The organism is Xanthomonas vasicola (assembly GCF_000772705.2).
GTDB lineage: Bacteria > Pseudomonadota > Gammaproteobacteria > Xanthomonadales > Xanthomonadaceae > Xanthomonas > Xanthomonas vasicola.
On sequence record NZ_JSBW02000040.1, the window covers coordinates 1 to 57,671 of the forward strand.

Sequence of the window (57,671 nt, forward strand, 5' to 3'; positions counted from 1 at the left end):
GGCATTGCCGCACTGACGCGACCAGCTGACCAGGTCAAACAGGGTGTGCAACTTCATGCCGGGGATTTCGAACAGGTCAGTCATGACCAACCCCGCTGAAATAGGCGATCAGACCGGCAGGCGTCAGGAACAAGAACACGCCACAAACCCATGTCCACGGCTCAGGCAGGTAGTAGGCACCGATGATGAAAAGAGAGATGAAGGCAGCGAGCGCCCACACGTAGCCGATGCACTTTGCGAACTCCTTCATGCGACGACCTCCATTTCACTTTGGGCGCTACAAATCGTGACGCGTCGCGAAATAGTCGGCGCGACCAAGTCAACGTAGCTTTCGATGATGAAGACCTGTTCGCGGTGTGCGCGCAGCGCAGCTTCGGCGCGACGGTCAAGAATCCAAGCGACCAATCGGGCGAGGCCGACGATCACGGTCAGCGCGGAGGCGCCGATCAGTGCAAGTGCGTTTGTGTCCATGAAGCCCCTATCCCCTGCCCCTTGACGCGGACCCCGGAGGGGAGCCGGGGGTGCGCGGTGCTCACCCATCGGTGAACACGGACGCATGTATATTCCTCGGTTGACAGAGTGTCAACCATGAGATGAACATGCCCGCGATAAACGCCCTACTTGACAAAGTGAAAGAGAGTTGCTCTCTCCCGTCAGACAACGTTTTGAGCCAGCGGATCGGTGTCACGAGAGCCGCAGTGAGCATGTGGCGGAACGGCGGAAAGCCGGTGCCAGATGAACGGATTGCGCAGCTATGCGCGATGGCAAAGCTCGATGGCGGCGAATGGATGGCGCGGATTCATGCAGAGCGCGCGGCATCGCCGGCAGAAAAGGCCCTATGGCGATCAGTGTTGGACAGGCTAAGCGCGGCCGCCGCGGTGGTCGCGCTGCTGGTACTGGCGGTACACACAGGCGCGCATGAGGCGCTGCTAGCGGCCCTTTCGCCGGTAGCCGTTACCCACCCTCTATACATTATGCGAAATGGGAGGCCAGGCCAGCCGGCATGCCAACCGGCAGCTTTTGCGTCGGCTGGACCGCGCCAAGCGTTTCCAGGATGACCGCTATCGGCTCCGGCTGACCCACCTCACCGCGGCCAAGCTGCTCGATGTCAGCGTGCGCACCCTACAGAATTGGGAGTCCGGCAAGACCCGCATTCCCCATTCAGCGTTCAAATTGGTGCGGCTGCTGGCGAGTGGCAAGCACCTCGAAGGTCCGGCCTGGAAGGACTTCCACGTCCGTGGCGATACGCTCATCACCCCCGAGGGCCATACGTTTCCGGCGGCTGACCTCGCTTGGTGGTCCCTGTTGTTCCGGCAAGCCGAGGCGTTCCGCACGCTCTCTCGTGAGAAGCGCCAGGCCGAGCGCGCCCAATCCACCGGCGGTTCTTCCTCGATGTCCGAGCCGTACGAGCTCGTGGCCGTTGCCAAGTCGCTCCTGAATCAGGTACGCTCGGCGCCATCTAGCCTCCCCGGTCGCAAGACCAGCAGTGAGGCACCCCAGGCGCACGGACTGACGGTACCCGACGCGTGTGAACCTAGGGCTCGGGTGTCTGTAGCAAGCTGCGGCCCGCAGGATCCAACTAAGGCAGCTCATCACCCCGGCACCAGGGGGGGTTGGGGGGCCTTAGCTTGACCCCCGAAGACCGCCCGAAATCAGCCGCTCCCCGCCTCAAGGGAGTGTGCAAATGAACGACCGACCCCTCTATTCCGCAGGCGGTATCGTCCCCCGTAACCACCGTGAATTCGTTCTTCGTCAGGGCACTCAAGGTTGGTACTGGCATACCGCCGGCTACACCACCCCCGAGCAGTGCGCGTTTGTTGGGAAGGACACTCTCGGGCGCCTCGTTAAGCAGGCGCATTCGGCTGCGACAGCCGCAGTCACTCCGCCGCAAGGTCAGCCTTTTACAGATCCGGATGCTGATTCTGGCTTGCCCTACGCGACGGCTGAGGCGTTCTACGACGCCTTGATGCACAGCTTCTCTGCCGCACTTGAGGAGCACGCACGGGTCCATGGACACCAGTTTCGTAATACTTGGCGCGGCGCTGGGTCGTACGAGCGCGCCCGGGGGTGGTTATGAGCCGCGTCCTCACCCTCTCTCGCCGTGCCCGCCCCGCTTCCTGGCAGTGGCGTCGTACTGGTTACACCTGCGCCGAAGAGTGCTCAGTCATCGGCCGCGCTGCGCTTGTCCGCTATGCCAAAGAGGCCTGGGAAGCTGCGATCGACGCTGTCCAGCCCGATGATGGCTCTCCGTTTATCGATGAAATTGGGGCTCCCTGGGCGGACGCCGAAGTCTTCTACAACGCATTGTTGGACCATCTGGCCACACGTTTGCTTGAGCGTGCACGCCGCAATGGTCACCAGTACATCGGCGTGCAGGAGTGCGTCCGATGAGCGACTACGAGCACAACATCCCGGCCTACCAGGGCACCCTGGCCGCCTTCAACAAGATGCTCGATCAGCTCGATGAGTGGTGGGCGCATGAGCAGCAGCAAGGACCTGTCAGCCTGCGCCGGCGTATTGCGGTGCGTGGCGTGCGTGGCGACCTGGTCAGCAACATCGATGGTATCGAGAAGCTCATCAAGACTGCGCAGCTGATTGACGGCGCTGCGCCCGCCAATAAGACCGCCCCATTGGGGCGGTCGCTGGCGGGCACTGCGTCGTCTATGACTCCGGCACGACGCAGGCTCTGCTCTTGATCATCTTGACCGAACAGGCAGGCTCGCCCTGCCCCCTGGCAGCGACCCTGGGCGCTGCCGGCGAGTACCGGGCGCCCGGGGTGCAGGGGTGGAACCCCTGCGGCTATGGCGCATGGATGCGCCGCCTTTTTCCGGTCCGGACCCGGCTTCTTGCTCTCTCAGGTCCTGACATAACATCAAATGGCGACCGCTTTTTCTGTCAATTAAAATGGAAGGAATTGCCGGTCGAGATAATCCATGATAATAATTGCCGCACAGGGGTGATTAACTATGTCGATTAACTCGGCACGATATACATTATGCGAAATTGGCTATCTGTGCCGCGCTTGCCCGGCTTCGCTGGATCTGGCTTTGGATCAAGACTTGCCTGCCGAACCGTTCCCCTAGCGAAACGGAACCCACCGTGCCTGTTGGCGAACAATGCCCGAACAGCTGCGCGGCAGATCTACAGATGCGTAGTGACGAACCATGTGGAACTGACAGGCCCTTGGCCAGGCTGGCGAGCAGTCGATGGTCAAGGTCGTTGTGGTGGATCTTGGCGAATGGAGAGACGGCCACTTCGGCAGAACAGCCCGTCGCCGCGCCCGCGTTGCGGGATAAGGCGTTATCCGTAGGGGCTATGCCCCTACACGCAAATCACCTGCATGCATTGTGGACGACGTTGTCCCAATAGCTGGATAGCGCAAAGTCACGATGTAGGCCGGCAGCCTCATAGGCAGCTGCCCGGCTTGCCTTGGCGCTTTGGCACGTAGATCCGTTTGCACTGTCAGTAACAGTGGCGCCACCGGCATCACCACCAGAAGATGTGTTGCGTGCTTTGAGTTGACGGTCGATGCGATAGAGACGCCATTTCTCTGCGTTGCTTTGCTCAGGAACAGGGGTAGCGTCCCAAGCCTTCTCGGAGTGGCCGGAGGTGCACGGCGCTGACTGATAAACGACCTGGCCGCGTTCGCGGCACTTATGCACCTGCTGAGCTTGAACAGGCACCGCGGTAGCTAGCGCCAGCACTATTGCAAATCTCGCTTCCATGCATTTCCCCTTGTTCTAGGGAAATGATAGCTCGTTAGGAAACAGATTTTCGTGACGCGTACCAATGCGGCGGCGATGGCGATGTTGTCGATAAGCCCTAAAACAACAGCACCCACCATGCAGAGGGTGAAACGAAATGCAACAACGTCTGCGGCGTCTTTGCTGACAAGGGGGCCTTTTCGTGATGCATCACGATTTCATCTCACGGGCGCGCATGCGCCGATCCGCAAGCAATGCCAGCGCAGTGTCGGCCTCGCTATTGGCGAAGGCATAGTGCAACGAGTCGATAGTCGCAGCGATGGAAACCTCTTTCTCGGACTGGCCGAGATAGGCCATAGATTCTTGCTTGCGCTTGCGCCGATAGTCCCTTGCACGCTCGGGGGCGCTCATGGCCTCGCCGTAGTTGGGTGGCCTGCCCTGCTTGCGCGGAAGCTGCATTTCTAAGGTGCCGGGGTCTTTTTCGTCACGCATATCACATTACGCCTTGTTCTTGGCTTCGCAGCGCGAGGCAGCGAACCAGCGGAACCGGTGAAACTGCCGCCCTTGGCCTGTGGCGACTCTGGGAATGTGCCATGTGTTCGTATCGCCTTGCCGACCACGCTGCCAGGGTTGGCGTGTTGCCCGGCCATTGGCTGCTGTGGCTGCGATTGTTGCTGCTGTTGCTGGCCACCCTGCCCGTGCGGCCATAGGGGTGGTATGGAGCGCCGTGACGGGCCACCGTGCGGCACTGCGGCTGGTCTAGCTCGTATCGGGTGCCCTGCTCGGTGAAACAGCTGCACGAGGCTTCCTGCATGCGGCCGGCAGCATCGCGCCCAGTGAGCGAGGACATGCAGTGCCGCTCGGGGTCGGCGGTGACTTCGCGCTGATCGTAGGCGGGCGCGATCCAGGGCATCGAGCCGAATCGGGGTTCGTGGAGCCTCGCATATTCAGTGCGCGTTCCGAAGTTGCGTCGTGATCCGACCAATCCACCGCCCCTGCCGGCCGATACTGCGCGCAATGTCGTGCTGGTGCACGGCGCCTTCGCCGTTGGTTCCGGATGGCGCAATGTTTATGACCGCTTGGTCAAGCGGGGCTACCACGTCTCTGCACTCGCGCCCGATGCCGGCGAGACCACCGCGCAGTTGTACCAGGGCTTCGCTCCCACGCCTGAGTTCGTCATCGACACCCGACCCGACGGCTTCGGCTTCGTGCGTCCTGCCAACTTCAAGGCCGGCTTCGCCAGTGATGTCAGCGATGCCGATGCAGCGTTCATGGCCGCGCCCCAGGTGCCGATCAAGATGGCCGCATTCGGCGAGCGTCTGCAACACGCAGCCTGGAAGACCAAGCCGAGCTGGGCGGTGATCGCCACCGAAGACAAGGCCTTCGATCAGGCCATGTTGCTGCACATGGCCAACGTATCGGCGCGGACATCATTACCGTGCCGGGAAGCCACGCTGTTCATCGCGCAGTCCCAAACCGTGTCCGATGTGATCGACCGCGCTGCGCGCGCCGCTGCGACAGAAGCCAAGTCCAGGTTCACACCAGCACGGAGGCCGGCTGACGCTGCTTGAAGTAGCCAACGGTACCGTCGCCGTTCACCGGCGACGGTTACCCGCAGCAAAAGCAGGCTCGACAATAAAATCTGTCCGAAGACATCGTTGTCGGATCTGACGTGCGTGCTCGGCACCGGCGCCACGCTGGCGTCTTGCAGAGCGAGCGGCTGGTCACAAGATCGAGAAAAAGTCGTCGTCCACTACCCTGCAGATCGCGCAGACACCATTGTCGACATGGCTAGGCGAGACAAAAACCTCCTAGCATCTCGCATGACGATGCTGTCTCCTCGACGGCGCACCGTTGCACCCCGCGCATGGACGCAATTCCCCCAGACGATCGATGCGGTCATCCCCAACCGGTCGACACTCGGGATCTGTCCGCGAAGGCGGTCATGCCGGAATTGAGAGTAGATGATCAAGCCGCATTCCCGTTCCCCCTCCCCGCCTTCCTCCTCCGACGCATCCACGCCCCGCTCCGCCCCAGTCGCCAAGGTGCTGGTGGTGGATGACGACCAGGCCATGGCTCAAGTGGTCATGGGACATATCCGTTCGCATGGCATGGAAGCCTTTGTCGCCACCAACAGCAGCGAACTGGCCGAGGCGCTGCGTCGGCGCGAGCCGGATATTCTGCTGCTGGACCTGATGCTCAAACATGAAGATGGTCTGGACTTGTTGCGCGCCTTGCGTAAGGAATCCGATATCCCGGTGATCATCATGACCGGCCATCGCCGCGACGAAATCGATCGCGTGGTGGGGCTGGAACTGGGCGCCGACGACTACCTGCCCAAGCCATTCGGGTTGCATGAACTGACTGCACGGATCCGCGCCGTATTGCGCCGCCATATTGCCTCCAAGGTGGCAGCGGCACGCGGTGCGGGCGAAGGTCGCGTGCGCTTCGATGCCTGGGAATTCGATTTGCAGGCCCGCACGGTGGGGCGCACAGGCGCGCCTGCCATTCCGCTGACCAAGGGCGAATACGCGTTGCTGCGCGCCTTTGTCGATGCACCGGGACGACCACTGAGCCGCGAGCACTTGATGCGTGCCACGCGTCTGCATGAGGACGTGTTCGACCGCAGTATCGACGTGCAGATCCTGCGCCTGCGCCGCAAGCTGGAGCAGGACCCGCGCGAGCCGACGCTGATCGTGACCCAGCGCGGCGCCGGTTATGTCTTCACGCCGTCGGTCGAGCACGCTCGATGAGGCAACCGCCAGCGCCGGCTCGGCCAGACCATCGCAAGCAGCGCTGGTCGCCGGTGGCGATCATGAAGGTCGCGTTCGCTTCCGCAGCGTTTCTCTCGATGCCGTCCATGCCGGCGATTGGCATCGCGGCCCCGTCGGAGCGCCCTAACGAGCCCATCCGTGCCATCCAGCCAGCAACCGGCCTGGAGAGCCGTAAGGTCGCGCTAGGCGCGCTGCTGTTCGACGATCGCCGGCTATCGGGCGACAACAGCGTCGCCTGCACGTCTTGTCATCGCCTGGCCAGCAACGGTGCCGCTGCCGATGCGATTACCCGGATGCCCGGGCGCGCGCCGCCGGCGTTCAATACACCGACCGTCTTCAATGCCACAGCGAACTTTCGCCTGGGCTGGCGCGGCAACTTCCGCAGTCTGGAAGCGCAAACGGCTTCACTGCTCGAAAACCCAAGCGTCATGCAGGCCGATATCGCCACATTGGTCCGACGGCTGCAACAAGACACGGTGCTCAGTCAGCGCTTTCGCGCGGCCTATGGCAGGCCACCGGATCGCGCCGCGCTGTTCGATGCCATCGCCAGTTACGAACGCTCGCTGGTCACGCCGGGCAGTCGCTTTGACCTCTGGCTGCAAGGCAGCGACACCGCATTGAGCGCGCAAGAGTTACGCGGCTACCGCACCTTCAAGTCGATCGGCTGCATTTCCTGCCACCAAGGCGTCAACGTGGGCGGCAATCTGTTCCAGCGCAGCGGCATCTTCGCTCCCGTCGCACGGGATGGCACCCCGATCCTGCGGGTTCCTAGCCTGCGTAACGTTGCCACGACCGCCCCATACTTCCACGACGGCAGTGCCAGTGCGCTGCCCCAGGCGATCAAGGCGATGGGCACCGCTCAACTTGGTGTCGCACTGAGCCCTGCGGATGTTGCCGATATCGCTGCGTTTCTGAATACATTGACCGGCAAGCACCAGGGTCGGCAACTGACGGCGCCCCAACCATGAGGTGGGCGACGATTCTCAGCGCCGTGCTGCTGGCGGGGCTGATCTTCTTCAGTCTGTGCATGGCGGCACTGGATCGCGACACGCAGCGTTATGGTCACGCGCTGGACGCGCTCGACGCACTTGACATGGCCGATACCAATCTCGACAACGACGTGCTGAAGGCACGCATTGGCCTGTTGCGCGACTACGACTCGCTGGTGACCGGCGATGCCCACGCACGCGACACCTTGCAGCACCTGCGCCAGCTGGCCGATCACGACCCTGCGTTGTTTCAGGCCATCGCCGCGCTGGACGCCGACTACACCGAGAAATCGCTGCAGCGGGAATTATTCAAATCGCAGAATGCGCTGCTGTCCAACTCGCTGGCCTACTTCTGGAGCGAGAGCAGCGCGCAGATCCGGCAAGGCGACGATCCCGCTGCGGCACGCGCAGCGGGCATGCTGGCAAGCGCCGTGCAACGCCTGAGTCTGGATACGACCGGCGATGCGGTCGCACTGGCACGCCGGCGCCTGGACGAAGCGGCACAACGCACGACCAGCGCGCCGCTGCTGCCGCATGGACGCATGTTGCTGAAGCTGCTGCCGGAGACCGATACCACCATCCGCCGCATGCGCCCGATCGCTTCGTTGGCCTCGTATACACAGCTCAACACGTATCTGCAGAAACAGCATGCCAGCCAGCAGGCCACCGCGCGCCAGGTCCGCTTCCTGTTGCTGGGATTGGCCGTCGTCATGTTGGGCGCCTTGCTGTACCTAGCCAAGTTGCTGCGGCAACGCGCGCGGGTATTGCGTCGACGCGCGGAGTTCGACCGTTTGATGGTTGCGGTGTCACGCCGTCTGGTGGCCAACGATCGCCAGCACCTGGACGCTGGCATCGAGGCCGGCCTGATGCGGTTGGCGAAGTGGGCGAAGCTGCCGAGTGCCCGCCTCGGTGTGGTCTCCGTCGGCACTGACGCGCGGATCTGGCCCGATCCGCAGGACGAGGCCTTCCGCGCCACGCTTGCCGCAGTGGCCGCCGCCCGACCAGTCGCCGCCAGCGATGTACTGGTCGTCCACGTCGATGGCACCGTTGAGGTGTTAGGCAAACCCGAACGCGTGCGCGGCGCGCAGTGGCTATGCCTGCGGCAACACTCCGAAGCCGCGACGGTTGCACTGCTGTGCTTGCGGCTGCCGCCACTTTCCGCGCGTCGTGATCGTGGCCTGGCGGCACCGGCCGAACTTTTGCCGCAGTTGCACATCGCGCTTGACACCTTGTTCGATGCACTGGAGCGGCGGCGACTCGAAGACGAAGCCCTGGCGCTGGAACATCGCCTGGAACTGGCCCGACGGATGGAAACGTTGGGGACAATGGCCAGCGGCATTTCGCACAACTTCAACAACATCGTCGGCGCGATTCGTGGCAATGCCGAGATCGCCCTGTCCAAACTGGATCCGCACTCGCCGGCATCGGAGCACCTGCTCGAGATTAGCCACACCACTGCGCACGCTTACGATCTGATCGAATCCATCCTCAGTTTCGGGCGGGTGCAGAATTACAACGTACAGCCGGTTGAGTTGAACGTCTTGCTACAAGGCGCAGTTTCGCTGCTATCGGTGTCGCTGCCATCGACCGTCACGATCGACCTGCAGCAGCAGCAGGAGCCACTGCAAGCGATGGGCAATCCAGCGCAACTGCAGCAGGTCATCCTCAATCTGGCCAGCAACGCCGCGCAGGCGATGGACATGCGCGGGACGGTCACGATTCAACTGTCGGCCGCCAAGGGCAGCACAGCCCGCGGCACGCCCGGTCGCATCGCGCAGCTGCGTGTTAGCGACCACGGCATCGGCATTCCTCCAGACCGACTGGATCGCATCTTCGATCTATTTTTTACCACCCGCAATGGCGGCACCGGGCTGGGATTGGCGACGGTTCGCAAGATCATCGACAACCACGAAGGGCGGATCGAGGTGGACAGCGCGCTGGGTGTCGGCACGACCTTCGTGGTCGAGCTACCACTGCGCACAGGCATTGCAGCAGCCCACCAGGCCGTGCCCTTGCCGAAGACGCGATCGCGGCATGCGAGCTTGCTGCTGCTGTGCGACGACGCGGCCGAGCTCGACCGCCTGGAAGAAATGCTGGCCGCATTGGGACACGAACCGGTCGGCTTATTGGAGCTGCCGGCAGCCGTCGCGATGGCAACTTCCGACCCGATGCGCTTCGATGGTGTGCTGCTCAAGCGCGACCGTGCCGGCGATGCCGAACGCGCGATCGACGCGCTGCATGCCGCTGCGCCGAAGCTGCCGTTGATCCTCGCCACGCGTGCGGTGAGCCTGGCGACACGGAAGGGTCTGGGCGGCGCCATCACCGAAATCATTGTGCAGCCGTTCGATCTTGGCGCGCTGGCGATTGCGCTGGAACATGCGCTGGGTCGCACGCTGGAAATGACAACGCAGGATGAAGACACGCCTGCTCTGTGACAAATGAAACACAGTCGCCGCAGATCGACACCGGAACGTAGCGCGGGCTGCCTAGCGTAGCGGATGCCCAGGCGCAGCAGGCCGCCTGCATTCCACTAAGAGCGATCCACGACATGAATATCCGACCAAGCGACTTACCTCTATTGGTGTCCCTCGACGCATTGCTTGAGCTGAAGAACGTCACCCATGCTGCGCAGCGATTGCATATGAGCCAGCCGGCACTGTCCTCGCAACTCGCACGACTCCGCGTGCTGTTCAAGGATCCGCTGTTGATGCCCTCGGACACCGGCCGCGGCATGGTGGCCACGCCACGCGCGGATCAACTGGCTTCGCCGCTGCGCGAAGCGATCGGCAAACTGAGCCTGCTCGGCAAGGACAGCGCGTTCGATCCAGCGACGTCGTCGGCGAGCTTCCGGATCGCAGCCGCTGCCGATGCGATTGGCACCTTGGGTGCGGGATTGGCAGGATTGATCCAGGCCCAGGGCAATCCGAAGATGCGTTTGGAGTTCGTGCATGTGAGTTCCGACACGAGCCTGGACGCGTTCGAAAACGGCGAGCTGGATCTGCTGATCGATCACGCGCAAGCGGTTCCCGACGCGCTGCGTTTGCGCCGTTTACGCCACGAACGCTACGTGCTGGTGCAGCGCCATGGCCATCCGCGCGGCACCGCGGCGCTGAGCGCATCGAGCTACAGCCGTCTGGCGCATGTGCAGGTAGCGCACGCACAGGCCTGTAACCTCGCCATCGATGCGCAACTGCGGCACCTGGGGCACACCCGGCAGATCGCGGTGACCGTCTCGCAGTGCGCCACCGCGCGCGACATCGTACTCGGCACCGATATGGTCGCCACTATGCCGGCAACGCTTGCAGCAGAGTGCGGGCATGCACCGCTGGACTGCTTCGAACTGCCTTTCCCGCTGCCGGACATGGCGCTGGCGATGGCCTGGCATCGACGCAACGATGCCCATGCTGCACATCGCTGGTTGCGCGAGCGTGTGCTGGAACTTCTCGTTCCAGAAGCGCCGACCGCAGCGGCACGGCCCGCAGCGCGAAGCACTGCCGGCCGTGCCGATCTCGTGCTATCGGTTTCGTGAGCCGCGCCATGCAGATCGACAACGAACCGTTGCTGCAACCGGTCGACGAACAGGTGCCGTCCGGTCCGAACCTTGAATACACCCCGGAGTTCCAGAGCCTGGAAGAACTTGCACGACCGCGTCAGGAGCGCGCCTTGGGCGCTGGCGTGCTTCTGCCCGACGCGCCGCAATGGCGCCAGGTCGCCGAGAGCGCCGAATACTTGCTAGTACGCTCCAAGGACTTGCGGCTGGGCATCTTGCTGAGCATCGCCCGCTTGCACCAGGATGGTCTGGTGGGCTGGTCCAGCGGCGTCGGCCTGCTCCGACAACTGCTGGAGCAGTTCTGGGGCGACGTCCATCCTCATCTGGATGCCGATGAGGACAACGACCCGACCGAACGCGTCAACGCCATTGCTGCGTTGGCCGACAGCGAGCGCACGCTGACGCAGCTACGCAACGTGCGCCTATTCAAGGGACTGCATCCAGGACATTTCTCGCTGCGCGATCTGCGCATCGTGCAAGGCACGCTCAAGCTCGCTGCGGAGGACGCGAGCGAGATGCCAGAGCCTGCCGCCATAGATGCCTGCCTGCGCGACTGCCCGCTGGAGGCGTTGCTTGATCTGGACGCGGCCCTGGCCGCAGCGCAAGAAGACCTTGCCGCAATTGCCGGGGTGTTCGCCGAGCGCACTCCGGGACACGGTCCGGAGCTTGCGCCGCTCACGCAGGATCTTGGCGAGCTGCGTGCGTTCCTGCGGCCCTATGTGTCCGAACGTTCCGGATCCCCGGCCGAGCCGACCGAACATGCGGCATCGGGCGCCGACAATGTCACTCCATCGGCGCCACGCGCGCACGCCGTGGAGCATCCGGACGACGTTCGCCGCATGCTCGACCAGCTCTGCGATTACTACGCACGGCGAGAGCCTTCCAGCCCGGTGCCGTTACTGTTGCGGCGCGCACAACGCCTGGTCGGCCTGGATTTTGCCGCACTGATGCGCGACCTGGCGCCGCGCGGGATCGAGGAGCTGCAGGTCGTGTCAGGCCAGGACCATACCGACTAGAGCAGCCAACACAACGACTGCCTAGTCGCCGATCGGGTGCGGCCGGTGCCCGGAGTCGGCATGTAGCACGCGTGCACTCCGGTTCTTGTGCGCCGTCCACGCCCACTTGGCGGTGACTGGCTACGTTGTGTTTGCCGCGCGTGGTCTCCGTTGCCGGCCTGCTCGGCCGGCATCACAGCGCTGCGATGCCGTTCCAGTACACCCAGGCCGCGCCGGCCAGCATCACCGCTGCCCATAAGCGTAGTGTCCACGAGCGCAGGGCCGCCTGCAGGGCAGTCGGCGGCTCGCGGTCGCGTCGCACCGTCACGATCGGGGTGGGCAAGGCGTGCGGCGCTGCGACGCGTCGGCGGCGCGCAGTTGGCGCACCGGCCGAGCGCGCGATCGATTGCAGCAATTGCAGACGACGGCGCCGATATTCGGCCGGGTCCAGGCGTCGCTCCGCCTGTGCTGCGTTCAAATTCTGCAGGACCAGGTTGGCCTGCGTCTCCCAGTCGTTCATTCCACGTCTCTCACCAGGCGTGCACCGATGCGGCGCGCTGCGTCGCCGTTGGAACTCACCGCGCCGGGACCGGCACAGGCAGCAACGCCGCGCTGGCTGCCGCGCACGGCCACGCCCTCGCCTTCCTGGACCCACTCGGCGATGCCGCCGACCATGTCGAGCAGTCCCCAACTATTGGATACCGTCGCTGTGCAGCCGTCCTCGCCGGCACGCGCCGCGCGCAGCCACTCGGCATCGCGCGGCAGCCGATAGGCACGGCCGCTGGCGCTGCTCAGCCAAGCGGCGTAATCGCGGATCAAGGCAGCGCTGACCTTGTCCACGGGCGCCGACTTGCGCGTCCAGCGCGACACACGGCAGCGCTGGGTGTCGGCGCAGAACAGCGCGAAGTCGGCCACGCTGATCTCCCGACGCATCATCGCCAGTGCGCGTCCAGGCTTGGATAGCACTACCAGCTCCGGGCCGCGGCCGTGTTTGCCCAGATCATCGCTGCAGGTAGCAGCGCCACCGGACGGAGCGGAGATACGGCAGGGATCGCTCGGCTTGGCCGGTGGTGCGGGCAGAACCGCCACCGGTTCCAGTTTCGGCAGCAGTGCGGCGGCATAGGAGACGCGTTGTCTGGCGGACTTGGCGACATCGCTCTGGAAGTCTCGGAAGCCGTCATCGTCCTGCGCTTGCAGGGCCATCTTGCGCTCGCGCAGACGCTGCAGCACCGACGGCGCAGGGAGCGCAGTGCCGAGCTGTTCCAGTTCTATCGCCAACCGGTAACGGCCCAGCGCCTTACGCAGGCGTGGCGTGTCCTGGGCATCAAGTCCCTGCCCGATGACGACGCTGGCCTCTTTCCACCGCCCATCGCGGCACAGGGAACGCGCAAGCCCCAGGTAAGCATCGGTCAGCCGCTGTGCGCCTTCGCTGCGTAGGAACGGATGCTGCGGGGTGCTGGCCGCAATTTGCGCCAACTGCCGCTTCACCTTGGCGACGTCATTGGCGGCGGCCGCGGCGCGCACCGACTCGATGCGCGTGGCGATCTGCGCGGCAAGCTGCGCCTGCGCGTCCTCTACCAACAGCGCTGGCGGAGCGGACGGCGTGGATGCGGTGACAGTTGCCGCGTCGAGCTCGTGTGCGCACTCTCGCAGCAGAGGGGATTGCGGGAAGACGCGGCGCCCGGTGTCCAGCCAGCGGCGCGCTTCGTTGATACGATCTGCGGTGAGCGCATCGGCGCAGCCGCGGCGGTAGCGCAACTCGAGTTCGGCATGCCGCAGCAATCCGCTGTCCGGCGCCAGGCGACGCACGCGATCGAGTAGCGCCACCACATTGCCGGGTTGATCTTCGAACAGTGCCCCGGCGGCGATCGCGCCCGTCAATGCGGTGTCCAGACCGTTGAGCAGACGATCGCGCTCCTGCTCCATGGCGCTGCGGCGTGCATCCAGGCGTGGCGAGAACAGCTTCCACTGGTCGCGTAAGCTGAGGATGCGCTGTGCGCCCACATAGTCTTCGCGGCCAAGCGCCGGCTGCCAATAGTGGTCCAGGCGCCTCAGCAGGAACGCTTCGATGGTGCTGCTGCGGTCGAGGATTAAGCGCCGGCGGTCGTCTTCCCCGAGCGCCCACAACGCTGCCCGCGCATGGGCTTCATGCGCGAACCGGTTCGGCGCTTGTGGCGAGAAGCGCTTGAGCACTCCAGCGACCTTCTCGCGTTGCGCATGCGCCTGCATCCACACGGTCGCCCCGACGCCGCACGCCAACAGCAGAACGCCTGCCAGCAGGTAAGGCACTACGCGCTCGCTGCGGCTACGCGGACGCAGTTGCTCTAGCAAAACCGTCATCGTCGGTCGTGCCGCGGCCTCGAACGCCAAGCTGCTACGCAGCCCGCGATTCTGCCGGCGGCTCAGCCTTGGCAGCGGTGCCACACGCAGCTGCTGCGCCTGCGCCTGCGTCGCCGATTGCTTGGCAAAGGGATGGCGCCCGGACAGCAGTTCGTACACCACGCAGCCGAACGCATAGACATCGTCGGCGAACGCCGGCTCGTCGCCGCGCAGCATTTCCATGCTGGCGTAGGCGGGGGTCAGCGCGCCCAGCGTGGCGGCGTCGAACACCGTGCGGTCATCGCTGGATTCGGCGCCTGCCAGTTTCGCCGCGCGGGCAATGCCGAAGTCGAACACCTTGGCGAGGTTTCCTGCGCCGACCATGACGTTGCCCGGCTTGAAGTCCGAATGCACGATACCGGCGGCGTGCGCACGTTGCAGGGCGCGCCCCATACCCTCGATCACTGGCCAGGCTTCGGCAAGCGGCATGCACTCGCCCAACCGGCTGCGGATCAGCCCACGCAGGTCGTCGCCCTCGATGTACTCCATCGTCATGAACACGATGGCACCGTCTTTGTCGAAGTCGTAGACCCGCACGATATGGTCGTGCGCCAGGCTCTGCGCGCGGCGCGATTCGCGCTGCAATGCGATCAGCGAATCCGGATGACGGCGAAAGTCGTCGTTGAGTACCTTGATTGCGATGTAAGGATGACGGTCGCGCGCCTCGACCTTGCGCTCGTCGCGCGCCAGATAGACCACACCCATGCCGCCGCGGCCGATTTCGCGCACCAGCAAGAAGCGCGCTTTGAGCAGCATGCCTACGCCGACCTGCGCGTCCCCCTGCAGCTGCGCCACGCGCCGCCAGCTTGAGGCGCCAGCGCTGTCGTCGGCGTGTAGCGACGGGTTGACCCGGGTCGCCGCCTCTGCAGGCACATGCGCAGCGTGCTGCTGGGTGAGCGGCGCGAGGCGGGTAACGTCATCGTCGCTGGCGGCGGGCCGTGGCGGGGCCTCGGTGAGCTCGCGCGCGGGCTGCACGCGGGTACGGTCGTCGTCTGGCGGCGCGCGGCCAGCCGTGTCGTCGTCGCGAGTGTTCATAGCGCTGTTTTCCGTGCGGCCAGGCGCAAGGCCACGGCCGAAATGTTGTCGCGCCCAGCACGGCCAAGCGCGGTGTCGAACAGGCGCGCCAGCAACGCCGACGGCTGGCGCTCGCGCCGGCAGTGGGTGGCGATCTCGTCGTCGCTGAGTTCCTTGTTGATCCCATCCGAACACAGCAGAAAGTGCTGGCCGGGCCGGCGCGCGCACACCGTCCAATCCACATACAGCGCGTCGTCGGCGCCGATCGCGCGGGTGAGCGCGCCGCCGGCGTGTTGCGCTCGCCCCACCTGTGTCAGATCGTCCTTGTCGCCGGCCACATGGTCGCGGGTCAGCAACTGCAGCCGACCCTCTTCGAAGGCATAGGCGCGGCTATCGCCCACCCAACCGCACATCAGCATGTCGTGGTCGTGCACCAGCACCACTACGGTGCTGGCGATCACATCCACTCGCCGCGCGCGCGCCAATGTACGCAGTTGCTGGTTGACCTGGCTCAGCTGCGCGTCGATGGCATCGACGAAGCTGGCCAGGTCGCCGTCGCGCCGCAACCCGCCCAGTGCATCGACGACCATGCGACTGGCGAGATCGCCGGCGCTGTGGCCGCCCAGTCCATCGGCCACTGCCCACAGGCCGAGATCGTCGCGCAGCAGAATCGCATCCTCGTTCTGGCGACGGACATTGCCCTGCTCGGTACGACCGGCGGACACGTAAGACGCGCTCATTGCAGTGCCTCTGCAAGACAGGCGCTAGGCGCATGCAAGGGGCCAAGCAGGATCGGCGCATGGCAGGCTGCAGGCCAGCCGGCAAGACGCATCCAGGCACCCGGCGCAGATCCTGTCATCGCCGTCCACCACAGGCTGCTGCCAGCGGTGATTGCACTAGCAGGCAACGGCGGCGACGCCGACATGGATGCGTCGTCGTACGCGTGTTGGGCGAGCGCCACGCAGGCGCGGTCCAACCAGGCACCGTCCTGCTGTGGCTCTGCACCGATGTTGCACAACACCGTGTCGGCAGCATCCAGCCATGCGGGCAGACGCAAATGGGTCGGCATGGCGGCAGCTGTCGCGCCATCGGCATCGCTTGCAGGCAGCGCTGCGGCGATGACCAAGGGGAACGCGCGACCGACCCGATCGACGCTCGCCCGCATCGCCCCGACCCATGCGGCCGTACCCGCGAGGCGGGGCATCAGCACGAAGCGCCACACCGGTACGTGCTGCGCAGGCGTCGCGATCGTTGCCGCGTTGGCAGACAACACGCCTTGCATTGCCACATGCCACGGGTCGACAAACGTTTCCGGCAAGCGGCGATGCACAAAATCGCCGACCGCGGGCAGCTTGCCGTAGAAACCCGGCGGGCGTTGCATGGCGCTCATGGGCAACTGAACCGCTGCACGGCCGACGCCGCAAAGGGATGCCGCAGGCTGGCCGGTTGTATGTCCACGCGCACGCTGTTGCCGCCCAGCGCGAGGCTGGCGGTGTAATCCAAATCGCCGTTGCGGTGCAGCCGCCCGGCCTGCAGTGTGCGAAACCATGCCCAAGCACCGCGGTACTCGATCACTGGCAGCGCTTGCCCACTGGCATCCCACGCAGCAATACGGACCTGGCCCGGACGCGGGCCGGGCCAGGTCATCGACTGGGTGGCACGCGTGCCGTCGCGCACTTCCAGGGTTTGCCCATCTACCTCTAGCTGCAGCCGGCTGATCGCCGCTTGCGGCGGTACGGAGACGGTGAACGCGACCTGCGACTGCGCACCGCCGCCCGCGAAGAATGCTTGCTTGATCTCGTCGGCAAGTTGCGCGCGTGCCAGCACATCGTCTGCGCCAACCGCAGCCATACCAGCGTTCCATTGCCAGCGCGGCCCGCTGGTATCGACCTTGCCGAGCACCGCCTGTTGCGCGAACCGGTCCATACGCCCGCCCGGTGCGAACAGTTCGGCGAAATCGCGCAACGGGATCTCGTTGTTGCTGCCCGGCACGAATGGGAAGCGCCCGCTGACCAGCAGCGCGCACTCACGCCCGGCGGCTTGCCGTTGCGCGTGACGCAATGCCTCGCCGGCGCTGCTGGCGGTTAATTCGCGACCACGACCGGACAAGGTCGCCATCCAGTTGCCCAGCGGCGGCGGCAGCTGTTCGGCCTGCTGCGCGGCGATCAGCAACGCCGGGTCGTTCTGGTCGGCCGCGACGCCAGCGGCGGCTCCCAACAGCGTGCGGCTCATCTGGGTCAGCGCGGCCAGGGTTTCGTCCAGCGCACTGGCGCCCGGCCCACCATCGAGCAAGCGATTGAGCGGTTCGAAATGGCGTTCGATCGGTTCGGCTGCCACATCCGGCTCGGCCGCAGCAGCCGTGTCCGCGGCAGTTGCAGCGCCCGCGCCAGCCTTCGCTGCAGGCGTGCGCCCCAGTGCGTGGGTGTGCTCGCGCAGCAATACCAGCAACGCCTTCAGTGGCGACGCCGGTCCGCCCAGCTTGGCGGCCACCGCACTCGCCTGCCCGGTCTGCGCGACGGGCCGCAGCACCAGGTCGGCCAGCAGGGTGTCCCAGGCGGCGATGTAGTCGCGCTGATACAACGCCAACACCTCGCGCTCCAGTTGCGAGCGCGCCAGCGGGTCCAGCGGTGCCGTGCCCAGCACCCAATCGTCGGCGAGAAACTGCTGCACGCCACGCGCGATGCCACCGCCGGTCTGCGCCTGGAACGCCTGACGGGTGAATAGCGGCGGCAACGGCGCAGACAACGGCAGGCCACTGCGGCGTTCGAAGACATCGCCCAGCAGGCCCAGGCGGCGATCCAGGCGTGGGGCCTGGCCAGCATCGACGCCGGGTTGCGTCAGCTTGAGGCCACCGTAGACCAGTGCCGGCAGTTCGGCGGTTCGCAGGCTGGCTCGCGTCTGTTCGATCTGCTGCCGATCCAGCGCAAGCGCACGCGCGCCGTCCACCGGACCCAGCAAGGCGCGCAGATGCCGGTTCAACCCCGCACGCACCGATGCATCATCGGGAAATATCTGCCGCCAAACCGTGCCTGCCAGCGTGGCGAGATGCATTGCGTCACGGCGCGCGGGTTCGCCCAGCATCAGGTAACCCTTCAACAATGGATACAACTGTTGCGGATCGCTGCTGGACTGCTCCAGCTTGCGTCGCAGCGACTGCGCCAATGCCGGCAGCAACGCGCCATTGAGGTCGCGCAGATACGCTTCCTGCACATCGCGCGCCAACGCCGTGCCCTGGTGCAGCCCGAAACGTCGCGACCACGGAATCGACGCGCCCGGCGGCAGCGCCGCATCGCGCGCCTGCGCCAGCGCGTCGAAACGCTGCAAGGCCTTTGCATAGAAGGCAGCCTCGCCTGCATCGGCGGGCAGTGGGCCGGCGGGATAGACATTGAGCGCGTCGCGCACCTCGCCGATCAGCCGCACGTTGCGGGCATAGCTGCCGGCCATGCCCGACAGCACGCCCAGGGTGGTGGCGGTCAACACCGCCCAGCAGGCCAGCTGCAGCAACCGACGGCGCTGCGCGCTGCCGGGTTGGCTGCCGGCCAGTCCCGCCTCGGCGAAGACCACGTCGTTGAGCAGGCGTGGCAGGAAGTAACTGCGTGGCGCGCTGCTGACGGGCGGCAGACCGGCGGCGGCGACACCGAAGTGTCGCGCCACTGCCGAGATCACGCGGTCGATCGGATGGCCTTGCTGCGTCCCCGAACTCAGATAGACGCCACGCAGCCACGGCTGGCCGGCATAGCCATGGCGACCGAAGGCGGTCTGCACGAAGTCCATCAGCGCTGGCTGCAGCAACCGCAATTGCTGCGGAAAGGACAGCACCGCCGCACGCTCGCGCGCATCACGTGCCCGCTGCAGGCGCTCCAGCACGCGCTGATCGATGCGCTCCATCAGGCGTTCGAGCTCGGCGGGAAATAGCGTCAACGGATCGGTGTCACCGGCGGCCTGCGCCTGTGGGAACGACATGCCCCACACCTGCGTGCGGCCGATGGCATCCAGATCGGCGAAGAACTCGGCAAAGCCGGACACCAGGTCGCATTTGGTCACGACCAGGTAGACCGGCACGCGGGCGCGCAGTTTGTCGACCAGTTCGTCCAGCCGATGACGCACCGCGCGTGCATGTGACAGACCGGCATCGCCATCGAGCTCCAGCAGCTCGGCCACGCTCACGGTCACGATGACGCCGTTCAATGGCTGCCGGCGGTGCCGCCGCAGCAGGTCCAGAAAGCCGTGCCAGGCACCGGCATCGGCGATGGCGTCCGAATCCTGGGTGGTATAGCGCCCGGCACTGTCGAGGAACACTGCTTGGTCGGCGAACCACCAATCGCAGTTGCGCGTACCGCCGACACCTTCCAGTGCAGCGTGGTTGCCATGTTCCTTGAGTGGAAACTCCAGGCCCGAAGACTGCAGCAAGGTGCTCTTGCCGGAACCTGGCGCGCCGATCAGCAAATACCAGGGCAGCACGTGCAGGCCGGGACCGTTGCGACGGCGACGGCGCAGCACCGCCATGGCTTCGGTAAAACGCGCACGCAGACGGACCTGCTCCTGTGCTGCACGCGCGCGACTGTCGTTGCCGTTAGCGTCTTCGGCACATGCGCCTTGCCCGACCAGTTCGCCGGCCAGACGTTGCTGCTTGGCGCTGTCGCGGCGCCAGCGCAGATAGCGCCACCCTGCCCACGCGAGGACCAGCACGGCCATGGCAAGCAGGCGCCCGCTCACGCTGGCAAACGGCTGCCAGCGGCCCAGGCTGAGGTAGGGTCCGCCGACCCACACGAGGACGGCCAACAAACTGAGGATGGCAGCGCTGGCGACGTATCGGACGCGCAGGAATTCGAGCACAAAGCGCATGGGTCAGGTCTCGGGAATCAACAGGATCTCGACGCGCCGATTGCGCGCACGGTTGCCGGGCAATTGCGGCGGTAGCGCGATGGGCTGGGAATCGCCCGCGCCACTGGTCTGTACCCGGCGTCGATCGCGCAGGCCTGCCGCCAACACGGCGCCCACGCTCTCGGCGCGACGTGCCGATAGGGCGAAGTTGTCCTTGAAGCTTAGCGAGCGCACCGGTTGGTCATCGGTATGCCCGACCACCACCACCCGCCCCGGCACCTGCTCCAGCGCTGCAGCAACGCGTTCGAGCAGGCTGGTCTGATCGGCATCCAACTCCGCGCTGCCGCTGGGGAACATGGACGCGCTGGCCAGGCGCACGGTGCTGCGACCATCTCCATCGGTCTGTACGGTCAGCAACCCTGCGCGCTGCTCGGCCGCCAACAGCGGTGCAAGCGCCGGTGTGGTCGACGGTCTGACTGCCGCCGGGATCGGCAACGCCACCCGCTCCAGGCCGATGCGCGCCAGCTGCGCGCTGATCGGCGCGGTCAGCGTATTGAGGCGCGCATGCAACCACACGAACGCCAGCAACACGATGCACAGCGAGGCCAGCGCCGCGATCCACAGCGGCGTGGCCGCTGCATTGCGCAGTAACGGCGCCTGCGCGCCCTGCCATTTCGGCGACAGCTCGGCAGGCGCAGGCAAGCGCTGACGCTGGATGAGTTGGTAGAGCTCGGCCTGGCGATCGGCCAGCCGTGCCCCGCCACCCTGCTCCACCCGATAGCGGCCACCAAAGCCCAGCGCCAATGCCAGGTACAGCAGCTCCAGCAGGTCCAGGTGCCGCGCCGGATCGCGCGCCAGCCGATCGAGCAGGTCGAAGACCTTGGCGCCGCCATAGGTTTCGCCGTGGAAAGTCACCAGCAAGGTGCGCTGCGACCAGCCGCTGCCCTCGCCCCAGGGCGCGGCCAGGGCCGCTTCGTCAAGCAACGTGCACAGCACGTAGCGCGCGGCGATGCCGGTCTTGTCGTCGGTACCCTGTTGCCGCAGCTCCTGCTCGAAGCGCTGCAGGCGCGTGCTGCAGTTTTCGCGCAAGGTGGCGATGTCCGGCGTCTGCGTGGAGTGTCGCAACTGCACCGCCAGCAGCAGCAGCGGCGTGGCTGCGCGTACCACCGCATTGCCTTGCATAGCGCCTGGCGTCGCGCGCATGGCGGCATCCAGATCGGGCGGTCGCGTTGTCCGCGTCGGGGCTTGGCGGGGCGGCATGGATGCAGCGGGCCGCGGCGCCGGTGTCGCGCTGCGGAGCACGGTGGCATCGTCGTCGTGGTGGTCGACCGTCTTGCTCATCTCAATTCCTCACCGCCCACAACTCAAGTTCCAGGCCAGGAAAACCACTGCCGAAATGCAGCGCCACGCCACCAGAAGTGCGCAGCGTCTTCCACAGCGACGATTGCCGATCGAGCTCGAAGTAGGCGCAGCCGGCGTGGTACGGCACCTGCCGCGGTGCCATCGCCAGCGCGCTCACGGCCACGCCGGGCAGTTGCAGGTTCACCAGGTCGCGAATCTTCTCCACCGGGCCGATCTTCGATTCGGTGGGTAGCCGCTTGCGCAGATCCTCTGCGCGCAGATCCGCTTTGACCGCCAGCACGAAGGCCGCCGAGTCCAGCAAGGCCGGATCGGGCACCATGCCGACCCACACGCCGTATTTGCGTTGCTGCAAGGGCACGGCAATCGCCGACTGTTCGAGCACCGCGCTCAAGCTTTCGCGCAAGGACACCACCACCGGCTCGAAGCTCGCCTGCAGCGCATCGTGTGCATACGGCGGAAATGGCCCGCTGCGTTTGCTGGCACGGGTGAAGGTCGCGAGTTCGCCAGCCATCCCCAGCAGCACGCAATACAGCGCTTCGGGATGCTCCAGCGGCGCGCTCGCCCAATGCGCCACCAACGGCTGGTAGCGATTGATCACCTGCAACATCAGCACGTCTGCGATTTCCGCCACGCCGCTACGGTCGCTGCCGGCCACGCGGTCGGCCAGCGCCTGGCCGCGTTGATGCAACAGCCCGAGCAATTCGGCCAGCAGCATCGACAACCGCGCGGCGCCTTCGATGCGGAGGGCGGTCGGGATGAAGGCATCATCGAGAATCACCCGTCGATCGGCGCGGCACTCGACGATGCGCGCCATCGGCACCTCCACCAACCCCTCACCCGGTTCGGACTGCAGGCGTAAGCGACTGGCCAGCACGCCGACTTCCAGCAGGACCGTGCCGGCGATGCTGCCGGAGGAATCGCCGACCTCCGCTTCGCCTACGCGAAAGCGGGCCAGCCGGCTGCCGTCGCCATCCGGCCAGGCGCTATCCGGCTGCGTGGTCGCGCGCAGCGGCAGTGCCAGGCTCACCACCTGGTCGCGGCAGTTGGCCGGCACGTCCAACGGCGGCGGTGCCGGATCGCGATCGGGAATGGAAAACGGCGTGCCATCGGGAAAGCAGCCGCGGGCGCGCCGGATGCCGAGCTTGCCGATCGCCAGCAGTTCCGGTTCCAGCTCCAGTTGGCTAAATCCCCACGCATGCGGCCGCAGCGCACCGGCATGCAGTTCCATGTAGCGCTCGAGATAGCGCTCCTGTTGTTGCAGGTGCTGTGGGCGCAGGAACAGGCCCTCGCTCCAGATCACCTTGTTGTAAGGGGTCATGCTCGGTCGCCGTCTGCGGGTTGAGCCTGCGCCTTGGCACGGGCCATCTGTTGTTCGTAGGCGCGGGCGAATTCTTCGCCGAACAGGCGGCGGAAGCGCTCGTCGGGATCGCCGAGCAACTCGCGGTAACGCTGCGCATAACGTCGCCAGGGCCGATTGCCCCAGGAACCGAGCGCGGAGCCGGCGGTGTCTGCCTCGAAGCGCGCTGGATCGAACTGGGCAAACACATGCTCGAAGGCGGCGCGCATGCCGGCCAACAAGGCCAGCTGGTGACGCCCGATGTCCTCCATCGCTTCTTCGATCGCGGCCGTACCGGTCAGATACCCAGGGCTCGGCGGCGCCAACAGGCGGGCGACCGCCTCGTCCACCGTCGCGGCGAACTTGAGCGGATTGTTCTCAGTGCGTTGGATCAGCGTAACCGGCACGCGCAGGCTGTTCTTGAACGCCGCACGCGCGCGCAAGACATCCATCAAGCCAGCGGTCATGGCGGCGAACAGCGCAGGTAGTTCGGGGGTATCCGGCGTGTGTGCGCCTACCGGCTGCGCTGCGGACGGGGCGGCAGCGTTTACCGCTACTGCCGCGCCACGCGGTTGCAAGACCGACGTTGGCAGTGGCGATGGTGTCAGTGTTGGTGTTGGTGTTGGTGTTGGCGTCGGTGCAGGTGCTGGCGCTGCTGCGGCAATAGGCACTGCTGCGGGCGGCAGTGGCGCTTGCATGTCTGCAACTGGATCGGCAGCCGGCGGCAGCGCAAATTCGCTGCGTGTCAGGTCCCAGTGCTCGGGCAACACAACGCCGCCGGCAGCCGGCACGGCCACGGGCGCACGGTAGGCTTCGGCCGTTGCCGGCGCATGCCCCAGCCCGAACGCCGCCGCATCGCCATCGCGGCCGGCCAGCGTGAACGAGGTGGCGAACAATGCCAGTGGGTCGGTGTCGGTTGCGCGCGTCGACGACGCCCCAAGATCGGCGAAAACATCATGCTCCAGAGGCGCTTGCTGCGAATGCTGCGGCAGTGGCATTGCCGACAGCGTGCACGGTTCGGCGTGATTCCAGCTCTGCGTTGCGCCTGGAACAGCGGTGCCGCTGGCGCCCGACACCGCCACGTCGATCTCGAAGGCATCGATGCGCAACGCGTCGCCGGCATGCAGCGGCACTGGAAAGCCGGCACGTAGCGGCACGCCGTTATGCAACACGCCGTTAGTGCTGTGATCCTCGATGAAATACACCCCATCGAGATGGCGCACACTTGCGTGCAGGCGCGAAACCCCCTCGCCTTCAAGCACCCAATCGCACGCGGCATCACGGCCGATGCGCCCGCCTTCTGTCGCGAAGCTGGCCTGCGCCTGCGTACTGCCCGACACCGCCTGCGCATCGCGAACCGTCAGCGTCAGCCGGGGTGAAACCGCGCTCATGGTGCACGCTCGCGCACGCGCAGCCCGGAGAGCAGCCGTGCGGCATCTTCGCTCCAGTCCACCAATTGCGCGTCGAAGGTCGCAGGCTCGCGTCCAGCCAGATGCAGTAACGCTGCCACTGCCGCCGCCGCGGTCAGATGGTCGGCCACCGGCGGGCCGTCTTCGTCGCTCAGGCTGCCGTCGCTCCAGGCCGCCGCCGCCGCAAGCCAGGCACCGACCGACTGGTAGTCGTCATCGGCCGCGAACGCACGCGCACTTTCGCGCTGAGCCGCACCCGGCTGCTGCACCCACGCCTGTGCCAGCCGCAAACCTTCGCTGTCATGCCCGCTGAGCGCTTGCGCGCGCATGCACTGGCACAACCACGCCACAGCATATGGCCTGGGCAACAAACGCAAGGCCAGTGGCAGCGCATCCTGGGCAAGCCCGCGCGCCAATAATTCACGCACGGCTGTCTCTGGCGCCATGTCCGGCGCCAAGGCGGCATGTGCAGAGGGAGAGAGCCGCATCTGCCGCGCGGCGGGAAGAATCTGCAACATGGCGGTCCTCAAGCGATGATGGGCGGAGTGCCCTTGAGCACGGCCGGACCGGACGACTGCAACAGCAGTGCCGCGTTGGCGCGCGCGGTGGTCACGGCGTTGGATTGCAGCAGCACCGAAGCGTTCGAGCGCAGGGTCAAGTTGGCCATCGCGCTGACATCGACACTGACGCCACCCTGGATGCCGACGCTGACGCGTCCATCGAGCGTGAGCCGAGTGCCGCTAAGCACGATCTCGCCGCTGGCCTTCAACTGCAGGCGGGCCATCCCGGTCACCAACTCGATCTCACTCCCTGCCTGGATGCGGAGTGCCTTGCCCACGTCCAGACGGTCGTTGCCGCCAACGGTGTGGCTGCGTTCGCGTTTGATCTCGGCGGTTTCGTTGCGGTCGACAGTGACAAAATGGTCGTTCTCCACCTCGTGGCGCAGATCGCGCTGCGCATGCAGCAGCAGCTCTTCGTTGCCCTTCTTGTCGTCGAAACGGATCTCGTTGTAGTCCTCGGCCCCGCCCAGCAGGCTTCGGCTCTTCACCCCACTGCGGGTGCGATGCTCGGGCAGTGCATACGGTGGCATCTGGTCGGCGTTGTAGACGCTGCCGATGATCAGCGGACGATCCGGATTGCCTTCCAGAAAGCTCACCACCACCTCCTGGCCCACACGCGGAATGTGCTGCGCGCCCCAGCGTTTGCCCGCCCACGACTGCGCCACGCGTACCGGGCACGAGCAGACGGCGTTTGGCGTTCCCGGCGGACCCCAGAAGAAATTCACCTGCACACGGCCGTACTGATCGACCGCAATATCCTCGGCCTTGTTGCCGTCGACGACCGCGGTCTGCAACCCGGCAATACTCGGACGCGGCGTGGTCTGCGGGGTGCGAAACGGCTGCCGACTGCGTAGCGCACGGAAAGTGGACGCAAACGGCTCGGCAACCGTCTCGCCACCGGACACATAATCTACTTCAACCAGTTCGGTGTCGGCGCTGGTCATCAGATATTCCCGGTTGTGCTCGGCCAGCGGAAAGTCGCGCAGCTTGAACAATGCGCCCACCTGCAAACCGCAGGCATCGGTCCAACCCTGGTACTGCGCTTGCGCCACGTTGAGCGCCTCGGCACGCACCTGCGCGTGACGACGACCGGCCGCGACATCGAGATGCTCGCCGGGGTAGTCGAACACATCCAGTTCACCCAGCGCCGGTCCGGAAGACTCGGCCGGTGTCTCTTCCACCCGCAGCGAAGCCTTGGGTTTGAGATAGTCGTAGTCGTCCAGGCGCACGCGCGTACTGTGCGCGCTGCGCGCCAGCGACCAATCGGTGATCGCGTCCTTCATCCGGCTGCCCTTCTGTCCAGGCGGGCAATAAGGAATGTGTGCAAACGGCGCAGAGGATTCGTGCGCGCCGAGACTGTCGGCCAGCACCAGCGTATGCGTGCTGGCGCTGTGTTCGAAGTAGTAGTAGATGCCCTCCTGCTCCATCAAGCGGCTGATGAAGTCCAGCGCGCTCTCGCGGTACTGCACGCAGTATTCGCGCGGCTTGTAGCTGGCGCTCAGGCGCAGCTTGACGTCGGTGCAGCCGACCTCTGCGAGCAACGCGCGCACCAGCTCCGGTACGCTCTTGTTCTTGTAGATGCGGCAGTCGCGGCGCTGCCTGAGCAACCAAAGTTTGGGCACCAGCGAGAACGCATACGTCGCATAGCGCAGCCCCTCGATCTGCTCGAAACCGGTCTGCTCGGCCTCGGCGACAATGCCGTGGTAATGCCGCACATAGCCCTGCGGTGAAGTGACCTTGACCGCCATCGGCTTGCCCAACAGAGCGCGCAAGTCGATTGCCACATCGCGGCTGATGCCGTGCAATGCGAACGCATACGGGCGCCCCAGCTCCTCGTGTGCACTCATCCGCACAAAGCGCAGCATCTTGCCCAGCGGCGACTGCAGGGTAATGGCGTGGGCCATGGCTTAGGCTCCCGGAGTGGTCTTGCGGTACATAGGCGCAGAGGTCGATAGCATGCGATGACTTTGCCGGCTGCCCTGCCGCGCAGGAAATCGAAAATCGCGATGCCACACATACCGGCGACGAGTAGGTCTTCCCGCCTACACCATGGCATCGCCTCGACGCCAGGCACGCAGCCGCAACGGATCAGATCCGGTTCCCAGTCGCAGGCATCATGCGCACAGATGCTTAGCTGCATCCTTCCAGGCCTCGACCTCCCCCGGGTGGTCGAAGGAATAGAAAATTTCCTGTCCGGGCTTTAGAAGGTTGTTCAAAGCAGCCTGACATTTTTCGCAAGGCGACATCTCTATGTACATTTCCACAATCGTCGGAATGCCAGGTTCGTCGGCGATGGCGTTCCACAGCGCGGTCAGCTCCCCGTGTGCGCAGGCATTCGCGACATCTACCCCATTGACCTTGAACGGGATGCGGATGCGGCTGTTGCCGAACACGTTGTCAGTGGTGTCGCTTCCGTTCCTGATATAAGTCACAAATGAACAGCAGGAGTAAGGACCGATACCGTTGATACCTCCGTCGTCCCGCGACCTGACAACTTCGCGCTTTTTCCTAAGGCACGCACTGACCGCGCCATTGGGGCTGTTGATGTCGTAACGGACCTTTGTCAGGTTTGGCATTCTAATAACTCCTTGATTTCTGCGAATCGTCGTTTGCGGAAACGGGGAAAAGCACGATCGTCCCCCTCAATCACGCATTGGAAGAGGAATTTTTCAAGTTCAACTGAGCTGTTGCGCTTGCAGGTTAAGACCGCCCTTGAATTCGTAGATCGCCACGCCGGTCCCGGATGCGTTACCGGACGCGTAGCCGCGTTTGCCAACGCTCAGGCGGGTGCCCTTGAAGGTCTGGAACAGAAGATTCCGACGCGCCTTTGCGACGACCGCCAGCGCATCGAATTCTTCCCGACTCAGAGCTGATGTAGTCATGCAAAGCCTCGTGCCGTTAGGGCGTGCCTACTGTGGGGCGTGCATCGCCAGCGGCGGCCGCACTGCGGATCCCGTTAGGCACCGAACGCCGATGGATGATTTGACAAGGAGCACGTCGATCGGGGAAATCAAACATGGCGATGCCACGCATCTGCCCAACCAATATGCTGGCCCGAGTCGCATGCGTTGGATGGATGCGCGATACCACTCGATACAGCGCATTACAGTCCTAGCCTATCGCCCTGATGGATATCGCGTGCATCGGCGAACGCATGTAAGCGCAGGCATTGGAGACCGGCGTTCGGGCATGCGCTGCATCCTCGTGAGGCGAGTGGCGCACCGCACCACCATCCCGGCGTGTTCCGATGCGTTGATGTGCGTGCAGCGTTCGTTGCTTTTCGACCTCATGGTGCTCATCTTTTCACCAAGCACTGCCGCAAGCCATGCCAGTGCCGGACCTTGAGATCTGCACTCTGGTTGGCGGCATCAACCATCAGGCGCTGTAGCGGCATGAGCGGATGGCTTCTTGGGGGCTTACAGGGACTCACTCATCCGTGTGACTCCGCAACTGCCTCACCCACAGGCTCCAGAGGATCTGGCGCGATGCAGGCCAGTGCGTTCATCCTGCAGTGTTTAAGATGGTGAAGTCCTCCGGGACGGTCACCACCTTTGCGATGACGGTGTCGTTGGGCCCATTGGTCAGCGGCATCTCCGTGGAAGGCAACGTCCTGGGAACCTCACTCAGGCGCTTCTGCACGCCCTCCAGGTAGCGGATGCCTTTGGCATCCCAACACTCGCGAAGGCGGTTTCGCTCGTCGACCGTCTCCTCGTGGGGCCAGATCCGCAGAGGCATCACGCCAGCCATGCAGTGCACGGCATAACCGCGGTTGTTCGTGGCGATCCAAGTTTCGCCGCGGAGGAATATCTGTACTGGAATCCGATCGGCGCCGACACCTGTGCCGCCGAGGTCGGTCGCGCGGATATCGTCCGCATAGACCTTGAGTGGTCGACCGGTAATTTCCTGTGGAAATCCAAGGATGGCCTTCTGGTTGACGTTGCCGGAACCAGCAAAGTTGCCGGCGACCCGGATCTGCCCGAAGTGGATCTTTCCGATATTGATCAGCCCGTCTTTGGCAAATTCTGCCCAGGCAAGCTTCATCTTCTGTACGGTGACGGCTAAGCCCGCTTGGACTTTCATATTGGCCATTCGATGCAGCACGACTGTATTCCAGGCGCGCCGGTATGTAGCCGGCAAGTCGTCATATTTCAGGTAGTATTGGTTGAAGATGTCATCGCACAGCATCCTCACCGATAGCGAAACAGCGTTCTCCTTTCCCGGAGGTGGCGTAATATTGTTGATGAATTTTTCTAGTTTTTTCTTTTCCACGAATACAGCTCCGATAAGCAAATTTGGGGCTCGTCTTGTAATTCTTGAGCAGCCTTGACATAACGAGTGGCGCGGCATGCGTCGGCGACATCCATCAGTGACGGCCACAGGTTTGGCTGTCTTGTTCGACTAGCCGAAGTCATGGATGAGCCCACTCTCCGCAACGCGCACGTTTACCCGAAAGCACTCTTCGCCAGCGATCGTTCTCACCAGTAATTCCCGACTGATCTCCGGCAACATCGAGTTAGTCAAAATCGCATCGATCATCCGTCCACCCGACTCGCTCTCGGTGCACCGCGAGACCACCAACTCCACCACCGAATCGTCGTACTCGAACGAAATCCTGTAGCGCTCCTCGATCCGCTTCCTGATGCGGTTCAACTGCAGCCGCACGATCTGGCCGAGCATGGCGTTGCTCAGTGGGTAATACGGAATCGCCACCAGCCGCCCGAGCAACGCTGGCGCAAACACCTTCAACAACGGCGCGCGGAGCGCCTTAGCCATGCCCTCCGGATCCGGTAGGAGTTCCGGGTCCTTGCACAGGTTGGCGATGAGATCGGTGCCGGCGTTGCTGGTCAGGATGATCAAGGTGTTGCGGAAGTCGATACGGCGGCCTTCGCCGTCTTCCATCCAGCCCTTGTCGAAGACCTGGAAGAACAATTCGTGTACGTCGGGGTGGGCTTTTTCCACTTCATCCAGTAATACCACCGAGTACGGCTTGCGGCGCACCGCTTCGGTGAGCACACCGCCCTCGCCGTAGCCGACGTAGCCGGGTGGTGCGCCCTTGAGCGAGGAGACGGTGTGCGCCTCTTGGTACTCGCTCATGTTGATGGTGATCAGGTTTTGTTCGCCGCCATACAAGGTTTCGGCCAGGGCGAGTGCGGTTTCGGTCTTGCCGACGCCGGAGGTGCCGGCGAGCAGGAACACGCCGATCGGTTTGTCCGGGTTGTCCAGGCCGGCGCGGCTGGTCTGGATACGCTTGGCGATCATTTCCATGGCATGGTCCTGGCCGATCACGCGCTTGGCCAGTAGTTCGGGCAGGCGCAGCACGGTGTCGATTTCATTGCGCGCCATCCGCCCGACCGGGATGCCGGTCCAGTCGGCGACCACCCCGGCCACGGCTTGGTAATCCACCGTGGGCAGGATCAGGGGCGATTGGCCCTGTAGTGCCGCCAGTTGGGCCTGTACCAATTGCAGACGCGCTAATAGCGTGTCGCGATCCACGTGTACGGGTGCTTCGATCACGGCAGTGTTGCCGATCGCTATGTGTCCCGCATCGACTTCCAACGCACTGACGGTCCCTTCCACCGGCGCGTTGCCACCACGCAGTCGGGCGCGTAGCGACAACAGTTCATCGACCAATACCTTCTCGGCGGCCCAGCGCTGTTCCAGCTCGCGCAGGCGGCCGTGCTCGCTTTCCAGCAGGCTGGCGCAAACGGCAGCACGCTCCTCCACCACGACGCCAATCGCACGCTCGCGCTCGATGATGGCATGTTCGGTCTCCAGCGATTCGATGCGGCGGCGGCTATCTTCCACTTCCGCAGGCGTGGCATGCAGGCTCACCGCGACACGCGCGCAGGCGGTGTCGAGCAGGCTCACCGACTTGTCAGGTAGTTGCCGCGCCGGGATGTAGCGGTGACTGAGCTTGACCGCCCCTTCCAGCGCCTCGTCGAGGATCTGCACGCGGTGGTGCTGTTCCATCGTCGAGGCGACACCACGCATCATGCGCACGGCCTTGGCTTCGTCCGGTTCGTCCACCTGCACGGCCTGGAAGCGCCGCGTCAGCGCGGGGTCTTTTTCGATGTACTTCTTGTACTCGGCAAAGGTGGTGGCGCCCACCGTGCGTAGCGTGCCACGTGCCAGTGCCGGCTTGAGCAGATTGGCCGCATCGCCGGTACCGGCCGCGCCACCGGCGCCGACCAGGGTGTGGGCTTCATCCACAAATAGGATGATCGGCTTGGGGCTGGCCTGCACTTCGTCGATGACTGCGCGCAGGCGCTGCTCGAATTCGCCCTTCATGCTGGCGCCGGCCTGCAACAGGCCCACGTCCAGCGTGCGCAGTTGCACCTTCTTCAACGCGGGCGGCACATCGCCGCGCGCGATGCGCTGTGCGAAGCCTTCCACCACCGCGGTTTTGCCGACGCCGGCTTCGCCAACCAGGATCGGGTTGTTCTGGCGGCGACGCATCAGGATGTCGACGACTTGGCGGATCTCATCGTCGCGGCCGATGATCGGGTCGAGCTTGCCCTCGCGCGCTTGTGCGGTGAGGTCGACCGTATACAGCGCAAGCGCCGCAGCACCACCTGTTGCACCAGTTCCAACGGGGGCGACAGCCGCCGCAAGGTCGCTGGCATCCTCCTCCGGAGAACCGGCGACGATGTCATCCAGATCGTCCGCCAGTGTTTCCGCGCGCAGCTTGCCGAACTCGCTCGACATCGCGAGCAACCCATTACGCAGGCTGCGCGTGTGCAGGATCGCCACGAGCAGATCGCCGCCACGGATGCGTTGCCGTCCGTAACGCAACGTGCAGTGCACCCAGGCGCGCTCCACTGCATCCTCCACGCTGCCCGACAGATCGAAGTGTCCGCCGCCGCGCGGCAGGCGATCGAGCGCCGCGGTCAGGTCCTGTGCAAGCCGCGACGCATCCAGCGAAAAACGGCGCACGATGCGGTGCAAGTCGCCGTCTTGCGCCTGCAGCAACTGATGCAGCCAGTGCAGCAGTTCCACTTCGCGGTCGCCACGTAGCCTGCAGAACGCAGTGGCCGATTCGATACCGCGATAAGTGGTTTTGTTGAGCTTGCCGAACAAAGCGGCGCGACTGATGTCTGCCATGAAAACTCCAGAAATTGGAACTGAGAAATGCGTCAGGGCGCCGCTAGCACGAGTTGGTCGGCATCGAGCGGGTGGCGATAGTGGCCGAGCCACAGCGACAGGCCGATGCGTTGGCCCTGCCCCAGGACTGGCAGCGGGACGTCTTCGCGCGCCAGCACGAGTTGTAAGTCCCAGGCCTGCTCGTCACCGACGTAGCCGCGCACGGCCGCAGTGAGCATGGCCAGCGCATCGCTACCGGGCAGGAACTCGCGATAACGGGCGATATCCAGCGGGCCAAGACGCAAGCGGAAGCGATGTTGCGCATTGCGCGCCGATGCGCCAAGCGTGGCATGACGCCCGATGCGCGCGGCGGCACGGCCCATCCGCAGCCGTCCGTCCTCGGGTAACGGCAGCCAGTTGGCAATGAACTGCTGCACCTGCACCGGGATGTCGAACAGGCCGATCAACACGGCGCGCAAACCTTCCGCATTGCGCGCCTGGGCAACGAAGCGGCCGGCAAAGTGGCGGCGTGCAGCGACCGGCATCGCATCGCGGCCACGCAACGCAGGTTGGTGCACACCGGTTAACGCATCCAGCCGCGTGCCGAAGCGGTCATCGCCCGGGCGGTCCATCTGCACGGTGGGTCGCGCATCGGTCCAGGCGCGATACCACAGCGCAATCATGCGATGGTGAAAAATGTCGGCAAAGGCCGTAAAGGTAGGATCGCCAGCGCCCTCGCGTTCGATGGCGTGCTCTGTCAGGTGCAACGGCAGCGCGCCATGCGGGCCGAACAAGCCCAGCGACAGCGTGCGCAGAGTTGGCGGTCGACCGTCAACGCCAGCGTGCACGCTGTCGATGTCGCGAGGAGGAAATACCAACGAGGCGCGCTGGCCCAAACGCACCGGCTCCTCCAGCGGCCGTGCTGCCTGGCCCAGACGCGGTTGCGTCGGATGCGCGCACTCCAGCCGCCGCAGTGCTTCGAATAGCTCGAAGTCCTGCGGTTGCGCATCCAGCCGCGCGAACAGCGCTACAGGATCGGCCGATTGCCGAGATGGGCTGGCCATCGAGCGACCTCGTTGCGTTCGAGCGTGCACAGCACGGTTTCGGTAAAGGAATTGAGCGATGCCTGGCGCGCAAATACATGCCGCAGCACCGAGGCAAGCAGGTAGACGCCCTGCCCTTCGAAGGCCGCGTCGTCGCAGGTCAAGGTGATCTCAAGCCCGCGGCCATAGGTGGCCGGGCCCGGCACCGGAATGCGCCGTACGATCGGGCGCGAGGCGATGCGGCGTACGCCATCCACCTGTCGCCGCGCTGCGGCATCGTGCGGGTCGTGGTACAGCGTGAGCATCTCGCGCAATGCGGTAGCGCCGTCGTCGCCGGCATCCAGCAGCGAGAGATAATTCAACTGCAGATGGCTGATCAGGCGCCAACGCGTATCGCCGGCAGTCACGCCCGAACGCGGTCGCGTTGGGCCAGCCACGCAACGGATCGACGCTACCGGGCCGCCCTCGTCGAGCACAAAATCGGTGCTGGATTTGCCCACCGGCATATGCAGGGGCAGATCGCGATTGCTGCACCACAGCTGCATGCCCAGTTGCCGCAGTTGGTGCGAATACGGCGCCTGTTCGCCATCGACCAGCGACAGGAACACCTCGCTGCCGACATAGCTCGAGCGCGGCCCGGTACGACGCTGTCCCGTTGACAGCCGCCGCGGCTGCCGTCGCAGCGCATAGAACGCCGAGCGTCGCTCGTGCCAGCTGCGCGGCTGCGCGCCATAGAACGGCTCGAAACGCTGCATCGGCGCATTGCCATCGCCGAAGCCTTCGACCTGCTCCACGCCATGGATTTCGAAATCCATCGGCCGCGTGCGGTCGGCCAGCACATGGTGCTCGGCGATGCCGGGATGCAGATGGATGCGGTCCCCGCGCCGTGGGAACAGGTTGATCGCCGGAGTGCAATGCAGGCGGAAGTTACTCGCATCCACCGCGTTATCGAGCCGCTCGACGCTGCGATCGAACCACACCAGAATCTCGAATTCGGCGCACGCCGCTCGCGTCAGCACCTGCGACAGCCCATCGAATGCCGCAAACAGAAAACGCTCGGGGCAAGCGAAGTATTCCTGCAGCAAGCGATAGCCGCTGAAAGAGCGTTCGCTGCGCGGCAGCAGCGCTTGCTCGTCATCGAAGCCCTGCGGCTGCAGATGCTCGGGGCCGAAGGTGCGAGTGAGCACCTGCCCATCCGCGGAACGGGCACGCACCACGAATCCCAACGCATTGGCGTGCAGTTGTTCGTACAGGGTGCCAGCCAGCCCATCGGCGCCGGTAATGAAGATCGGCAATGTGTCCAGCGCCAGCATGTCCAAGCGCAGCCCGGCATGCACGTTAAACACCAGACGCAAGCCGGCGCGCGCGCGCGGCTCGACCGGCTCACCGAGCGTGGCCAGCGCTGCCGGTGAGGCCAGGTAGCTTGCAGCGGTCAGGCGCAGCGGCAATAGCGTCACTGTGTGCGCGGTGCGGTATTCGCAGGCGGTGCGGTCGCCATGCCCGATCAACGAGCGCAGCGCGCTGCCGCGCGGCACCACATGCCCCGCTGGTCCGATACCCTCGCCTTGCTCGGGTTGCAACTCCACCACGGCCATCGACGGCACCGGCGACAGAAAATGTGGATACAGCATTTCCGTCAGGTGCTGCGCGAATACCGGTTGCTGGGCTTCCAGCTCGAGTTGCACGCGCGCGGAGAGAAACGCAAATCCTTCCAGCAGACGTTCGACATAAGGGTCGGCGCAGTCGATGCCGCTCATCCCGAGCCGGCCCGCCACTTTCGGATACGCCTGCGCGAACTCCGCACCCATCTCGCGCACATGCTGCAACTCGCGGTTGTAGTGATGGAGCAGGCGCGGGTCCATGACTTAGTGGGTTCCGGAAGACAGATTGAATCGACCGGTTTCCAGGTCGAGATCGGTACGCAGATATAGCGCCAACGGCAGCGGCTGTGCCCACAGTTCGGAGTCGATGACAAATGACAGCGACATGCGGTCCATGCGCCCGGTATCCACTTTCGCGGTGACCTGCAGGCTGGCTGCAGCCAGGCGCGGCTCGAACGCCACAATCGCTGTACGGATGCGGTTCTGCAGTTCGATCACGTCCAGCCCCGCCAGCCGTGCGCCGGCCAGGTCCGGGATGCCGTAATTGAGCACCGAGCTGGCGACATGCGGATAATCCTGCAGCGCATCCTCATGCCAATGGCGTGTGCAATTGAGCAGCCAGGCCAGGTCGCGCATGACGCAGTCGCGCAGCTTGGCTGGACTGATCGCCCGTGCGTCGCGGCTTTCCGCCAGTTCGTGCCGGCGGTCGTCGATCAATCGGTCCAGCAGCGATGGCTGCAAACGCTCTTGTTGAGTCAGTTCGGCCATGGCGCTTCCACCGCGGCGGTGTCGAATGCAATGTGGCGGATGTCGAGCACCGGGTAGTCGTCCTCGCTGCCAGCCAGCAGGCGTTGCCCCAGACCGCATGCGGACAACTCCTCGCCCTCCCATTCGGTGCGCTGGCCGAGGCGGATCGCGCCCTCCTCGCTGTGTTGGCTATCGGGATAACGGCACGGCACCACGCCACGGCTGCGCGTGCCGTCATGCCATTGGACGTCGACCGACTGCCATAGCAAGTCGCGCAGCGTAGTCGGCGCTTCGAAGCGCAGGCTGCGCAATTGGACGAACGGCACCCAGGCGTAGCCCACTTCGAGGATGACCTCAAGGCACGGACCAAAACGCGGATCGGCGTCGGCCAGCCAGTCGAAACGCTGGCCATCGATGTGGCCAGCGATGGCATCGGCTTGCGTAAGCGCCAGGGCACGCCGTCGCGCTGCATGCCCTGATTCGCCGTCGCGATCATGCTGCAGTGCCTGCAGCAGATCGTGCTGCCACGGCAGGACCTGACCCGGCATCAGCGGCATCATCTGGCCGACCAGTACCTGTTCGCGTTCCAATTCGGCGTCGAGGATGCGCACATACGCAGCCACCACGCCGCCCCAACTCTGGTCCAACTGCGCGGCTAGGCGCAGTTGTTGTTGCGCGCGCTGCCACTCTCCGGCCACCGCCAGCAGTTGGAACAGCCCGATGCGTGCTTCGGCATCGGCCGGGCACTGCCGCACCCAGTCTTTGGCGGTGGCCAACGATTGCGCCGGGTCGCCCGCCTTGAGCAGGCGGGCGCAGGCATGTTCGGGATGGACAGCAGACATCGGCAGCGGCGCTCCGGTTGGGGGATGCGTGGGGCTCAGGACTTCTTCACTTCCTGCATGTTGAAAGTGAAGTCCTTGGTGCCGCCCTGCTTCTTGCCCTTGTCGTCCTGCGGCTGGAACGAATACTTGAACTTGCCGAAATGCAGGGTCACGTTTTCGGTCAGACGGTCTTCGCCACCGCTGCCGCCGGTGGACACCGAGGTGATCATCACGCCTTCGCTGAGTTCGATCGTCACGTAGTCTGACTGCTCGCCGGTGGCGTTGGTGACGTACAGCGTGGCCGAATCCACACGTGCGCCTGTGCAACACGCATTGAGCAATGCGTTGGAGCAACTATCGACGTATTTGGTGATGGAAATATCCTGCACATTGGCCTTGCCGCCGGCCGCATACCCGGCGCCGGTGTGCAGGTTGCCGGTGTTGCTGGTGCCCCACGACCAGGCAATGATCGGCACTTCGTCCTTGTGCTTGGAATGGTTGGACGCGCCCTTGATCTCGACGTCGCCCGAGCCGAATTTGAGATGCATATCGAAAGCCATGGAACTTCTCCAGTGATGGGTGGTGCAGGAAGGGGAAGCCGATCCCGCGGCGTTGTCAGCCGCAGGTCATTCGTGTTTGAAAGCGACGCCTGTGGCCGATCAGGCGGCCTGCGCCGATGGCAAGCGCGAGACTAGGCGTAGCGATACCGTCAGGCCTTCAAGCTGGTAATGCGGGCGCAGGAAGAACTTTGAGGTGTAGTAGCCCGGGTTGCCCTCGACCTCTTCGACGACCACTTCGGCAGCGGCCAATGGCTTACGCGCCTTGGTTTCTTCGCTGGAATTGGCCGGATCGCCGTCGACGTAGTTCATCACCCAGTCGGTCAACCAGCTCTGCATCTGCTGGCGCGTGCTGAATGAGCCGATCTTGTCGCGCACGATGCACTTCAGGTAATGCGCGAAGCGGCAGCAGGCGAACATATAAGGCAAGCGTGCGCTCAGCGCTGCATTGGCGGTGGCGTCCGGGTCGTCGTATTCCTCGGGCTTGCCCAGCGACTGCGCGCTGATGAAGGCAGCCATGTCGGTGTTCTTGCGATGCACCAGCGGCATCAAGCCCATCTTGTCGAGTTCGGCCGAACGGCGGTCGGTGATGGCAACCTCGGTCGGGCACTTCATGTCGACACCGCCATCGTCGGCCGGGAAGGTATGCGTCGGCAGGCCTTCCACCGCCCCACCCGACTCCACGCCGCGAATGCGGGTGCACCAACCGTACTGTTTGAAGGAGCGGTTGATGTTGACCGCCATCGCGTAGGCGGCGTTTTGCCAGGTGTAGCGGGACGAATCGGCGCCCTGGGTGTCTTCTTCGAAGTCGAACGCTTCCACCGGATCGGTCTTGGCTCCATACGGCAGCCGCGCCAGTGTGCGTGGCATGGCCAGCGCCAGGTACTTGGCATCCTCGCTTTGACGCAACGAACGCCAAGCCGCGTAATCGGGGGTGGAAAAAATCTTAGCCAGATCGCGCGGGTTGGACAGCTCGCTCCAGCTTTCCATGCCCATCAACCCAGGACCCGCAGCGGCGATGAAAGGCGCATGCGAGGCGGCGGCAATCTGACTGATGCCGCGCAGCGTGTCGACATCCTGCGGACTGTGGTCGAAGTGGTAATCGCCAATCAAACAGCCGTAGGGTTCGCCACCCAGCTGGCCGTATTCGGCTTCGTAAATTTTCTTGAACACCGGGCTTTGGTCCCAGGCGGTCCCCTTGAAGCGCTTAAGGTTCTTGGCGAGTTCCTTCTTGGACACATTGAGCACGCGGATCTTCAACTGCGTGTCCGATTCGGTGTTGCTGACCAGATAATGCAGTCCGCGCCATGCACCCTCCAGCGCCTGGAATTGCGCGGCGTGCAGGATGAGGTTGAGTTGCTCGGTGATCTTGCGGTCGATCTCGGCGACATACGCGTTGATGGTCTGCGCAACGTCATCGCTGATGATGTCGCTGCGCTCCAGCACCTGCTCGGCCAAGGTACGCACAGCCAGTCGCACTTCTTCGCCAGCGCGTTCGCTGCGCGGGCGGAATTCACGGTTCAGCAGAGTCGCAAAGTCGTCGGACTGCGTGGTCTGCGGCTGGGCGTCGGTAAGGTCTTGGGCAGCGGAATTTTGGGTCGCCATGAGGTTACTCATCCTTCGACTTGGGGGACGCGACCAGCGAGCGCAGCAGGGTGGGATCCTTGATCGCATCGGCGATCAGGCGCTCAGCACCGGCCTTGCCGTCGAGGTAGGTGCCCAGATTGGCCAACTGGGTACGCGCTTCCAGCAGCTCGGCCAGCGGTGCCACCTTTTTCACGACGGCGGTAGGCGAAAAATCGTCCAGGCTGTCGAAGGTGATATCGACAGGTAACTCGCCGCTGCCGGTGAGGGTATTGGAAACGCTCATTGCCACGCGCGGTTGCATGGCACGCAGCCGGCTATCGAAATTGTCGACATCGATTTCCACTGCCTCGCGTGCTTCCAGCGCCGGCAGGCTTTCCGTATTGGCGCCGGACAGATCCGACAACACACCCATGACGAACGGAACCTGCACTTTCTTCTGCGAGCCGTAGATCTCGACGTCGTACTCGATCTGCACGCGAGGCGCGCGATTCCTGGCAATGAACTTCTGACTGCTGCTGCGAACGGACATGCGGCCTCCGATGATCTGCATGGTTGCTGGCGCTGCGGTTGCAGCGGCGGTGTGGCAAAGGCGTATCCCTTGCACCGGATGCGTATCGTGTGCGCTGCTGCCGGCGACATGAAATCGAACGCCGGGATGGCAGGTATGGGTGTGCGTGATGGGCTTGGACGCATACGCCAGTGACAATGGCAGCGCACGCTGTCGGCACGTGCCAGCACGCGGGCTTTGTCCATGCGGCTGGCGATTTCGCGCTATCCCGCTGCGCGTTGGGTCACAACACGCGAGCAACTAAACGGTGACCCACCCCAATAAACCGGGCCAGCGTAAAGAAGAGACTTCGCCCGCATGGGATCCTGTGGCAATGAGGAGTCAGGCGATGAAGAAGTCCCGTTCCACCGAGGAGCAGATCGCGTACGCGCTCAAGCAGGCAGAGCTGGGAATCAATGTCACGTTCGGCGTTTTTCTTATGAGGCCAAGGCGCGTGACCGCAGCGCTATTCGTCTGCGGATGCGTGAGATCACCCAGACGCGGATCCATTACGGCTGCGAGCGGGTACTGGTGATGCTGCGCCGGGAAGGCTGGCGGGACAACCCTAAGCAGGTGCATCAGATTTACAAGGAACAAGGCCTGTCATTGCGGCATTGTCGGCCCCAGCGCAGCAGGAGCCGCCGCCGCCGGCAACCGATCAAGGTGGCCATTGCGCCCAACATGTTATGGGGGAGGGACTTCGTCAGTGACGCGTTTTTTGGCGGCCGTCGCTTCCGGCTGTTGCCGGTGCTGGACCACTTCACGCATGAATGCCCGGATATCGTGGTGGATCAATCCTTGCGCGCTGACGATGTCGCCGCAGCCGTGGCACGCTTGGTTGTTCAACGAGGCAAGCCCGAAGCGATCAAGGTGGATAACCGCAGTGGATTTGCCGGTAAGGTGATGGATCGCTGGGAATATGAGAACGGCGTGGAACTGGACTTTTCCCCGCGTGGCACGCCGACGGACAACGCGATGGTGGAAAGCTTCAACGGCCGGCTGCGGCAGGAGTGTCTAAACGCGCATTGGTTCTTGTCGTTGGCCGATGCGCGGAGCAAAATCGAGGCGTGGCGGAAGTTCTATAGCGAGCAACGTTCCCACCGTGCACTGGCATGGAAAACCCCGGCGGCATTCGCCCGATAACACGGGTCCCAAGCGAATCTGCAGGCGCCGAAGAAAGTCGAAATCTCTGCCTGCTAATGGCCCTGCTATCGGCGGTGGGTCAGAGCGTGCGTGTCACATCAGACACATCGCATTTCAGAGCATGAAAACAGGGCGAGCAGTGGAAGCAACCTGAAGCATCTCAATGCAGTTCCGACCCCGGACCATGCAGGACCGGGGTCGGAAACGGCACAACGCGCTTCTGCTTACTGCGGTGAAGCGGGTGTGGCTGACGCAGCAGCCGCAGTCTCTGGCGTTACGCGCCAGATGATGTTGGCCAGATCGTCGGCAACGATCAGCGCACCATGCGGGTCGACCGTGACGCCGACCGGGCGGCCGCGGGTCTTGCCATCTTCGCCGTGGAACCCTGAGACGAAGTCGATCGCGTCGCCCGCCGGGCGGCCGTCGCGGAACGGCACGAACACCACCTTGTAGCCAACCGGCGGGTCGCGATTCCAGCTGCCATGCTCACCAACAAACACACCGTCGGCGAATTTCGGCCCCATTGCGCTGGACGAAAACGCAACGCCAAGTGCGGCGACATGAGAGCCCAGCGCATAGTCCGGCACGATCGCCGACGCCACCTTCTGCGGATCCTGCGGCATCACGCGGGCATCCACGTTCTTGCCCCAATAGCTATATGGCCAGCCGTAGAAGCCGCCTTCGCGCACCGAGGTCAAATAGTCGGGCACCAGGTTGGGGCCGATTTCATCACGCTCGTTGACGACTGCCCACAGTGCACCGCTGCCTGGCTGGATAGCCAGCGCAGTCGGGTTACGGATGCCGGTGGCATATGGCTTGTGCGCGCCGGTGGCGGCATCCACCTGCCAGATCTGCGCGCGGTCGAGTTCGACCGCCATGCCGCGCTCGGTGATGTTGCTGTTTGAGCCGATGGCCACATACAGGTAGCGGCCGTCAGCGCTGGCGGTGAGCGCCTTGGTCCAGTGGTGATTGATCGCCGACGGCAGGTCGGTGACCTTGGTGGGTGCCCCGCTCGCTTGCGTCTGCCCCTCACGATAGTCGAAGCGCACCAGCGCATCTTGATTGGCCACATACAGCGCGTTGCCAATCAGCGCGAGCCCGTAAGGTGCGTTGAGCTTGTCGGCAAACACCGTCTTCAACTCGTAGACGCCATCGCCATTGGCATCGCGCAGCAAGGTCAGGCGGTTGCCGCTCTTGGCCTTGGAGGTGCCCTTGGCCTTGATCGGACCGGCAATCACATCCTTTGGCTTGAGGTTTGGCGCGCCGCCGCCACGGCCTTCTGCCACCAGGATATCGCCATTGGGCAACACCAGCGTCTGGCGGGGAATGCCGAGATCTTTGGCGATCGCAGTGATGCGATAGCCTGCCGGCACAGTCGGCTTGCCCTCGCCCCAGCTCGTCGGATCTGCGATGGTCATGTCGGGCAGCAAGCCACGATCAGGCGTGGGTAACTCTGGCGTCGCACCGTGCTGATTGAGCTCGGGTGCCTTGCCGCATGCGGCTAGCGCTGCGGCAAGAATGGACACCGTGATGATACTGGTGGTCTGACGCTTCATCGTGCACCTCCTACGCGCAGACCGGACAATCCCGCCCAGGTTGCAACCAACGCGAACAGTGTCGCAATTGCCGACAGCGCCAGGGCGGCCGGCATGATCGCCCACGCGTCACGTGCGTGATGCAGACAATCGAAGAAGCCCACGATCCAGGCGGCGCCGAGCGCAATGATGTAGATCAGGTTACGACTTCCGCGCGCCAGCGCGACGATGGCGCACACCAACGCAACAGTGGTCAGCACCATCGCGCCCACCAGCAGCCAGGATGCAAAATTGCTCCACTGGATCTGATAGTTGCTCCAGTAGGCGTAGTCGCTCAGCAACGCACCGAGAAACAGTGGCCACACACCGCCAAGCACGGCTGCGTGGAACGGGTGGATAGCCCAGGGACGGGCCGGTACGGTTGTTGAATTCATAGCGGACTCATTGTGGCAATGGCGAAACGTGCCCCGATGCTGCCAGCTTGTGTGTGATGAACCGCGTGATGTTTCGGCGGTTGATGCCCTTGCAGATCACCGCGGCCTGGTGCGTTTTGTGATCAACACCTCTTCCCAACGCATGCGCGCGTTGTCGCGCTCGATACCAGCATCGCGCGTTGGCATGGCGGCGAGTAGCGTGGATGGTACGCATCACTCGGCTGCATGTCGCCAGCCAGAACAGCGCGGGGTGTACATCCGAGCGCAGCGCAACGCGTCGCTGATCGCTCCCGCTCACCCGCAGCGGCGACCCCTCAATTCCCGCCTCGACCGCACGTCATGCATCGCTGGGCGCGGCACGGCTGCCCTCCCAGTGTGAGCCTCATTCTGGAGGAGCAGCTTATGAAGTCAGTTGCAATGATGGTATTGGCCACCGCACTGAGCATTGCCTGCTCGGCCGGCGCGACGCAACCAGCGCCGCAGGCATCAGCATTGTTGAGCGTGTTGAAGGGGAAATGCGGGCTGATATGGCCGGGCAGACGGTGCAACTGGACCTCCTTGAGCGCCAGCCGCAGATCGTTCTGGTGGCGGGTGGCTTCCCGGCCAGCCGCGTCTGTCTGCTGATCGACAGGTACAGCAAGGCCCAGGCGATGTGGGCCGGCCATAGCAGCGCCGTGCCCGAGATCATCGGTTGCGCCTCATGCAGCGCCATCAACCCCGCGAAAATCCGCGCAAGCCCAGCAGCACGCTATGGACCGACAGATCCACGCCCAGCGCCGCCAGCAGGCTGACAACCAGCAGCAGGCCAGCCAATGCACTTCGCCATAGCCATCGGCTTGCAGCTTGCGGTATAGCCAGCGCAGCAGCAGGCTGCCCAGCAACCCGCCCACGCTCAAGCCGGCCACTGCGGCCAGCTGTAGCCCATCGGACACGGTTTCTTCGCTGGGCCGAGCAAGGTAGGCAATTGCCAGGAACAGCGACCAGCCCAACGCTTGCATCAGCCAGAACATGCGCGCTACTCCGCGCATGCTGGGTCTTTCCTTGCCTGTGTCACGCAGCGTCATCTCCGTCTGGCACAGCAGCGACGCATTGCCCCCTCATGCTGTGGCAGAGAATAGGGCCGCGTGAAGGCGCTTGCACGATGTGTATGACCGCACACGCAGCTTACTTCACGGCATCACTGACCAGACTGGCCACCAACCAAGTCACCGCATGCTGCAAACCATGCGCTAACCCCGTGCGTGGCCGGGCTGCGGCAAGGGCCGCAGGCCTACTTGCTGACCAGCTCGCCGATGTACTGCGCGGCCAGCTTGCTGCCGATGTCCACGGCCGCCTGCAGCGAACCGAAGGTGGGCGAACCCGTCAACGGCACGCACCGCCCGCCTGCCTGCAAGATCTCCAGCACCACGCGGCGGCTTTCGAGCTGACGGGCCCTCACGGTATAGCCAATGCCGTGCAGGATCCCTTCCATCGTCATCAGATCGTCGGGCGATGTAGTGCTCATCCGCGGCGAGCATAGCGACCATTGCTCGAAGCGCCAGCAGCGCACTTTGAATGGTTTATATGCAACGCGCCGGCTTTGGCGATGACCAGCGACCGGTCCGATGCATGCGCATGTGTACGTGCAAGCATAGCGCCGCCGCAATTTCACCCTGTCTGGGACGGTATGGCCACGCATGGGGCGTACGTGCCAGCCGCAGCATACAACCTCGCAGGCACAACCGCGTGCCGCTGTGTCTTGGCAAGCTCCGCGTCAGCCCTCACAAGCAGGAACGCTTGAGACCCTTCATATCTTCCCGGCGCTGTCCTGAAATACAGCTGCGGGTGTCGGAATTAAATCCCCACACCCAATTAACCGGATATTCGTCGACCCGATCATGGGGCTGTTGCAGGTGACGCATAGTCGGGTTATTTATTTCAAATGCCTAATTCCAGTGCAAGGCAAAAATGCGGGTTTTGGTGAATTTAGCCCGCGCGGGCCGCTGGATTACGCACAATGACCAGCAACTCTCGACCTCATTCAGTATATCTGTATCGAAATACTATTTTAAACAGCGAGGCACCAAGCATTATTTGATTTATTTCTGAATAAAATTCACCCGAATCCAACAGCAAACGCCAGAGTCCGTTAGAACTGCTAACTTGCGCTTGAATTCGCTACCGCAGGTAGGGGATCCACCGACATCCGGGATATGTTTCCCCTATTACTCGGGACTGCTGTCGCATTTAGGATTGCCTCCCTTCGAGATTTGTGACGCATTATTGTAGAGTTCGCTCCGACAACAATCCGCGGTGAGGCCTGTTACTGCGCTGCCAATCCGTTTTGACTATGGATTAACTCGGAAAAATCTATCTCGGCGCGTTTTCTCTGAATAGCAACTGTCCATTCAGGCTTTAGAGTTCCTGGATAGCGCCGTTAAACAATCTCGCAAGCACTCGGTCATGCAGAAAACATTGACCGGATGCTCCGCGAGCGCACTCCGAAGAGACGGAAAGCGCAGCGGTTGAAAAATGAATAACGCGTGAAACTAATGCCTTCGCTGGTGATCGCCGGCGCTGGAACCCTCTGCGCCAAATTTGAATAAACAGCTGTAGCGGCGCACTCAATAACTGGAATCGACAAAACCTATGAATCGCTCGCTACTCGCAACCACCATCGCCTCCTGCCTCGTCCTGACCGCCTGTGGCGGCGGTGGCGGTGGCGGCAACGTCCGTAGCGACGCGCCGCAGAGCACCGTCATCGCCCCGGCGCCGACAACTCCGCCGCCGGCAGCCGACCCGCTTCCCAAGCCCGCGCCGGCGCCGGCTCCGACGCCGGCCCCAGCCCGCTACCAGGGTGTGGGCAGCAATCTTCTGGTGCCGACCAATGCGGATCTGGCGCAGCAGGCCGGTGCCAAGGGCAAGGGAGTGAAGCTGGCAGTGCTGGACGACAACCTGGTGCAGAGCTACGCGCCGATCAGCGGCAAGGTCGACAGCTTCAACGATTACACCGCCAGCCCAGGTACCCCGGAGTCGTCGGCCAATGCCTTGCGCGGCCACGGCACGATTGTCTCAGCGCTGATTCTGGGCTCGGCGCAGGACGGCTTCGCCGGTGGCGTCGCGCCGGATGCGGACCTGTTCTATGCGCGCATCTGCGCCGAAAATTCCTGCGGCACGCAGCCGACCCGCCGCGCTGCGGTGGATCTGGCCGCTGCTGGCGTGCGCATCGCCAACCTCTCCATCGGCGCGTCCTATCCGGATGCCACCGCCAGCGCCAACGCTGCACTGGCCTGGAAGTACGCACTGACCCCGTTGGTGCAGGCCGACGCGTTGATCGTGGCCGCCACCGGCAACGAAGGCGCGGCGGAAGCCTCCTACCCGGCCGCAACGCCAGTGCAGGAAGCCAGCTTGCGCAACAACTGGCTGGCCGTGGGCGCGATCAATATCGACAGCGCCGGCAATGCCGCCGGCCTGACCAGCTATTCCAATCACTGCGGCGCCGCTGCGCAATGGTGCCTGGTCGCGCCGGGCAGCTACACCGCCCCGGCCCTGGCCGGCACCGAATTGGGCGGTCAGATTGCTGGTACCTCGTTCTCCACTGCTGCTGTCAGCGGTGTCGCCGCGCAGGTGCTGGGCGTGTATCCGTGGATGAGCGCCTCCAACCTGCAGCAAACCCTGCTGACCACTGCCACCGACCTGGGCGACCCGGGCGTGGACGCGCTGTACGGCTGGGGCCTGGTCAATGCCGCCAAGGCGATCAAGGGTCCGGGCCAGTTCGCAAGCAATTGGGCAGCCAACGTGAGCTCTGGCTACGACAGCACGTTCAGCAACGATATCTCCGGTGTGGGCAGCCTGACCAAGAGCGGCGCCGGCAAGCTCACCCTGAGCGGCACCAACACCTACACCGGCGGCACCACCATTCTCGATGGCGTGTTGTCGCTCACCGGCAGCCTGCATTCGGATCTTCTGGTGGCCAACTCGGCCACCTTCGAAGCGCGCGGCGGTGTCATCAACGGCAACTACAGCCTGGTCAACTCGACCGGCACCACCGCCGTCGAGCTGGGCAAGGCTCTTACCGTCACTGGCCAGGCCAGCTTGAAGGGCAATCTGCTGTTGCTGCCGGAAGCGGCCGGCTATACCGTGGGCAGCACCGAAAAGATCGTCCAGGCCGGCGTCCTGCAAGGCACGTTCGACCGCGTGCAGTACGCCAATAATTTCTTCTGGAACGCGGCACTGTCTTACGACCCGACCACCGTCACCGCGACCCTGACCCGTAATTCCTCCGCCGCCAGTGCGCAGGCGGCCGGTGCGCCGCAGTCGGTGGTCAATGGTGCGAACCAGGTCGATTCGCTGGTCAAGGTGCTGGATACGCGGGTCGCCTCGGGCGACACCGACAACCTGGGCGGCCTGATCAGCGCCACCGGTTCGCTGATTGCCGCGTCCGATGCGCAGGTTGCCGCATCGCTGCCGACCCTGGCCGGCCAGGTGCACGGTATCGAGCGTACGCTGGGCTTCCAGTCAGCACTCAACGACGCACGTGTGGCTGCCGATCGCCTGCCCTACCTCGCCGACACCACCACGCTGACCACCTGGATGCAGGGCAGCTACCTGGATGGTGATCTGAGCCGCAGCGGTTTCGATTCGGCCGATTACACCCAGCAGGCGACCACCTTCGGCGCGGATCTGCCGATGGGCAATGCCGGCACCATCGTCGGTGCGGCCGTGACCTCCGGTCAGGACCGTGCGCACATCGCCGCGTCGTCGAGCCGGCTGCGCTCGGACCGCTATGCGATGACCGCCTACCTGTACCAGCCGATTGGCCAGGCGTATCTGTCGGCGATCGGTTCGTACGGCATGAGCAACGTCGAAACCGAACGCAACGTGCAGGCCGGCAGCATCGGCGAGCGCTTGCAGGACCGTCGCCACGACACCAACTGGTCGGCGCGCGCGGAAATCGGCTTGATGCCGCATGCCGGGTTGTCGCCGTTCGTGGCCGCCGGTGTGGTGAGCCAGACCCAGGATGCCTTCAGCGAAGCGTCGGTGACCGGCTTGGGATTGAGCGCCAATAGCGACACCATGCGCGCAGGGTATGGCGAGGTGGGCGTGCGCGGTCACCTGGAACACGGCAACTGGGGCTTCGATGGTCTGGTGGCGTATCGCTCGCTGCTGGGCAATCCGAATTCCGACTTCTCCGCGTGGTTCACCGGCTTGCCGGAAGCGCGCTTCAAGGTTGCCGGCGAGCCGGTGTCCAAGCAATCACTGCGTGCCTCGGTTGGCGTGCGTTATCAGCTCAACGATGCGTTCTCCATCTACGGCAACGTGGGCGCCGAGCGTGGTCGTTCGGACGCCAACAGCATCAATGCCAACGTCGGTCTGCGCTGGCAGTTCTGATCGCCGCCGATACAGCGATGCTGCAGGCGGCGCAAGTGATGCTCTCACGCACGCTGGTGTGACAGATATAAAGAAAGGCCCCGGCATGTCCGGGGCCTTTTCGTTGCTGGCCTCATGTGAACGCCGACCTGCAGAATGCCTTGACTGATAAGGCGTCCTGCGTACCGGCCGCGCACAGACGATACGAAGGTATATCGATGCGATGTCCATGGACTGCCGAAAACGCCTGAAAACCCCTGGTTTCACGCGTTGACGGCTGGCACCATGCACGCCATCGACGCGGCTGCAGTACGCGTCGTCACTGCGCCGGCCCCGATGGCAGGCGCGTAACTCCATCCTATGGCCAATGCCATGGGTGCCAGGCGATGCCGTTGTACGCCGCTGCCGGCAGCGGGCGTGTCTGCATCGCCACTGCAAGCGCTGCCCGCTTTCGCGGGTTGCGGACTGCATGTGCAACGCCTTCCCCTCCCCGCTCGAGTCACAGCATGTCGTCCCTCTTCCTGCGTTCTACGCTGGCAGCTGCCTGCGTCGGCAGCCTGCTTGCTGGCTGCGGTGCCACGCCGCCACCGGCGGCTCCCTCGCCGCTGCTCATCCACACCAATACCCAGGTGAGCGTGCCGGCGCACTCGCCGTTGCGTTCCAGCTTACGCGTGCAGGCAGTGCGCAGCCAGCGCATCGCCCCCATGCTGGAAATGCCGGCCGTGATCGATGTGTTGCCCGAGCGGCTGGTGCGTGTCGTACCGCCGTTGGCCGGGCGCGTGGTCGCATTGCCCAAGACCCTGGGCGACACCGTGCGTGCAGGCGATGTGCTGTGCGTGCTTGATTCTGCCGAACTTGCCAGTGCCTACAGCGATGCCGGCAAAGCGCGCGCCACGCTGCAACAAGCACGTCTGGAACTTGCCCGGCAGAAGGCGCTGGCAGCAGACAGCATTGCAGCAGCACGCGATCTACAAACAGCACAGCAGGCTTTCGATAATGCGCAAAACGATGCGCGCGCGGCCGGCGACCGTCTGGCCCAGTTGGGTGTGGCTGCACAAGCAACGTCGCATCGGCGCTATGTCTTGCGTGCGCCCATTGCCGGCCGCGTGGTGGACCTGAGCGCCGCGCCGGGCGGCTTCTGGAACGACACCTCAGCGCCACTGATGACGGTGGCCGATATCTCGCAGGTGTGGCTGACCGCCAGCGTGCCGGAGCGCGAGATTGGCCAGGTCTTCGAAGGGCAGCCGGTCACTGCCAGCCTGGATGCCTATCCAGGCCAACGCTTCACCGGCCAGGTGCAACACCTGGACGATCTGCTCGACCCCACCACCCGCACGTTGAAAGTCAGGGTGGCATTGAATAACCACGATAGCCTGCTCAAGCCTGGCATGTTTGCGCGCGCCCAGTTTCAAGCACGCCCTCAGCAGGCGTTGATGGTTCCCGCCAGCGCGCTGTTGCAAATGGGGCTGTATACGCGGGTGTTTATCGAAACCGCGCCGTTCGTTTATCGCTCGCGCATCGTGACCACCGGCCGCGCTATGGATGGGTACACCGAAATCCTGTCCGGCTTGAAGGCAGGCGAGCGTGTGGTGATCAAGGACGGAGCCTTGCTCAATGATTGAGTCGATCATCACCACCTGCTTTCAACGCCGCGGCATCGTCTGGCTGGTCTTCGTGCTCATTGCGTTATACGGCACCTGGAGCTGGACGCAGCTGCCGGTGGAAGCCTATCCAGATATCGCCGATGTTACTTCGCAGGTGGTCACGCAGGTACCGGGCCTGGGTGCAGAGGAAGTGGAACAGCAAATCACCGTGCCGCTGGAACGTGCGTTGATGGGTACGCCAGGCCTGCATGTGTTGCGCTCGCGCAGCCTGTTCGCGCTGTCGTTGATCACGTTGGTCTTCGATGATGGAACGGAAGGCTACTTCGCGCGGCAGCGCGTGCTGGAACGCATGCAGGCGGTCACCCTGCCCTATGGCGCGATTCCCGGGCTGGACCCGTACACCTCACCGACGGGTGAGATTTATCGCTACACGCTGGAATCGAAAACACGCAGCCTACGCGAGCTGTCCGACCTGCAATTCTGGACGGTGATTCCGCGCCTGCAGAAAGTGCAAGGCGTGGCCGATGTCACCAACTTTGGCGGCCTCACCACGCAGTTTTCATTGGCCCTGGAACCGGATCGCTTGACCCGCTACGGGGTCTCGTTGCAACAGGTCAAGAGCGCCATCACCAGCAATAACGCCGATGGCGGCGGCAGCGTGATGGATCGCGGCGAACAGAGTTACGTGATCCGTGGCATCGGCCTGCTGCACTCGTTGCAGGACATTGGCAACGTGGTGGTGAGCAGCAGCAATGGCGTGCCGGTGCTGGTCAAGGATCTAGGCGAGGTGCGCTACGACAATGTGGAGCGGCGCGGCATCCTGGGCAAGGACAACAACCCGGACACGATTGAAGGCATCGCATTGCTGCTCAAGGACAGCAATCCGTCGGTGGCCTTGCAAGGCATCCACAGCGCCGTGGAGGAGCTCAATAACAGCTTGTTGCCCAAGGACGTCAAGGTGGTGCCGTATCTGGACCGCACCGCGTTGATCGATGCGACGCTGCACACGGTGAGCGCCACGCTCACCGAAGGCATGCTGCTGGTGGGTGTGGTGCTGTTGATCTTCCTGGGCAGCCCACGCGCGGCGGCAATCGTGTCGCTGACCATCCCGCTGTCATTGTTGATCGCTTTCATCTTCATGCACCACCTCAAGATTCCGGCCAATCTGCTTTCCTTGGGCGCGATCGACTTCGGCATCCTGGTCGATGGCGCAGTGGTGCTGGTGGAAAATGTGCTGCGCTTGCGCGAGGAAAACAGCGAGCGAGCGTTGACTGCGCACGATGCGATCGACGCCACCTTGCATGTTGCACGGCCGATCTTCTTCGGCATGGCAGTGATCGGCTGTGCGTATCTGCCGCTGCTCGCGTTTGAACGCATCGAATACAAGCTGTTTTCGCCGATGGCCTACGCAGTGGGCGCGGCCTTGATTGGTGCGCTGCTGGTGGCATTGATGGTGATTCCCGCCCTGGCGTGGCTGGCGTTCCGCAAGCCGCGCAGGATGATGCACAACCGCGTATTGGAGGCACTGGGGCAGCGCTACCGCGCATTGCTGGAGCGTAGCGTTGGCCGACGCGGTTGGTTGCTGGCCAGTGCGGCGCTGGCCTTGTGCGTGCTGGCCGTATTAGGTGGCAGCATTGGCCGCGACTTCTTGCCCTATATCGATGAAGGCTCACTGTGGCTGCAGGTGCAGATGCCGCCAGGCATCACCCTGGACAAGGCCGCCACCATGGCCAACGCCTTGCGCAAGGCCACGCTGGAATTTCCCGAGGTGTCGTACATGGTGACCCAGACCGGGCGCAACGACGACGGCACCGACTACTGGACGCCCTCGCATATCGAAGCGAGCGTGGGCTTGCGTCCGTACAAAGACTGGCCATCGGGCATGGACAAGCAGGGACTGATCGCCGCGCTTGGCGCGCGTTATGCGCAGATGCCCGGCTATACGGTGAGCATGATGCAGCCGATGATCGATGGTGTGCAGGACAAGCTCTCCGGAGCGCACAGCGATCTGACTGTGAAGGTGTTCGGCGACGATCTGCAGCAGGTGCGTGGTGTTGCCGACCAGGTGGCGGCGGCCTTGCACAAGGTGCCGGGCGCTGCAGATATCGCCGTGGATGTGGAACCGCCCCTGCCCAACCTGCAGGTGCGCTTCGACCGCGAGGCGGCGGCGCGCTACGGTATCAATGCCGCCGATGTGTCGGATCTGATTTCCACCGGCATCGGCGGCAGCCCGATCGGGCAGATGTATATCGGCGAGAAGAGCTACGACATCACCGTGCGCTTTCCGCAACGGTATCGCAACGATCCGCGGGCCATCGGCGCGTTGCGTTTGCGCACCGCTGCCGGTGCGGAGATACCGCTATCGGCCGTGGCCAGCATCACCACCACCAGCGGCCAGAGCGTGATCGTGCGCGAGATGGGCAGGCGCAACATCATCGTGCGGCTCAACGTGCGCGGCCGCGATCTGTCCAGTTTTCTCAGCGATGCGCAGGCAACGCTCGCGCGGCAGGTGCGGATCGATCCGCAGCACATGCAGTTGGTGTGGGGTGGCCAATTCGAAAACCTGCAGCGTGCCCAGGCCCGCTTGCTGGTGGTGCTGCCGACTACGCTGTGCATCATGTTTGTGCTGCTGTTCGGCGCATTCGGCAACCTGCGCCAACCCACATTGGTGCTGGCCGCCGTGCCGCTGGCGATGATCGGCGGGCTGGCTGCACTGCACCTGCGCGGGATGACGCTCAATGTCTCCAGCGCGGTGGGTTTCATCGCCTTGTTCGGCGTTGCAGTATTGAACGCAGTGCTGATGCTGGCGCAGATCAACCGATTGCGTCAGGACGCCGGCATGGCCTTGCGCGAGGCGGTGGTGGCCGGTGCGGTTAGCCGCATGCGCCCGGTACTGATGACCGCCACGGTGGCAGCACTCGGCCTGACACCGGCGATGCTCGCCACCGGCCTGGGCAGCGATGTGCAACGTCCGTTGGCCACGGTGGTGGTGGGCGGGTTGGTCACCGCCACGGTGCTCACGCTTGTGTTGTTGCCATCGCTGTATTACCTGATGGAAGCCTTCGTCGCAACGCGTCAGGGCCGCCGGGAGACGACCGCATGACATACCTTCGCAACGCGTTGCTCGCTGGTGCCGTGGCGGTGTCGCTCGCCGCCTGCGCAGTGGGACCGAACTTTCAGCGCCCCGCTCCTCCCACTGCAGATCGCTACACCGCCAACGCGTTACCTGCAGCGACTCCAGCAGCGGACGTAGCGCATGGCGGTGCGCAACAGTTCGCGCCAGGGCAAGACGTGCCGACCGCGTGGTGGCGCGCATTCGGCTCGCCGCAATTGAATGCTGTGGTGGAACGCGCATTGCGTGCCAACCCGGATCTACAGGCCGCCGACGCGGCGCTCCGGCAGGCGCAACAGACACTCGCCGCGCAACGCGGCGCCTGGCTGCCTCAAGCGGATCTGCATGTGGATGCCAGCCGGCAACGCGACTCGGTGGTACCCGCGCCGGATGTCGGCATCGACACGCCGTACGCGCTACGCACCGCGCAGCTCAGCGTGAGCTATACGCTGGACGTGTTTGGCGGCACGCGGCGGCAAGTGGAAGCGGCCGGCGCGCAGGCACAAGCGCAGCGCGATCAGCGCGATGCGGCGTATCTCAGCCTCACCGCCAATGTCGTCAACGCAGCTATCGGCGAAGCGGCCGCGCGCGCGCAACTGGATGCCGCGCGCGCGCAGGTCGCACTCGCCGAACAGCTATGCACGCTCACCGAACGCCAGCAAACGCTTGGCGCGATCGGCACAGCGCAGGTGCTGGCCCAACGCACTGCACTGGCGCAGGCGCAGGCCGCAGTCCCGCCGTTGGAAAAACAGCTGGAACTACAACGCACCCTGCTCGCGATTCTGGGTGGGCAATTGCCTAGCGACGCTACGGATGAGGCATTTACGCTGGCGACGCTGCAGCTTCCGGCGCAACTGCCGTTGTCGTTGCCCTCGCAGTTGGTTGACCACCGGCCAGATATCCGCGCCGCCGAAGCACAAGCACATGCGGCCAGCGCGCTGATCGGTGTGGCGACCGCTGCGCGCTTGCCATCGATCACCCTGAGTGCAGCCAGCGGCGGTTCTGCGGCCAGTTTCGGGCGCATGTTCGCGGCCGGTAATACGCAATGGTCGGTTGCCGGCAGCCTGCTGCAGCCGCTGTTCCATGGCGGTGCGCTTGCGCATCAGCAACAGGCGGCCGAAGCCAGCTACGCGCAGGCCATGGCGCAATACCGCAGCGTGGTGTTGAACGCGTTTGGCGAGGTCTCCAATGCGCTCACCGCGCTGCAGAGCGACGCACAGAGTCTGCGTGCCTCTGCCGATGCGCAGGCGCTGGCGGAGCGCACGCTGGCGGTGGTGCAGCGTCAACAAGTGGTCGGCGCGGTCGGCATGGCCGATCTGTTGCAGGCACAGCAGGCCTACCAGAGCACACAGGCGGCCACGGTCCAGGCACAAGCCGCGCGCTACACCGACACCGTGGCGCTGTATCAGGCCCTGGGTGGCGGTCCATGGTGGTCGCCATCGGCACAGACAGCTGAGCCGGCGGCTCCATGAACCAAGCACTGCATCCAGCGCCGGTTGTGTAACGGCGGCACCGCCAGCTGAGACAATCGCCGCCATGCGCATGACCTCTCTGTTCCGCTCGCCGCCTACCCGCACCGACCTGCTTGGCATGCTCGGGCTGGTGGCCGGCATAGCGGCGATCTTCGTGGCCGATACCTTCACCGATTACGCGGTGGCGGCGGCCTTGTTCTATACGCTGGTGGTGCTGCTGTCGGTGCGCCTGCTCACGCGCGCGGGCGTGGTGGCCTTGGCGGCTACCTGCCTTGCACTTATCGTGCTCAGCTTTCATCTCACTCCGGCCGGCAGTTACCGCGTGGGGGTGATCAATTCCTGCATCAGCGCGGTGGTGGTTGCGGTCACCACGTATCTGGCAGTGCAGATGGAAGCGGCCAAGGCCAGCGCGCATGCAGCGCAGGCGCGGCTATTGCGGCTGACCCGCAGCGGCAGCATGGGTGGGCTGGCCGCGTCGATCGCGCACGAAGTCAATCAACCGTTGGCGGCCATCGTGACCAGCGGCAACGCCTGCCAGCGTTGGTTGGCACAGCAACCGCCGAACCTGGCCAAGGCCGATGCCGCACTGGAGCGCATGCTTGCCGACGCCGGCCGCGCCAGCGCCATCATTGCGCGCATGCGTGCGCTGGCGCGTGGCGAAGCGAGTCAACGTCACCCGCTGGATTTGAACCGCACGGTGCTCGACATGATTGCGCTCACCCGTGGCGAAACCGAGCGCCATGGCATCGCATTGTCGCTGGAACTGGACCCTGCCCTGCCTGCGGTGCTGGCCGATGGCGTGCAAATTCAGCAGGTCATCGGCAATCTGTTGCTCAACGCGGTGGAGGCGCTAGCGACCCTGCCGGATGAGGCGCGCAGCATCCACGTGCGCTCGCATATCGATGGTGCGTGGGCATGCCTGTGCATCGACGATACCGGCCCGGGGTTATCCGAAGATGCACTGGCACATGTCTTCGAAGCATTCTGGAGCACCAAGGACGATGGCATGGGCATTGGTTTGAGCATCAGCCGTACCATCATGGAAGCCAACGGCGGGCAGATCTGGGCCGAGCCGGCCGGCACGCGCGGTGCGCGCTTCGGCCTGCGCTTGCCCCTGGTCACAGCGGAGCGCAGGGAATGAACGAGATGGCACCGGTGGTATATCTCATCGACGACGATGTTTCGATGCGCGCCGCGCTGGAAGATCTGTTCGCCTCGGTCGGCTTACAGGTCTATGCGTTCGGTTCCACCGATCAATTCCTTGCGCATCGGCTGCAGGACGCGCCCGCCTGTCTGGTGCTGGATATCCGTATGCCAGGCCAGAGTGGGATGGAATTTCATCGGCGTATGGTCGAATCCGGCTTTGCCCTGCCAACCATTTTCATCACCGGTCATGGCGATATCGCGATGGGCGTGGAAGCGATGAAGAACGGTGCGATCGAATTTCTGACCAAGCCGTTCCGCGATCAGGCCCTCCTGGACGCAATTCAAGACGGTATCCGCCGCGACCGCGCGCGCCGCCAGAGCGATGCGGTTGCCGCCGAGCTGCGTGCGCGTTGGGAATCGCTGAGCAGCGGCGAGCAGGATGTGACGCGGCTGGTGGTGCAAGGTCTGTTGAACAAACAGGTGGCCGCGCGCTTACACCTCAGCGAGATCACCGTAAAAGTGCGGCGTGGGCAGGCCATGCGCAAGATGCAGGCCGGCTCGCTGGCCGAGCTGGTGCGTTTGGCGGAACGCATCGGTCTGTGAGGCGCGCTGTGTTACCGGGATTTGTAGTGCGTGCTGTATTGCATGCTCGTGCATACGCCTTTGGCTGATGGCAGCCGCAGCTATGGTTTGCGCGGTTGTCACTGCAAAGCTGCAGTGACGCTGCATGCAGGCAGCGCATCAATCAGTGCCTGCATGTCATGCGCTGACCGGACCGCAGCAACACACATCAACACTCACGTGCACGCCTACGCCTGGCGCGACGCACATAGAAAAGCGCACAAAAAAAACGCCCCGGTATGCCGGGGCGTTTCCATTTCCAGTTTCAAGCATGCGGCAAGCCAGGACTCAGAAGCTCACCCCCCAGGTCACCTGACCACCGTACGCCGTCTGCCCGTCGCCGTTGAGTCCTTGCAGCGACAGTGCCAACCGGCTGCGCGGCGAGGTGATCAGACTGACGCCCAACTCGCCGACAACAGCGTTCTTGGCCAGGGTGACGCTTTGCACCGAGAACTCCGAAGCGGTGCCGACGAAGCCGGCCGAACGCTGCACAGAGCGGTCGCCAAACGCGTGCCGCCAGCCTGCCGACGCGTACAACGCCGCCTTTTGGCCGAGATCCCAATGCCCACGCACACCCAGCGTAGCGGTGCTGAAGGTATCGCTGGCACTGTCCACCGACAACGCTGAAATGCCGCCGCGCTCGGTGAAACCATCGGTCTTCAGACGGGTGTAATCGGCCGCAATGAACGGGCTGTACACCGCGCCCTTGGTGCGCAAATTCCAGGCCGCTTCCAGCGACACCGTCACCGCTGTGGCGTCATAGCGGCTGCTCAGGCGTTCTTCGAGCACGCCAGGCAACATCACCCGGCGCGTGCTGTCGACGTTGTAGCTGGCGTAATCCACCGCGCCTTGCAGCGAGAACGCAGACCAATCGGCCCGGCCGTACACACCGGCATGGGTGCCATCCACATCGGCCCGGTCGCCCCACTCGCGCGACCAGCTCTCGATGTCCTGGTTGCCCACTGCAATTCCCACTACGCTGCGTTCGCCGAAGCGGCGTTCCGCACCGGCCATCACCCCGTTGTCCTCGCGGCGCACCGACACCGCATTGGCATCGCCATCGACGCGGTTGGGCAGGCTGCGCCCGGTGATCCACACCGTGGTGTCGCCAACCAGCGTGTCCTGGCTGTCGCCACGCAGATGGTTGCTGATGCCGCTGTAAAGGAAGCGGCTGTCCAGCAACGCGGTTGCGGTACTGGCATGGCTTTCGCCCGACAGCGATGCAAACGCAGTGCGCACCGCTTCCGGGTCGTTGGGCAAACGCACCACGGCCTGATAGATCGGGCTGGTGTTCGGCAAGCCGTCCACAGCCGCCGCCGTGGACTGCTGGTTCGGCGTGGTGACTGCATCCACCATGCCCACCGTATTGCGCCCGAACGTCACCGACAACCCGGTAGCAGTGGTGCTGACATCCGGCTCGATAAACGCGTAGTCGGAAACGACGTTGCTGAACTGCCCGGTGAGGCCACCGCCGGCGCTGATCACCGGAATCTCCGTAAACAGCGGCAGGTCGGTCGCCCGTAGCAACTCCAGGGTGGTGCCGGTTGCCACACTGGCTGCGCCGCCCACCGTCACCGGCGTGACCGCACCGCCGTCGCCGGGCGTCACCTGCAACGTAGAGCCTGGCGCAAACGTGGCGTTGTCGCCCACGCTGATGGTGCCACCGGCGCCACCGATGGCCACCGTGCCCGAGGAGACCAGGCTGCCGATGCTGCCGCTGCCGGTGAGCGTGCCGCCAGGCCCCACCGTGACCGGGCCGCCCAGCGCTGCGCCGGGGTTGGCCGGGTTGCCCACGCTCAGGGTGCCGGCCGCGATGGTTGTCGTTCCATCGAAGCCACCGCTGTTGGCCGTCAGCAGCAGCGTGCCTGCGCCGTCTTTGAGCAGACTGCCAGTGCCGGACAAGGTTCCCGTGTAGGTACCATTGGCGGCTTGCTGGAACACCAGTGCGCTGTTGTTGGCGATGTTGCCCTGCAGGCTGTCGGTGTCGCCGATCAGCGTGCCTGCATTGATGGTGGTGCCGCCCAGATAGCCGTTGACACCATCCAGGGTCAGCGCACCGACACCGTTCTTGATCAAGGTACCGCTGCCGGTGACATTGCCGGCATAGGTCCCGTCGGTCGCCTGATCGAACACCAGCACCGCGTTGTCGACGATGTTGCCCTGCAGGCTGGCGGTGGTGCCGATCAGACTGCCGCTGGCAATGGTGGTACCGCCGCTGTAGGTATTGGGTGCCCCCAAGGTCAACGCGCCAGCGCCCTGCTTGATCAGGCTGCCGGTGCCGCTGACCACGCCGGCAAACGCGCCATCGCTAGCCTGATCGAACACCAAGGTTGCGTTGTCGACCACGTCGCCCTGCAGGCTGGTGGTGTTGCCGAC

49 protein-coding genes and 1 other RNA gene (1 of these 50 running past the window's edge) are annotated in these 57,671 nt (G+C 64.3%); 20 read left to right on the forward strand and 30 right to left on the reverse strand.

Annotation, left to right across the window (positions count from 1 at the left end; translation table 11 throughout):
• Nucleotides 1-76 precede the first annotated feature (76 nt).
• Together NX05_RS24415 and NX05_RS10375 are read right to left on the reverse strand one after the other, a co-directional pair.
• Nucleotides 77-250 (reverse strand): hypothetical protein, encoded by a 174-nt coding sequence (locus NX05_RS24415; RefSeq protein WP_017118719.1) that lies wholly within the window; start codon nucleotides 248-250, stop codon nucleotides 77-79.
• Nucleotides 247-471, reverse strand: a complete 225-nt coding sequence (locus NX05_RS10375; RefSeq protein ID WP_039445776.1) for a hypothetical protein — start codon at nucleotides 469-471, stop codon at nucleotides 247-249. Before NX05_RS10375 ends, NX05_RS24415 begins: the two co-directional genes overlap by 4 nt.
• 122 nt (nucleotides 472-593) lie before the next feature.
• Between NX05_RS10375 and NX05_RS22345 the strand changes: the two genes are divergently transcribed.
• From NX05_RS22345 to NX05_RS23745, 6 genes are read left to right on the forward strand one after another with little or no spacing between them, the layout of a single operon-like run.
• A complete protein-coding gene (locus NX05_RS22345; RefSeq protein ID WP_230597708.1) occupies nucleotides 594-1,058 on the forward strand; it encodes a DUF3693 domain-containing protein in 465 nt (154 codons plus the stop codon).
• Nucleotides 982-1,632: a VC1465 family Xer recombination activation factor gene (locus tag NX05_RS10380; RefSeq protein ID WP_104607672.1), complete on the forward strand. Its 651-nt coding sequence runs from the start codon at nucleotides 982-984 to the stop codon at nucleotides 1,630-1,632. Before NX05_RS22345 ends, NX05_RS10380 begins: the two co-directional genes overlap by 77 nt.
• A 52-nt stretch (nucleotides 1,633-1,684) precedes the next feature.
• Complete coding sequence (locus NX05_RS10385; RefSeq protein WP_039437832.1) at nucleotides 1,685-2,077, forward strand: hypothetical protein; 393 nt, start codon at nucleotides 1,685-1,687, stop codon at nucleotides 2,075-2,077.
• Nucleotides 2,074-2,391, forward strand: coding sequence for a hypothetical protein (locus NX05_RS10390; protein ID WP_039437833.1), 318 nt, complete (start codon nucleotides 2,074-2,076; stop codon nucleotides 2,389-2,391). The genes NX05_RS10385 and NX05_RS10390 overlap by 4 nt, the downstream gene beginning before the upstream one ends.
• Nucleotides 2,388-2,696, forward strand: coding sequence for a hypothetical protein (locus NX05_RS10395; protein WP_186465123.1), 309 nt, complete (start codon nucleotides 2,388-2,390; stop codon nucleotides 2,694-2,696). The genes NX05_RS10390 and NX05_RS10395 overlap by 4 nt, the downstream gene beginning before the upstream one ends.
• Nucleotides 2,693-2,977 (forward strand): hypothetical protein, encoded by a 285-nt coding sequence (locus NX05_RS23745; protein ID WP_126922641.1) that lies wholly within the window; start codon nucleotides 2,693-2,695, stop codon nucleotides 2,975-2,977. Before NX05_RS10395 ends, NX05_RS23745 begins: the two co-directional genes overlap by 4 nt.
• A 937-nt stretch (nucleotides 2,978-3,914) precedes the next feature.
• Here the strand turns inward: NX05_RS23745 and NX05_RS10400 are convergent.
• Nucleotides 3,915-4,163 (reverse strand): hypothetical protein, encoded by a 249-nt coding sequence (locus tag NX05_RS10400; RefSeq protein ID WP_052239590.1) that lies wholly within the window; start codon nucleotides 4,161-4,163, stop codon nucleotides 3,915-3,917.
• 491 nt (nucleotides 4,164-4,654) lie between these two features.
• On the opposite strand from NX05_RS10400, the gene NX05_RS10405 reads away from it, so the two are divergent.
• The 7 genes from NX05_RS10405 to NX05_RS22355 all read left to right on the forward strand — a co-directional run bounded on the left by NX05_RS10405 (nucleotide 4,655) and on the right by NX05_RS22355 (nucleotide 12,169).
• Nucleotides 4,655-5,275, forward strand: coding sequence for a lipase family protein (locus tag NX05_RS10405; protein WP_052239588.1), 621 nt, complete (start codon nucleotides 4,655-4,657; stop codon nucleotides 5,273-5,275).
• A gap of 393 nt (nucleotides 5,276-5,668) precedes the next feature.
• Nucleotides 5,669-6,457: a response regulator gene (locus tag NX05_RS10415; protein ID WP_173568303.1), complete on the forward strand. Its 789-nt coding sequence runs from the start codon at nucleotides 5,669-5,671 to the stop codon at nucleotides 6,455-6,457.
• Entirely contained in the window at nucleotides 6,454-7,446 is a 993-nt protein-coding gene (locus tag NX05_RS10420; protein ID WP_039437846.1) for a cytochrome-c peroxidase, read from the forward strand. Before NX05_RS10415 ends, NX05_RS10420 begins: the two co-directional genes overlap by 4 nt.
• Nucleotides 7,443-9,902 (forward strand): two-component system VirA-like sensor kinase, encoded by a 2,460-nt coding sequence (locus tag NX05_RS10425; protein WP_039437847.1) that lies wholly within the window; start codon nucleotides 7,443-7,445, stop codon nucleotides 9,900-9,902. Before NX05_RS10420 ends, NX05_RS10425 begins: the two co-directional genes overlap by 4 nt.
• Nucleotides 9,903-10,015: 113 nt before the next feature.
• Nucleotides 10,016-10,996 carry a LysR family transcriptional regulator gene (locus tag NX05_RS10430; protein ID WP_039437849.1) on the forward strand — a complete coding sequence of 327 codons (981 nt, stop codon included), beginning with the start codon at nucleotides 10,016-10,018 and terminating at the stop codon, nucleotides 10,994-10,996.
• 8 nt (nucleotides 10,997-11,004) lie between these two features.
• A complete protein-coding gene (gene tssA / locus NX05_RS10435; protein ID WP_039437850.1) occupies nucleotides 11,005-12,033 on the forward strand; it encodes a type VI secretion system protein TssA in 1,029 nt (342 codons plus the stop codon).
• 60 nt (nucleotides 12,034-12,093) lie between these two features.
• A non-coding RNA gene (locus NX05_RS22355) (sX9 sRNA) lies at nucleotides 12,094-12,169 on the forward strand.
• 36 nt (nucleotides 12,170-12,205) lie between these two features.
• Here the strand turns inward: NX05_RS22355 and NX05_RS10440 are convergent.
• The 21 genes from NX05_RS10440 to tssB form a co-directional block, all read right to left on the reverse strand.
• Nucleotides 12,206-12,532, reverse strand: a complete 327-nt coding sequence (locus tag NX05_RS10440; RefSeq protein ID WP_039437851.1) for a hypothetical protein — start codon at nucleotides 12,530-12,532, stop codon at nucleotides 12,206-12,208.
• On the reverse strand, nucleotides 12,529-15,426 hold the full coding sequence (locus NX05_RS10445; RefSeq protein WP_039437854.1) for a protein kinase domain-containing protein: 2,898 nt from the start codon (nucleotides 15,424-15,426) through the stop codon (nucleotides 12,529-12,531). The genes NX05_RS10440 and NX05_RS10445 overlap by 4 nt, the downstream gene beginning before the upstream one ends.
• Nucleotides 15,423-16,145 carry a PP2C family protein-serine/threonine phosphatase gene (locus tag NX05_RS10450; protein WP_010373404.1) on the reverse strand — a complete coding sequence of 241 codons (723 nt, stop codon included), beginning with the start codon at nucleotides 16,143-16,145 and terminating at the stop codon, nucleotides 15,423-15,425. The genes NX05_RS10445 and NX05_RS10450 overlap by 4 nt, the downstream gene beginning before the upstream one ends.
• Nucleotides 16,142-16,795: a type VI secretion system-associated protein TagF gene (tagF, locus tag NX05_RS10455; protein ID WP_039437855.1), complete on the reverse strand. Its 654-nt coding sequence runs from the start codon at nucleotides 16,793-16,795 to the stop codon at nucleotides 16,142-16,144. The genes NX05_RS10450 and tagF overlap by 4 nt, the downstream gene beginning before the upstream one ends.
• Nucleotides 16,792-20,250 (reverse strand): type VI secretion system membrane subunit TssM, encoded by a 3,459-nt coding sequence (gene tssM / locus NX05_RS10460; RefSeq protein WP_039437856.1) that lies wholly within the window; start codon nucleotides 20,248-20,250, stop codon nucleotides 16,792-16,794. The genes tagF and tssM overlap by 4 nt, the downstream gene beginning before the upstream one ends.
• A gap of 3 nt (nucleotides 20,251-20,253) precedes the next feature.
• Nucleotides 20,254-21,570, reverse strand: a complete 1,317-nt coding sequence (icmH, locus tag NX05_RS10465) for a type IVB secretion system protein IcmH/DotU (protein WP_039437860.1) — start codon at nucleotides 21,568-21,570, stop codon at nucleotides 20,254-20,256.
• 1 nt (nucleotide 21,571) lies between these two features.
• Complete coding sequence (gene tssK / locus NX05_RS10470) at nucleotides 21,572-22,909, reverse strand: type VI secretion system baseplate subunit TssK (protein ID WP_017118726.1); 1,338 nt, start codon at nucleotides 22,907-22,909, stop codon at nucleotides 21,572-21,574.
• Nucleotides 22,906-24,318, reverse strand: a complete 1,413-nt coding sequence (tagH, locus tag NX05_RS10475) for a type VI secretion system-associated FHA domain protein TagH (protein ID WP_039437861.1) — start codon at nucleotides 24,316-24,318, stop codon at nucleotides 22,906-22,908. The genes tssK and tagH overlap by 4 nt, the downstream gene beginning before the upstream one ends.
• Entirely contained in the window at nucleotides 24,315-24,854 is a 540-nt protein-coding gene (locus NX05_RS10480) for a DUF6931 family protein (protein ID WP_026112489.1), read from the reverse strand. Before NX05_RS10480 ends, tagH begins: the two co-directional genes overlap by 4 nt.
• Before the next feature lie 8 nt (nucleotides 24,855-24,862).
• Nucleotides 24,863-26,800, reverse strand: coding sequence for a type VI secretion system Vgr family protein (locus tag NX05_RS10485; protein WP_039437862.1), 1,938 nt, complete (start codon nucleotides 26,798-26,800; stop codon nucleotides 24,863-24,865).
• Nucleotides 26,801-27,010: 210 nt separating this feature from the next.
• Complete coding sequence (locus NX05_RS10490) at nucleotides 27,011-27,472, reverse strand: hypothetical protein (protein WP_010373416.1); 462 nt, start codon at nucleotides 27,470-27,472, stop codon at nucleotides 27,011-27,013.
• Between the two features lie 99 nt (nucleotides 27,473-27,571).
• Nucleotides 27,572-27,778, reverse strand: a complete 207-nt coding sequence (locus NX05_RS10495; protein WP_039437866.1) for a hypothetical protein — start codon at nucleotides 27,776-27,778, stop codon at nucleotides 27,572-27,574.
• A 619-nt stretch (nucleotides 27,779-28,397) separates the two neighbouring features.
• Nucleotides 28,398-29,165: a hypothetical protein gene (locus NX05_RS10500; protein WP_230597710.1), complete on the reverse strand. Its 768-nt coding sequence runs from the start codon at nucleotides 29,163-29,165 to the stop codon at nucleotides 28,398-28,400.
• A gap of 129 nt (nucleotides 29,166-29,294) precedes the next feature.
• Nucleotides 29,295-31,997, reverse strand: a complete 2,703-nt coding sequence (tssH, locus tag NX05_RS10505; RefSeq protein WP_039437873.1) for a type VI secretion system ATPase TssH — start codon at nucleotides 31,995-31,997, stop codon at nucleotides 29,295-29,297.
• A 32-nt stretch (nucleotides 31,998-32,029) separates the two neighbouring features.
• Entirely contained in the window at nucleotides 32,030-33,040 is a 1,011-nt protein-coding gene (gene tssG, locus NX05_RS10510) for a type VI secretion system baseplate subunit TssG (protein WP_039437876.1), read from the reverse strand.
• Nucleotides 33,004-34,881 (reverse strand): type VI secretion system baseplate subunit TssF, encoded by a 1,878-nt coding sequence (gene tssF, locus NX05_RS10515; RefSeq protein ID WP_039437879.1) that lies wholly within the window; start codon nucleotides 34,879-34,881, stop codon nucleotides 33,004-33,006. The genes tssG and tssF overlap by 37 nt, the downstream gene beginning before the upstream one ends.
• 3 nt (nucleotides 34,882-34,884) lie before the next feature.
• Entirely contained in the window at nucleotides 34,885-35,388 is a 504-nt protein-coding gene (tssE, locus tag NX05_RS10520; RefSeq protein WP_039437883.1) for a type VI secretion system baseplate subunit TssE, read from the reverse strand.
• Nucleotides 35,376-36,209: a type VI secretion system accessory protein TagJ gene (locus NX05_RS10525; protein ID WP_039437886.1), complete on the reverse strand. Its 834-nt coding sequence runs from the start codon at nucleotides 36,207-36,209 to the stop codon at nucleotides 35,376-35,378. The genes tssE and NX05_RS10525 overlap by 13 nt, the downstream gene beginning before the upstream one ends.
• A 35-nt stretch (nucleotides 36,210-36,244) precedes the next feature.
• Entirely contained in the window at nucleotides 36,245-36,748 is a 504-nt protein-coding gene (locus NX05_RS10530; RefSeq protein WP_010373431.1) for an Hcp family type VI secretion system effector, read from the reverse strand.
• 99 nt (nucleotides 36,749-36,847) lie between these two features.
• Entirely contained in the window at nucleotides 36,848-38,362 is a 1,515-nt protein-coding gene (tssC, locus tag NX05_RS10535; protein WP_039437889.1) for a type VI secretion system contractile sheath large subunit, read from the reverse strand.
• Nucleotides 38,355-38,882: a type VI secretion system contractile sheath small subunit gene (gene tssB / locus NX05_RS10540; RefSeq protein WP_080764569.1), complete on the reverse strand. Its 528-nt coding sequence runs from the start codon at nucleotides 38,880-38,882 to the stop codon at nucleotides 38,355-38,357. Before tssB ends, tssC begins: the two co-directional genes overlap by 8 nt.
• 477 nt (nucleotides 38,883-39,359) lie before the next feature.
• Here tssB and NX05_RS10550 point away from each other — a divergent pair, with 477 nt between their 5' ends.
• The gene (locus NX05_RS10550) at nucleotides 39,360-40,022 is read left to right on the forward strand and encodes an IS3 family transposase (RefSeq protein WP_397558739.1); all 663 of its coding nucleotides are present in this window, start codon (nucleotides 39,360-39,362) and stop codon (nucleotides 40,020-40,022) included.
• Between the two features lie 224 nt (nucleotides 40,023-40,246).
• Here NX05_RS10550 and NX05_RS10555 read toward each other — a convergent pair whose 3' ends face one another.
• From NX05_RS10555 to NX05_RS10575, 5 genes are all read right to left on the reverse strand, one after another.
• Nucleotides 40,247-41,578: a PQQ-dependent sugar dehydrogenase gene (locus NX05_RS10555; protein WP_017113154.1), complete on the reverse strand. Its 1,332-nt coding sequence runs from the start codon at nucleotides 41,576-41,578 to the stop codon at nucleotides 40,247-40,249.
• Nucleotides 41,575-41,991, reverse strand: coding sequence for a hypothetical protein (locus NX05_RS10560; protein WP_039437898.1), 417 nt, complete (start codon nucleotides 41,989-41,991; stop codon nucleotides 41,575-41,577). The genes NX05_RS10555 and NX05_RS10560 overlap by 4 nt, the downstream gene beginning before the upstream one ends.
• 314 nt (nucleotides 41,992-42,305) lie before the next feature.
• On the reverse strand, nucleotides 42,306-42,656 hold the full coding sequence (locus NX05_RS24545) for a hypothetical protein (protein ID WP_039437900.1): 351 nt from the start codon (nucleotides 42,654-42,656) through the stop codon (nucleotides 42,306-42,308).
• Between the two features lie 33 nt (nucleotides 42,657-42,689).
• On the reverse strand, nucleotides 42,690-43,019 hold the full coding sequence (locus NX05_RS24420) for a hypothetical protein (RefSeq protein ID WP_172645726.1): 330 nt from the start codon (nucleotides 43,017-43,019) through the stop codon (nucleotides 42,690-42,692).
• A 242-nt stretch (nucleotides 43,020-43,261) separates the two neighbouring features.
• The gene (locus NX05_RS10575) at nucleotides 43,262-43,495 is read right to left on the reverse strand and encodes a hypothetical protein (protein WP_039437902.1); all 234 of its coding nucleotides are present in this window, start codon (nucleotides 43,493-43,495) and stop codon (nucleotides 43,262-43,264) included.
• A 1,124-nt stretch (nucleotides 43,496-44,619) separates the two neighbouring features.
• Between NX05_RS10575 and NX05_RS10580 the strand changes: the two genes are divergently transcribed.
• From NX05_RS10580 to NX05_RS10605, 6 genes are all read left to right on the forward strand, one after another.
• Entirely contained in the window at nucleotides 44,620-47,361 is a 2,742-nt protein-coding gene (locus NX05_RS10580; protein WP_039437905.1) for a S8 family peptidase, read from the forward strand.
• A gap of 485 nt (nucleotides 47,362-47,846) precedes the next feature.
• Nucleotides 47,847-48,962 carry an efflux RND transporter periplasmic adaptor subunit gene (locus NX05_RS10585; protein ID WP_017122531.1) on the forward strand — a complete coding sequence of 372 codons (1,116 nt, stop codon included), beginning with the start codon at nucleotides 47,847-47,849 and terminating at the stop codon, nucleotides 48,960-48,962.
• Nucleotides 48,955-52,047, forward strand: coding sequence for an efflux RND transporter permease subunit (locus NX05_RS10590; RefSeq protein ID WP_039437908.1), 3,093 nt, complete (start codon nucleotides 48,955-48,957; stop codon nucleotides 52,045-52,047). The genes NX05_RS10585 and NX05_RS10590 overlap by 8 nt, the downstream gene beginning before the upstream one ends.
• Nucleotides 52,044-53,528 (forward strand): efflux transporter outer membrane subunit, encoded by a 1,485-nt coding sequence (locus tag NX05_RS10595; RefSeq protein WP_039437912.1) that lies wholly within the window; start codon nucleotides 52,044-52,046, stop codon nucleotides 53,526-53,528. The genes NX05_RS10590 and NX05_RS10595 overlap by 4 nt, the downstream gene beginning before the upstream one ends.
• A gap of 118 nt (nucleotides 53,529-53,646) precedes the next feature.
• Nucleotides 53,647-54,669, forward strand: coding sequence for a sensor histidine kinase (locus NX05_RS10600; RefSeq protein WP_026112879.1), 1,023 nt, complete (start codon nucleotides 53,647-53,649; stop codon nucleotides 54,667-54,669).
• Entirely contained in the window at nucleotides 54,666-55,277 is a 612-nt protein-coding gene (locus tag NX05_RS10605; RefSeq protein ID WP_010373467.1) for a response regulator transcription factor, read from the forward strand. The genes NX05_RS10600 and NX05_RS10605 overlap by 4 nt, the downstream gene beginning before the upstream one ends.
• A gap of 306 nt (nucleotides 55,278-55,583) precedes the next feature.
• On the opposite strand, the gene NX05_RS10610 is transcribed toward NX05_RS10605, so the two are convergent.
• Nucleotides 55,584-57,671: the end of an autotransporter-associated beta strand repeat-containing protein gene (locus NX05_RS10610; RefSeq protein ID WP_039437917.1), read on the reverse strand. Its footprint extends 8,106 nt past the window's final position; only the last 2,088 of its 10,194 coding nucleotides appear in the window; its start codon lies beyond the right edge, outside the window — the gene reads right to left on this strand; the stop codon is at nucleotides 55,584-55,586.

Coding starts and splice junctions, on each gene's coding strand:
- NX05_RS10430 (WP_039437849.1), top strand. CDS start 10,016: ATGAATATCCGACCAAGCGACTTACCTCTATTGGTGTCCCTCGACGCA.
- NX05_RS10450 (WP_010373404.1), bottom strand. CDS start 16,145: ATGAGCGCGTCTTACGTGTCCGCCGGTCGTACCGAGCAGGGCAATGTC.
- tssB (WP_080764569.1), bottom strand. CDS start 38,882: ATGCAGATCATCGGAGGCCGCATGTCCGTTCGCAGCAGCAGTCAGAAG.
- NX05_RS10585 (WP_017122531.1), top strand. CDS start 47,847: ATGTCGTCCCTCTTCCTGCGTTCTACGCTGGCAGCTGCCTGCGTCGGC.
- NX05_RS24420 (WP_172645726.1), bottom strand. CDS start 43,019: ATGCGCGGAGTAGCGCGCATGTTCTGGCTGATGCAAGCGTTGGGCTGG.
- NX05_RS10485 (WP_039437862.1), bottom strand. CDS start 26,800: ATGGCCCACGCCATTACCCTGCAGTCGCCGCTGGGCAAGATGCTGCGC.
- tssH (WP_039437873.1), bottom strand. CDS start 31,997: ATGGCAGACATCAGTCGCGCCGCTTTGTTCGGCAAGCTCAACAAAACC.
- NX05_RS10445 (WP_039437854.1), bottom strand. CDS start 15,426: ATGAACACTCGCGACGACGACACGGCTGGCCGCGCGCCGCCAGACGAC.
- NX05_RS10590 (WP_039437908.1), top strand. CDS start 48,955: ATGATTGAGTCGATCATCACCACCTGCTTTCAACGCCGCGGCATCGTC.
- tssC (WP_039437889.1), bottom strand. CDS start 38,362: ATGAGTAACCTCATGGCGACCCAAAATTCCGCTGCCCAAGACCTTACC.
- NX05_RS10550 (WP_397558739.1), top strand. CDS start 39,360: ATGCGTGAGATCACCCAGACGCGGATCCATTACGGCTGCGAGCGGGTA.
- tagF (WP_039437855.1), bottom strand. CDS start 16,795: ATGAGCGCCATGCAACGCCCGCCGGGTTTCTACGGCAAGCTGCCCGCG.
- tagH (WP_039437861.1), bottom strand. CDS start 24,318: ATGAGCGCGGTTTCACCCCGGCTGACGCTGACGGTTCGCGATGCGCAG.
- NX05_RS10495 (WP_039437866.1), bottom strand. CDS start 27,778: ATGACTACATCAGCTCTGAGTCGGGAAGAATTCGATGCGCTGGCGGTC.
- NX05_RS10440 (WP_039437851.1), bottom strand. CDS start 12,532: ATGAACGACTGGGAGACGCAGGCCAACCTGGTCCTGCAGAATTTGAAC.
- NX05_RS10555 (WP_017113154.1), bottom strand. CDS start 41,578: ATGAAGCGTCAGACCACCAGTATCATCACGGTGTCCATTCTTGCCGCA.
- NX05_RS10380 (WP_104607672.1), top strand. CDS start 982: ATGGGAGGCCAGGCCAGCCGGCATGCCAACCGGCAGCTTTTGCGTCGG.
- NX05_RS10480 (WP_026112489.1), bottom strand. CDS start 24,854: ATGTTGCAGATTCTTCCCGCCGCGCGGCAGATGCGGCTCTCTCCCTCT.
- NX05_RS10415 (WP_173568303.1), top strand. CDS start 5,669: ATGATCAAGCCGCATTCCCGTTCCCCCTCCCCGCCTTCCTCCTCCGAC.
- NX05_RS10385 (WP_039437832.1), top strand. CDS start 1,685: ATGAACGACCGACCCCTCTATTCCGCAGGCGGTATCGTCCCCCGTAAC.
- tssK (WP_017118726.1), bottom strand. CDS start 22,909: ATGACCCCTTACAACAAGGTGATCTGGAGCGAGGGCCTGTTCCTGCGC.
- tssM (WP_039437856.1), bottom strand. CDS start 20,250: ATGCGCTTTGTGCTCGAATTCCTGCGCGTCCGATACGTCGCCAGCGCT.
- NX05_RS10575 (WP_039437902.1), bottom strand. CDS start 43,495: ATGAGCACTACATCGCCCGACGATCTGATGACGATGGAAGGGATCCTG.
- NX05_RS10375 (WP_039445776.1), bottom strand. CDS start 471: ATGGACACAAACGCACTTGCACTGATCGGCGCCTCCGCGCTGACCGTG.
- NX05_RS10530 (WP_010373431.1), bottom strand. CDS start 36,748: ATGGCTTTCGATATGCATCTCAAATTCGGCTCGGGCGACGTCGAGATC.
- NX05_RS10605 (WP_010373467.1), top strand. CDS start 54,666: ATGAACGAGATGGCACCGGTGGTATATCTCATCGACGACGATGTTTCG.
- NX05_RS22345 (WP_230597708.1), top strand. CDS start 594: ATGAACATGCCCGCGATAAACGCCCTACTTGACAAAGTGAAAGAGAGT.
- NX05_RS24415 (WP_017118719.1), bottom strand. CDS start 250: ATGAAGGAGTTCGCAAAGTGCATCGGCTACGTGTGGGCGCTCGCTGCC.
- icmH (WP_039437860.1), bottom strand. CDS start 21,570: ATGAGCAAGACGGTCGACCACCACGACGACGATGCCACCGTGCTCCGC.
- NX05_RS10420 (WP_039437846.1), top strand. CDS start 6,454: ATGAGGCAACCGCCAGCGCCGGCTCGGCCAGACCATCGCAAGCAGCGC.
- tssG (WP_039437876.1), bottom strand. CDS start 33,040: ATGGCCAGCCCATCTCGGCAATCGGCCGATCCTGTAGCGCTGTTCGCG.
- NX05_RS10600 (WP_026112879.1), top strand. CDS start 53,647: ATGCTCGGGCTGGTGGCCGGCATAGCGGCGATCTTCGTGGCCGATACC.
- NX05_RS10490 (WP_010373416.1), bottom strand. CDS start 27,472: ATGCCAAACCTGACAAAGGTCCGTTACGACATCAACAGCCCCAATGGC.
- NX05_RS10580 (WP_039437905.1), top strand. CDS start 44,620: ATGAATCGCTCGCTACTCGCAACCACCATCGCCTCCTGCCTCGTCCTG.
- tssE (WP_039437883.1), bottom strand. CDS start 35,388: ATGGCCGAACTGACTCAACAAGAGCGTTTGCAGCCATCGCTGCTGGAC.
- NX05_RS10595 (WP_039437912.1), top strand. CDS start 52,044: ATGACATACCTTCGCAACGCGTTGCTCGCTGGTGCCGTGGCGGTGTCG.
- NX05_RS24545 (WP_039437900.1), bottom strand. CDS start 42,656: ATGGCCGGCCCACATCGCCTGGGCCTTGCTGTACCTGTCGATCAGCAG.
- NX05_RS10395 (WP_186465123.1), top strand. CDS start 2,388: ATGAGCGACTACGAGCACAACATCCCGGCCTACCAGGGCACCCTGGCC.
- NX05_RS10525 (WP_039437886.1), bottom strand. CDS start 36,209: ATGTCTGCTGTCCATCCCGAACATGCCTGCGCCCGCCTGCTCAAGGCG.
- tssA (WP_039437850.1), top strand. CDS start 11,005: ATGCAGATCGACAACGAACCGTTGCTGCAACCGGTCGACGAACAGGTG.
- NX05_RS10390 (WP_039437833.1), top strand. CDS start 2,074: ATGAGCCGCGTCCTCACCCTCTCTCGCCGTGCCCGCCCCGCTTCCTGG.
- tssF (WP_039437879.1), bottom strand. CDS start 34,881: ATGGACCCGCGCCTGCTCCATCACTACAACCGCGAGTTGCAGCATGTG.
- NX05_RS10425 (WP_039437847.1), top strand. CDS start 7,443: ATGAGGTGGGCGACGATTCTCAGCGCCGTGCTGCTGGCGGGGCTGATC.
- NX05_RS10560 (WP_039437898.1), bottom strand. CDS start 41,991: ATGAATTCAACAACCGTACCGGCCCGTCCCTGGGCTATCCACCCGTTC.
- NX05_RS10400 (WP_052239590.1), bottom strand. CDS start 4,163: ATGCAGCTTCCGCGCAAGCAGGGCAGGCCACCCAACTACGGCGAGGCC.